53 protein-coding genes and 1 pseudogene (1 of these 54 running past the window's edge) are annotated in these 55,910 nt (G+C 72.3%); 25 read left to right on the top strand and 29 right to left on the bottom strand.

The genetic code is table 11. From position 1 onward, the window contains the following. Positions 1–134: 134 nt before the first annotated feature. A complete protein-coding gene (locus AC1VWI_RS27735) occupies positions 135–728 on the top strand; it encodes a malonic semialdehyde reductase (RefSeq protein ID WP_499513722.1) in 594 nt (197 codons plus the stop codon). Positions 729–788: 60 nt separating this feature from the next. On the opposite strand, the gene AC1VWI_RS27730 is transcribed toward AC1VWI_RS27735, so the two are convergent. Then, complete coding sequence (locus AC1VWI_RS27730; RefSeq protein WP_499513721.1) at positions 789–1,325, bottom strand: DUF4245 domain-containing protein; 537 nt, start codon at positions 1,323–1,325, stop codon at positions 789–791. A gap of 161 nt (positions 1,326–1,486) precedes the next feature. On the opposite strand from AC1VWI_RS27730, the gene glpX reads away from it, so the two are divergent. After that, positions 1,487–2,530, top strand: a complete 1,044-nt coding sequence (glpX, locus tag AC1VWI_RS27725) for a class II fructose-bisphosphatase (protein ID WP_499513720.1) — start codon at positions 1,487–1,489, stop codon at positions 2,528–2,530. Positions 2,531–2,610: 80 nt separating this feature from the next. Here the strand turns inward: glpX and AC1VWI_RS27720 are convergent, their stop codons facing one another. Both AC1VWI_RS27720 and AC1VWI_RS27715 read right to left on the bottom strand, forming a co-directional pair. Then, positions 2,611–2,964 (bottom strand): WhiB family transcriptional regulator, encoded by a 354-nt coding sequence (locus tag AC1VWI_RS27720; protein ID WP_018561404.1) that lies wholly within the window; start codon positions 2,962–2,964, stop codon positions 2,611–2,613. Positions 2,965–3,207: 243 nt separating this feature from the next. Beyond that, a complete protein-coding gene (locus AC1VWI_RS27715; protein ID WP_499513719.1) occupies positions 3,208–3,885 on the bottom strand; it encodes a DUF1707 SHOCT-like domain-containing protein in 678 nt (225 codons plus the stop codon). A gap of 129 nt (positions 3,886–4,014) precedes the next feature. Between AC1VWI_RS27715 and AC1VWI_RS27710 the strand changes: the two genes are divergently transcribed. The 10 genes from AC1VWI_RS27710 to AC1VWI_RS27665 all read left to right on the top strand — a co-directional run bounded on the left by AC1VWI_RS27710 (position 4,015) and on the right by AC1VWI_RS27665 (position 17,326). Then, the gene (locus AC1VWI_RS27710) at positions 4,015–5,673 is read left to right on the top strand and encodes a fumarate hydratase (protein ID WP_499513718.1); all 1,659 of its coding nucleotides are present in this window, start codon (positions 4,015–4,017) and stop codon (positions 5,671–5,673) included. 156 nt (positions 5,674–5,829) lie between these two features. Continuing rightward, positions 5,830–7,239 carry a class II fumarate hydratase gene (locus AC1VWI_RS27705; protein WP_499513717.1) on the top strand — a complete coding sequence of 470 codons (1,410 nt, stop codon included), beginning with the start codon at positions 5,830–5,832 and terminating at the stop codon, positions 7,237–7,239. A 102-nt stretch (positions 7,240–7,341) separates the two neighbouring features. Beyond that, positions 7,342–8,025, top strand: coding sequence for a cytidylyl-2-hydroxypropylphosphonate hydrolase (fomD, locus tag AC1VWI_RS27700; protein ID WP_499513716.1), 684 nt, complete (start codon positions 7,342–7,344; stop codon positions 8,023–8,025). Between the two features lie 127 nt (positions 8,026–8,152). Next, positions 8,153–8,839 (top strand): class I SAM-dependent DNA methyltransferase, encoded by a 687-nt coding sequence (locus AC1VWI_RS27695; protein ID WP_499513715.1) that lies wholly within the window; start codon positions 8,153–8,155, stop codon positions 8,837–8,839. A 59-nt stretch (positions 8,840–8,898) separates the two neighbouring features. Continuing rightward, complete coding sequence (locus AC1VWI_RS27690; RefSeq protein WP_499513714.1) at positions 8,899–11,499, top strand: ATP-binding SpoIIE family protein phosphatase; 2,601 nt, start codon at positions 8,899–8,901, stop codon at positions 11,497–11,499. A 162-nt stretch (positions 11,500–11,661) separates the two neighbouring features. Next, positions 11,662–13,110 (top strand): catalase, encoded by a 1,449-nt coding sequence (locus AC1VWI_RS27685; protein ID WP_499513713.1) that lies wholly within the window; start codon positions 11,662–11,664, stop codon positions 13,108–13,110. 114 nt (positions 13,111–13,224) lie between these two features. Next, positions 13,225–13,662 carry a hypothetical protein gene (locus AC1VWI_RS27680; RefSeq protein WP_499513712.1) on the top strand — a complete coding sequence of 146 codons (438 nt, stop codon included), beginning with the start codon at positions 13,225–13,227 and terminating at the stop codon, positions 13,660–13,662. A gap of 69 nt (positions 13,663–13,731) precedes the next feature. Further along, positions 13,732–14,256, top strand: coding sequence for a PadR family transcriptional regulator (locus AC1VWI_RS27675; protein ID WP_499513711.1), 525 nt, complete (start codon positions 13,732–13,734; stop codon positions 14,254–14,256). Positions 14,257–14,273: 17 nt separating this feature from the next. Beyond that, positions 14,274–14,939 carry an ABC transporter ATP-binding protein gene (locus AC1VWI_RS27670; RefSeq protein WP_499516930.1) on the top strand — a complete coding sequence of 222 codons (666 nt, stop codon included), beginning with the start codon at positions 14,274–14,276 and terminating at the stop codon, positions 14,937–14,939. After that, positions 14,936–17,326, top strand: coding sequence for an FtsX-like permease family protein (locus AC1VWI_RS27665; RefSeq protein ID WP_499513710.1), 2,391 nt, complete (start codon positions 14,936–14,938; stop codon positions 17,324–17,326). Before AC1VWI_RS27670 ends, AC1VWI_RS27665 begins: the two co-directional genes overlap by 4 nt. Before the next feature lie 19 nt (positions 17,327–17,345). Here AC1VWI_RS27665 and AC1VWI_RS27660 read toward each other — a convergent pair whose 3' ends face one another. After that, on the bottom strand, positions 17,346–18,248 hold the full coding sequence (locus tag AC1VWI_RS27660; protein ID WP_499513709.1) for a hydrogen peroxide-inducible genes activator: 903 nt from the start codon (positions 18,246–18,248) through the stop codon (positions 17,346–17,348). A gap of 308 nt (positions 18,249–18,556) precedes the next feature. Between AC1VWI_RS27660 and AC1VWI_RS27655 the strand changes: the two genes are divergently transcribed. Continuing rightward, positions 18,557–19,111: a peroxiredoxin gene (locus AC1VWI_RS27655; protein WP_361809491.1), complete on the top strand. Its 555-nt coding sequence runs from the start codon at positions 18,557–18,559 to the stop codon at positions 19,109–19,111. A gap of 2 nt (positions 19,112–19,113) precedes the next feature. Further along, positions 19,114–19,650, top strand: coding sequence for an alkyl hydroperoxide reductase (locus AC1VWI_RS27650; protein ID WP_499513708.1), 537 nt, complete (start codon positions 19,114–19,116; stop codon positions 19,648–19,650). Positions 19,651–19,742: 92 nt separating this feature from the next. Here the strand turns inward: AC1VWI_RS27650 and AC1VWI_RS27645 are convergent, their stop codons facing one another. The 5 genes from AC1VWI_RS27645 to AC1VWI_RS27625 all read right to left on the bottom strand — a co-directional run bounded on the left by AC1VWI_RS27645 (position 19,743) and on the right by AC1VWI_RS27625 (position 24,953). Next, entirely contained in the window at positions 19,743–21,062 is a 1,320-nt protein-coding gene (locus AC1VWI_RS27645) for an AI-2E family transporter (RefSeq protein ID WP_499513707.1), read from the bottom strand. Between the two features lie 112 nt (positions 21,063–21,174). Then, complete coding sequence (locus AC1VWI_RS27640) at positions 21,175–21,843, bottom strand: aggregation-promoting factor C-terminal-like domain-containing protein (RefSeq protein WP_499513706.1); 669 nt, start codon at positions 21,841–21,843, stop codon at positions 21,175–21,177. A 398-nt stretch (positions 21,844–22,241) separates the two neighbouring features. After that, complete coding sequence (phoH2, locus tag AC1VWI_RS27635; protein ID WP_499513705.1) at positions 22,242–23,561, bottom strand: RNA 5'-3' helicase PhoH2; 1,320 nt, start codon at positions 23,559–23,561, stop codon at positions 22,242–22,244. Positions 23,562–23,999: 438 nt separating this feature from the next. Further along, complete coding sequence (locus AC1VWI_RS27630; RefSeq protein ID WP_499513704.1) at positions 24,000–24,125, bottom strand: undecaprenyl diphosphate synthase family protein; 126 nt, start codon at positions 24,123–24,125, stop codon at positions 24,000–24,002. Positions 24,126–24,179: 54 nt separating this feature from the next. Beyond that, complete coding sequence (locus AC1VWI_RS27625) at positions 24,180–24,953, bottom strand: isoprenyl transferase (RefSeq protein ID WP_499513703.1); 774 nt, start codon at positions 24,951–24,953, stop codon at positions 24,180–24,182. Positions 24,954–25,063: 110 nt separating this feature from the next. Here AC1VWI_RS27625 and mgrA point away from each other — a divergent pair, with 110 nt between their 5' ends. Beyond that, on the top strand, positions 25,064–26,104 hold the full coding sequence (mgrA, locus tag AC1VWI_RS27620) for an L-glyceraldehyde 3-phosphate reductase (RefSeq protein WP_499513702.1): 1,041 nt from the start codon (positions 25,064–25,066) through the stop codon (positions 26,102–26,104). A gap of 18 nt (positions 26,105–26,122) precedes the next feature. On the opposite strand, the gene AC1VWI_RS27615 is transcribed toward mgrA, so the two are convergent. Next, on the bottom strand, positions 26,123–26,836 hold the full coding sequence (locus AC1VWI_RS27615; RefSeq protein ID WP_499513701.1) for a prepilin peptidase: 714 nt from the start codon (positions 26,834–26,836) through the stop codon (positions 26,123–26,125). Between the two features lie 47 nt (positions 26,837–26,883). Here AC1VWI_RS27615 and AC1VWI_RS27610 point away from each other — a divergent pair, with 47 nt between their 5' ends. Further along, positions 26,884–27,294 (top strand): DUF192 domain-containing protein, encoded by a 411-nt coding sequence (locus AC1VWI_RS27610; protein WP_499513700.1) that lies wholly within the window; start codon positions 26,884–26,886, stop codon positions 27,292–27,294. Between the two features lie 43 nt (positions 27,295–27,337). Here the strand turns inward: AC1VWI_RS27610 and AC1VWI_RS27605 are convergent, their stop codons facing one another. Beyond that, the gene (locus AC1VWI_RS27605; protein WP_499513699.1) at positions 27,338–27,853 is read right to left on the bottom strand and encodes a DUF3592 domain-containing protein; all 516 of its coding nucleotides are present in this window, start codon (positions 27,851–27,853) and stop codon (positions 27,338–27,340) included. Positions 27,854–28,007: 154 nt separating this feature from the next. Here AC1VWI_RS27605 and AC1VWI_RS27600 point away from each other — a divergent pair, with 154 nt between their 5' ends. After that, positions 28,008–28,841 (top strand): alpha/beta fold hydrolase, encoded by an 834-nt coding sequence (locus AC1VWI_RS27600; protein WP_499513698.1) that lies wholly within the window; start codon positions 28,008–28,010, stop codon positions 28,839–28,841. 325 nt (positions 28,842–29,166) lie between these two features. Here the strand turns inward: AC1VWI_RS27600 and AC1VWI_RS27595 are convergent, their stop codons facing one another. From AC1VWI_RS27595 to AC1VWI_RS27545, 11 genes are all read right to left on the bottom strand, one after another. Further along, the gene (locus AC1VWI_RS27595) at positions 29,167–29,820 is read right to left on the bottom strand and encodes an OmpA family protein (RefSeq protein ID WP_499513697.1); all 654 of its coding nucleotides are present in this window, start codon (positions 29,818–29,820) and stop codon (positions 29,167–29,169) included. Between the two features lie 3 nt (positions 29,821–29,823). Further along, positions 29,824–30,396: a hypothetical protein gene (locus AC1VWI_RS27590; RefSeq protein WP_499513696.1), complete on the bottom strand. Its 573-nt coding sequence runs from the start codon at positions 30,394–30,396 to the stop codon at positions 29,824–29,826. 14 nt (positions 30,397–30,410) lie between these two features. Continuing rightward, on the bottom strand, positions 30,411–30,998 hold the full coding sequence (locus AC1VWI_RS27585) for a pilus assembly protein TadG-related protein (RefSeq protein WP_499516929.1): 588 nt from the start codon (positions 30,996–30,998) through the stop codon (positions 30,411–30,413). Continuing rightward, the gene (locus tag AC1VWI_RS27580; protein ID WP_499513695.1) at positions 30,995–31,198 is read right to left on the bottom strand and encodes a hypothetical protein; all 204 of its coding nucleotides are present in this window, start codon (positions 31,196–31,198) and stop codon (positions 30,995–30,997) included. The genes AC1VWI_RS27585 and AC1VWI_RS27580 overlap by 4 nt, the downstream gene beginning before the upstream one ends. 279 nt (positions 31,199–31,477) lie before the next feature. Next, positions 31,478–32,362, bottom strand: a complete 885-nt coding sequence (locus AC1VWI_RS27575; RefSeq protein WP_499516928.1) for a DUF5936 domain-containing protein — start codon at positions 32,360–32,362, stop codon at positions 31,478–31,480. Positions 32,363–32,381: 19 nt separating this feature from the next. Further along, positions 32,382–33,320 carry a type II secretion system F family protein gene (locus tag AC1VWI_RS27570; RefSeq protein WP_499513694.1) on the bottom strand — a complete coding sequence of 313 codons (939 nt, stop codon included), beginning with the start codon at positions 33,318–33,320 and terminating at the stop codon, positions 32,382–32,384. Further along, on the bottom strand, positions 33,317–34,654 hold the full coding sequence (locus AC1VWI_RS27565) for a TadA family conjugal transfer-associated ATPase (protein WP_499513693.1): 1,338 nt from the start codon (positions 34,652–34,654) through the stop codon (positions 33,317–33,319). The genes AC1VWI_RS27570 and AC1VWI_RS27565 overlap by 4 nt, the downstream gene beginning before the upstream one ends. Continuing rightward, positions 34,651–35,040, bottom strand: coding sequence for a TadE/TadG family type IV pilus assembly protein (locus AC1VWI_RS27560; protein WP_499513692.1), 390 nt, complete (start codon positions 35,038–35,040; stop codon positions 34,651–34,653). The genes AC1VWI_RS27565 and AC1VWI_RS27560 overlap by 4 nt, the downstream gene beginning before the upstream one ends. Continuing rightward, positions 35,037–36,602: a CpaE/TadZ family protein gene (locus tag AC1VWI_RS27555; protein ID WP_499513691.1), complete on the bottom strand. Its 1,566-nt coding sequence runs from the start codon at positions 36,600–36,602 to the stop codon at positions 35,037–35,039. Before AC1VWI_RS27555 ends, AC1VWI_RS27560 begins: the two co-directional genes overlap by 4 nt. Further along, positions 36,599–37,312, bottom strand: a complete 714-nt coding sequence (cpaB, locus tag AC1VWI_RS27550; RefSeq protein WP_499513690.1) for a Flp pilus assembly protein CpaB — start codon at positions 37,310–37,312, stop codon at positions 36,599–36,601. Before cpaB ends, AC1VWI_RS27555 begins: the two co-directional genes overlap by 4 nt. A 12-nt stretch (positions 37,313–37,324) precedes the next feature. Continuing rightward, on the bottom strand, positions 37,325–38,218 hold the full coding sequence (locus AC1VWI_RS27545) for a hypothetical protein (RefSeq protein ID WP_499513689.1): 894 nt from the start codon (positions 38,216–38,218) through the stop codon (positions 37,325–37,327). Between the two features lie 231 nt (positions 38,219–38,449). Between AC1VWI_RS27545 and AC1VWI_RS27540 the strand changes: the two genes are divergently transcribed. Next, a complete protein-coding gene (locus tag AC1VWI_RS27540; RefSeq protein ID WP_499513688.1) occupies positions 38,450–39,949 on the top strand; it encodes a chitinase in 1,500 nt (499 codons plus the stop codon). A gap of 108 nt (positions 39,950–40,057) precedes the next feature. Here AC1VWI_RS27540 and AC1VWI_RS27535 read toward each other — a convergent pair whose 3' ends face one another. From AC1VWI_RS27535 to AC1VWI_RS27525, 3 genes are read right to left on the bottom strand one after another with little or no spacing between them, the layout of a single operon-like run. After that, positions 40,058–40,462, bottom strand: coding sequence for a RidA family protein (locus tag AC1VWI_RS27535; RefSeq protein ID WP_499513687.1), 405 nt, complete (start codon positions 40,460–40,462; stop codon positions 40,058–40,060). Beyond that, positions 40,459–41,217, bottom strand: coding sequence for an IclR family transcriptional regulator (locus AC1VWI_RS27530; RefSeq protein ID WP_499513686.1), 759 nt, complete (start codon positions 41,215–41,217; stop codon positions 40,459–40,461). Before AC1VWI_RS27530 ends, AC1VWI_RS27535 begins: the two co-directional genes overlap by 4 nt. Then, positions 41,214–42,131, bottom strand: coding sequence for a sugar kinase (locus AC1VWI_RS27525; RefSeq protein ID WP_499513685.1), 918 nt, complete (start codon positions 42,129–42,131; stop codon positions 41,214–41,216). Before AC1VWI_RS27525 ends, AC1VWI_RS27530 begins: the two co-directional genes overlap by 4 nt. A 113-nt stretch (positions 42,132–42,244) precedes the next feature. On the opposite strand from AC1VWI_RS27525, the gene AC1VWI_RS27520 reads away from it, so the two are divergent. Together AC1VWI_RS27520 and AC1VWI_RS27515 are read left to right on the top strand one after the other, a co-directional pair. After that, positions 42,245–43,507: an alanine racemase gene (locus AC1VWI_RS27520; protein ID WP_499513684.1), complete on the top strand. Its 1,263-nt coding sequence runs from the start codon at positions 42,245–42,247 to the stop codon at positions 43,505–43,507. A 483-nt stretch (positions 43,508–43,990) separates the two neighbouring features. Then, on the top strand, positions 43,991–45,565 hold the full coding sequence (locus AC1VWI_RS27515) for an N-acyl-D-amino-acid deacylase family protein (RefSeq protein ID WP_499513683.1): 1,575 nt from the start codon (positions 43,991–43,993) through the stop codon (positions 45,563–45,565). Here AC1VWI_RS27515 and AC1VWI_RS27510 read toward each other — a convergent pair. Next, a complete protein-coding gene (locus tag AC1VWI_RS27510; RefSeq protein ID WP_499513682.1) occupies positions 45,486–47,288 on the bottom strand; it encodes a P-loop NTPase fold protein in 1,803 nt (600 codons plus the stop codon). The genes AC1VWI_RS27515 and AC1VWI_RS27510 overlap by 80 nt on opposite strands. A gap of 89 nt (positions 47,289–47,377) precedes the next feature. Here AC1VWI_RS27510 and AC1VWI_RS27505 point away from each other — a divergent pair, with 89 nt between their 5' ends. Together AC1VWI_RS27505 and AC1VWI_RS27500 are read left to right on the top strand one after the other, a co-directional pair. After that, a complete protein-coding gene (locus AC1VWI_RS27505) occupies positions 47,378–48,589 on the top strand; it encodes a pyridoxal phosphate-dependent aminotransferase (RefSeq protein ID WP_499513681.1) in 1,212 nt (403 codons plus the stop codon). 82 nt (positions 48,590–48,671) lie between these two features. Further along, positions 48,672–49,073: an SCO4983 family protein gene (locus AC1VWI_RS27500; RefSeq protein WP_499513680.1), complete on the top strand. Its 402-nt coding sequence runs from the start codon at positions 48,672–48,674 to the stop codon at positions 49,071–49,073. Positions 49,074–49,261: 188 nt separating this feature from the next. Here AC1VWI_RS27500 and AC1VWI_RS27495 read toward each other — a convergent pair whose 3' ends face one another. Beyond that, a complete protein-coding gene (locus AC1VWI_RS27495) occupies positions 49,262–51,073 on the bottom strand; it encodes a phosphoenolpyruvate carboxykinase (GTP) (RefSeq protein ID WP_499513679.1) in 1,812 nt (603 codons plus the stop codon). Between the two features lie 255 nt (positions 51,074–51,328). Between AC1VWI_RS27495 and trhA the strand changes: the two genes are divergently transcribed. Then, positions 51,329–52,030: a PAQR family membrane homeostasis protein TrhA gene (trhA, locus tag AC1VWI_RS27490; protein ID WP_499513678.1), complete on the top strand. Its 702-nt coding sequence runs from the start codon at positions 51,329–51,331 to the stop codon at positions 52,028–52,030. 263 nt (positions 52,031–52,293) lie between these two features. On the opposite strand, the pseudogene AC1VWI_RS27485 reads toward trhA, so the two are convergent. Continuing rightward, a pseudogene (locus AC1VWI_RS27485) lies at positions 52,294–53,313 on the bottom strand (acyltransferase family protein); the annotation flags it as partial. Between the two features lie 180 nt (positions 53,314–53,493). Here AC1VWI_RS27485 and AC1VWI_RS27480 point away from each other — a divergent pair. Continuing rightward, entirely contained in the window at positions 53,494–55,035 is a 1,542-nt protein-coding gene (locus AC1VWI_RS27480) for an MFS transporter (protein ID WP_499513677.1), read from the top strand. Next, on the top strand, positions 55,032–55,643 hold the full coding sequence (locus tag AC1VWI_RS27475; protein WP_499513676.1) for an acyl-CoA-like ligand-binding transcription factor: 612 nt from the start codon (positions 55,032–55,034) through the stop codon (positions 55,641–55,643). Before AC1VWI_RS27480 ends, AC1VWI_RS27475 begins: the two co-directional genes overlap by 4 nt. Positions 55,644–55,752: 109 nt before the next feature. Here AC1VWI_RS27475 and AC1VWI_RS27470 read toward each other — a convergent pair whose 3' ends face one another. Continuing rightward, positions 55,753–55,910: the 3' portion of a thioredoxin domain-containing protein gene (locus AC1VWI_RS27470; RefSeq protein WP_499513675.1), read on the bottom strand. The gene runs 1,873 nt beyond the window's last position; 158 of the gene's 2,031 nt are visible here — the last part of the coding sequence; its start codon lies beyond the right edge, outside the window; the stop codon is at positions 55,753–55,755.

Below are 55,910 nucleotides of genomic sequence, written 5' to 3'. Positions count from 1 at the left end.
GCGGGGCGCGGGCGGCGTGAGCCGCTTCACGTCCTAATAGTTGAAAGTTTAGTTGAAACTTCATCTACGCTGAGGGGAGTGTTCCGACGCGCCCCTCCCCCAGGGCGCGGTTCCACATCCCCCCAGAGGTACCGATGACGCTCCAGCTCGACACCGCCGCCCAGAACCTCCTCTTCCTCGATGCGCGCACCGCCAACGCCTTCACCGACGAACCGGTGACCGACGAGCAGGTCCAAGCCGTGTACGACCTGGTCAAGTACGCCCCGACCGCCTACAACCAGCAGCCGCTGCGCGTCGTCCTGGTGCGCTCCCCCGAGGCCCGCGGGCGTCTGGTGGGCCACATGAACGAGGGCAACCGGGCGAAGACCGCCACGGCGCCGCTGGTCGCGGTCCTGGCCGCCGACAACGAGTTCCACGAGGAGCTGCCGGCCCAGTTCCCGTCCTTCCCGCAGGCCAAGGAGGTGCTCTTCGCCGAGCGCCCGGTGCGTGAGGCGTCCGCCGGCTTCAACGCCGCCCTGCAGGTCGGCTACTTCATCCTGGGCGTGCGCGCCGCGGGCCTGGCCGCCGGACCCATGACCGGTTACGACGCCGAGGCCATCGACAAGGACTTCTTCCCCGACGGCGACCACTCCGTGCTGGCCGTGGTCAACATCGGCAAGCCGGGCGAGAACGCCTGGCGCGAGCGCGGCCCGCGCCTGGCGTACGACGAGGTCGTCACCACCGTCTGACGACGACCGTCACCGCCGCCGGCCCTGCCGGTGGCGGTGACGTGGTTCCGGGTCCAGGGTTCAGCCCTGCCGGCCGCCCCGCTCTTCGAGCGCGGCGGCCAGTTCCGCGAGCCGGGCCATCGGGGCCGTGCCGGTGACCATCGTGGTCACCCCGCCCTCCTCGCGCACCAGCGCGTCGTACTTGTGGCCCTCGTAGCGCTGCCAGGTCTCACCGCCGACGCTGCGGGTACCCACCCGCTTCGCCTCGTGGCCCTTCAGCGCGACGAACTTCTCCGCGGCCTCGTTGCTCTGCTCGACGGCCGCGTACTCGTTCTTCGGGTCGACGAAGCCCAGGTGCCACCGCACCGCCCCCGGGTCGGTGGACTCGTACGTCACCGAGGTCGCCCGCCAGTCCTCGCCGAGCCCCACCGGGGCCGCCACCTGGTACGGGGCGTCGCGCCGTGCCTGGTCGAGCTCGACCCGGTAGCCGACCACCTTGACGGGGTCGTGGTTCTCGTCGTGCGGGATGAAGAGCCAGATGCCCCCGGCGACGACACCGATCGCCGCCATCGAGAGCACCATGTCCCGCAGTGTTTCCGTGCCGCGCTTCTTTGCCACGCCCCCTATGGTCCCCCATACCCCGGACCGTCCGTCCGCCCGGGGTCGCGCCCGGCGGAAATCCGCTCATGTGACAGGTGCCCTGCTCATCCTGGCGGGGTCCGGATAAGGTCGTAACACCCTCTTATCCCGGCCGTCCTCGTACAGAAAGGTGCGCTGTGATGACCGAGCAGCACGAAAACCACAACCTGCCGCCGCAACTCGAGGTGAATCCCGAGGCCCCCGACCGCAACCTCGCCCTGGAACTCGTCCGGGTCACCGAGGCCGCCGCCATGGCGGCCGGCCGCTGGGTCGGACGCGGCGACAAGAACGGCGCGGACGGCGCCGCCGTCAAGGCCATGCGCACCCTCGTCTCCACCGTGTCGATGAACGGCGTCGTCGTCATCGGCGAGGGGGAGAAGGACGAGGCCCCGATGCTCTTCAACGGGGAGCGCATCGGCGACGGGAACGGCGCGGAGTGCGACATCGCCGTGGACCCGATCGACGGCACCACCCTGACCGCCAAGGGCATGCCCAACGCCATCGCGGTGCTCGCCGCCGCCGACCGCGGCGCGATGTACGACCCCTCGGCCGTCTTCTACATGGACAAACTCGTCACCGGCCCCGAGGCCGCCGACTACGTCGACATCACCGCCCCGCCCTCGGTCAACATCCGCCGGGTCGCCAAAGCGAAGGGCAGCGCCCCCGAGGACGTCACGGTGGTCATCCTCGACCGCCCCCGCCACGAGGGCATCGTCAAGGAGATCCGGGAGACCGGCGCACGGATCAAGTTCATCTCCGACGGCGACGTGGCCGGCGCGATCATGGCCGTCCGCGAGGGCACCGGCGTCGACATGCTGATGGGCGTCGGCGGCACGCCCGAGGGCATCATCGCGGCCTGCGCGATCAAGTGCCTGGGCGGCACCATCCAGGGCCGGCTGTGGCCGAAGGACGAGGCGGAGAAGCAGCGCGCCCTGGACGCGGGCCACGACCTGGAGCGGATCCTGCACACCGACGACCTGGTCGAGGGCGACAACGTCTTCTTCGTCGCCACCGGCATCACCGACGGCGAGCTGCTGCGCGGAGTGCGGTACCGCGCCGAGACCGCGATCACCCAATCGCTGGTCATGCGCTCGAAGTCCGGCACGATCCGCCAGATCGACTCCACGCACCGGCTGTCGAAGCTGCGCGCGTACAGCACCATCGACTTCGACCGCGCGCGCTGAGCCGGCGCGGCAGCCGCCGCGCACCGGCACACGAGAACCGGGACCCCGCCGTAGCGACGGGGTCCCGGCCCTTCCGTCGTTCAGCCGGCCGCGGCGATCCGCGTCCCGGGCCGCTGCAGCTCCGCCTCACGGCGGCGGCGCCGGGCCAGTACGACCCTGCGCTCAGCGGCGGTCATCCCGCCCCACACGCCGTAGGGCTCCGGCTGGAGCAGCGCGTGTTCGCGGCACTCCAGCATCACCGGGCAGCGCGCGCACACCCGCTTGGCGGCCTCCTCCCGGGACAGCCGCGCCGCGGTCGGCTCCTTCGAAGGCGCGAAGAACAGACCCGCCTCGTCACTGCGGCACGCCGCCTCCGAGTGCCATGGGCCGCCCAGGTCCCGGGGGTGACTCAGGGAGGACCTGGAGGCTGCCGGGGGCTCGATCGGTTGAAGCACGGGATACTCCTGACGACGGCTCGGCTTGGTGTCACCCTTGCCCGTCGCTGCGGTGCCGGTGCGTCTCCACGGGTCTGTCGGCGTGAGGAGGGCTGCGGCCAGCGACGTGTCCCCTTGCCCTACCCGCTGTGCGCGCGTTCATGCGCACCGTGCCGGGGCCGCCGCCCGGGCCACGCCTCCGTGGCACCGGGATCACGCCCCGCCGACCCCCTTGCGCGGCACGGGAGTTGACCCGCGCCGCGGTCAGCCGTCGAGTTCGGCGGGGCCGAGCCCCTTCTTCTTCACACGCTTGCCCCGGCGCGGCTTGGCCTCGACGCCGCCCCAGAAGGCGAAGCCCTGCACCTTGATGACCGGGGCGTGCGGGTCGGGCGACTCGTACGCCTTCACGTCGGAGCCGCCCATGATGCCCACGACGCCTCCGCCGTGCAGGGTCACGTTCTCCGGGACCCTGATCTCGATGCCGCCCATGATGGCCGTGCAGTTGATGACGAGCTCGGGGCTGGTGAAGGTGGCCTCGGTGAGGTCGATGACGACGCCGCCCATGATGGCGACGGCGTTGATCTTCGAGCCGACCCGCCAGCGTCCCTTGCGCTCGGCACCACCGAGGATGCCGATCAGGTTGGGGTTCTCCCCGGAGCCGTCCGGCACCCAGTGGTGCGCCCCGGGCGACGGGGCGGGGGCGCTCGTGGTGCGTCCCGCGGGGAGGTCGCGGACGTAGGGCTCCAGTTCGCCGACGGTCTTGGCCGCGTAGACCCCGTCGAGCCGCTCGGAGTGCTCCTCGGTGGTCAGACGGCCCTCCGCGAGGGCATCGCGAAGGATGTCGGCCACCCGGTCGCGGTCCGCGTCGGACGCACGGATATCGGCTTCGGCGACGGGGCGCACGGGGTGCTGTTCACGCTTCTGGAGCGACGACTCATCCACCCGACTACCGTACACAAACGCGATAGATCGCGACTAGGGCCGGTGAGGGTCACCTCACACATCCGGTACCCCGCGCACGTTCTACGCTTGTTGGGCTTCTATGACGCAGCGCCAGTGAGGATGTCCCTTATGCCCGAGTTTGCCTATACCGACTTGCTCCCCCTCGGTGAGGACACCACTCCGTACCGTCTGGTCACCTCCGAGGGCGTCAGCACCTTCGAGGCCGACGGCCGGACCTTCCTCAAGGTGGAGCCGGAGGCGCTGCGCAAGCTCGCCGCCGAGGCGATGCACGACATCTCCCACTACCTGCGTCCGGCGCACCTCGCCCAGCTGCGCCGGATCCTCGACGACCCCGAGGCCTCCCCCAACGACCGCTTCGTCGCCCTGGACCTGCTGAAGAACGCCAACATCGCCGCGGCCGGCGTCCTGCCGATGTGCCAGGACACGGGCACCGCGATCGTGATGGGCAAGCGCGGCCAGAACGTGCTCACGCAGGGCGGCGACGAGGCGGCCCTCTCGCACGGCATCTTCGACGCCTACACCAAGCTCAACCTGCGCTACTCCCAGATGGCCCCGCTGACCATGTGGGAGGAGAAGAACACCGGCTCGAACCTGCCCGCGCAGATCGAGCTGTACGCGACCGACGGCGGCGCGTACAAGTTCCTCTTCATGGCCAAGGGCGGCGGCTCGGCCAACAAGTCCTTCCTCTACCAGGAGACCAAGGCGGTCCTGAACGAGGCCTCCATGATGAAGTTCCTGGAGGAGAAGATCCGTTCGCTCGGCACGGCCGCGTGCCCGCCGTACCACCTGGCGATCGTGGTCGGCGGCACCTCCGCGGAGTTCGCGCTGAAGACCGCGAAGTACGCCTCCGCGCACTACCTGGACGAGCTGCCGGCCGAGGGTTCGCCGACCGGCCACGGTTTCCGGGACAAGGAGCTGGAGGAGAAGGTCTTCGAGCTCACCCAGAAGATCGGCATCGGCGCGCAGTTCGGCGGCAAGTACTTCTGCCACGACGTGCGCGTGGTGCGGCTGCCCCGGCACGGCGCCTCCCTGCCGGTCGCCATCGCCGTGTCCTGCTCCGCCGACCGCCAGGCCGTCGCGAAGATCACCGCCGAGGGCGTCTTCCTGGAGCAGCTGGAGACCGACCCGGCGAAGTACCTGCCGGAGACCACCGACGAGCACCTGTCGGACGAGGACGTCGTGCGCGTCGACCTCAACCGGCCGATGGACGAGGTGCTGGCGGAGCTGTCCAAGTACCCGGTCAAGACCCGGCTGTCGCTGACCGGCCCGCTGGTCGTCGCCCGCGACATCGCGCACGCCAAGATCAAGGAGCGGCTGGACGCGGGCGAGGAGATGCCGCAGTACCTGCGCGACCACCCGGTCTACTACGCGGGTCCGGCCAAGACCCCGCAGGGCTACGCCTCCGGCTCCTTCGGCCCGACCACGGCCGGCCGCATGGACTCCTACGTCGAGCAGTTCCAGGCGGCGGGCGGCTCCAAGGTCATGCTCGCCAAGGGCAACCGCTCGAAGCAGGTCACCGACGCCTGCGCCGCGCACGGCGGCTTCTACCTGGGCTCGATCGGCGGCCCGGCGGCGCGCCTGGCCCAGGACTGCATCAAGAAGGTCGAGGTCGTCGAGTACGCCGAGCTCGGCATGGAGGCGGTCTGGAAGATCGAGGTCGAGGACTTCCCGGCCTTCATCGTCGTCGACGACAAGGGCAACGACTTCTTCACCGATCCGGCACCCGCGCCGACGTTCACCAGCATCCCGGTGCGCCCGGGGTCGTGACCGGGCCGCCTTGTTCCCCGGTCCGTGCGGGCCGCCTTCCGGGCGGCCGACGGGGGGAATGAAACGTCCCGCGCCGCTGTCCTACCGAGGGGTCGGGGTTCTACTGGGAAGTACCCGGTACGCCCGACGATGTCCGCGATGGAAGGAATTCCGGCCATGCCCGAGCAGGACGCAGGGGACGAGCGCGAGTACCGCGTCGAGCACGACTCGATGGGCGAGGTGCGCGTCCCGGCCCACGCCAAGTGGCGCGCGCAGACCCAGCGCGCGGTGGAGAACTTCCCCGTCAGCGGACGCGGGCTGGAGCGGTCCCACATCGAGGCGCTCGCCCGGATCAAGGCGGCCGCGGCCAAGGTCAACGCGGAGCTGGGCGTCCTGGACAAGGACGTGTCGGAGGCGATCCAGGAGGCCGCCGCGGAGGTGGCCGGGGGGCGCTGGGACGGGCACTTCCCGATCGACGTCTTCCAGACCGGTTCCGGCACCTCGTCCAACATGAACGCCAACGAGGTCATCGCGACCCTGGCGAGCGAGCGGCTCGGCCGCGACGTGCACCCCAACGACCACGTCAACGCCAGCCAGTCCTCCAACGACGTCTTCCCCTCCTCCCTGCACATCGCCGCGACCGCCGCGGTGACCGGCGACCTGGTCCCGGCGCTGGAGCACCTGGCGGCGTCGCTGGAGCGCAAGGCCGCGGAGTTCGCGGACGTCGTGAAGTCCGGCCGTACGCATCTGATGGACGCCACGCCGGTGACCCTGGGCCAGGAGTTCGGCGGCTACGCGGCGCAGGTCCGGTACGGGGTGGAGCGGCTGCGGGCCTCGCTGCCCCGGCTGGCGGAGCTGCCGCTGGGCGGCACCGCGGTCGGCACGGGGATCAACACCCCGCCCGGCTTCTCGGCGGCGGTGATCGCCGAGGTGGCGCGGACGACCGGGCTGCCGCTGACCGAGGCGCGGGACCACTTCGAGGCGCAGGGCGCCCGCGACGGCGTCGTGGAGACCTCCGGGCAGCTGCGCACGATCGCCGTGGGCCTGACCAAGATCGCGAACGACCTGCGCTGGATGGGCTCCGGCCCCCGCACCGGTCTCGCCGAGATCGCCCTGCCGGACCTGCAGCCCGGTTCGTCGATCATGCCGGGCAAGGTGAACCCGGTGATCCCCGAGGCGGTGCTGATGGTGGCCGCGCAGGTCATCGGCAACGACGTGACGATCACCACGGCCGGCGCCGCGGGCAACTTCGAGCTGAACGTGATGCTCCCGGTGATCGCCAGGAACGTCCTGGAGTCGGTGCGGCTGCTCGCCAACGTCTCCCGGCTGCTGGCCGACCGCACGGTGGACGGGATCACGGCGAACGTGGAGCGCGCCCGTGAGTACGCGGAGTCCTCGCCGTCGGTCGTGACCCCGCTCAACAAGTACATCGGCTACGAGGAGGCGGCCAAGGTCGCCAAGCGGTCGCTGGCCGAGCGGAAGACCATCCGCGAGGTGGTCCTGGAGTCCGGCTACGTCGAGCGCGGGCTGCTCACCCTGGAGCAGCTGGACGAGGCGCTGGACGTGCTGCGGATGACCCGGCCCTGACGGCGCGCCGCGCCGTCGTCCCGGCCGTCCCCGGTGCCCGGCGTGACGAACGCCCGGCTCAAGGGTGACGCCCCCGTAACACGGGGTCCGTAAGATCCGTTCATGACAGCGGACATCCTTCTTCCCCGTGGAGCGGGCCAGGACGGCGGCGCGGGCCACTGGGCCCCCGGCGAGCAGGTGCTGTGGCGCTACCGCGGCAACGGCAGCGACGCGGTGCACATCTGCCGTCCGGTGACCGTGGTGCGCGACGACCCGGAGCTGCTGGCGGTGTGGATGGCGCCGGGCACCGAGTGCGTCAAGCCGGTCCTGGCGGACGGCTCGCCGATCCACCACGAGCCGCTGGAGACCCGCTACCTCAAGCCGCGCACGACGTGCGTCGACCGCTGGTGGGGCGCGGGCGTGCTGAAGCTGGCGCGCCCGGACGAGCCCTGGTCGGTGTGGCTGTTCTGGGAACAGGGCTGGCGCTTCAAGAACTGGTACGTGAACCTGGAGGAGCCGCGGCGCCGCTGGCCGGGCGGGGTCGACTCGGAGGACCACTTCCTGGACATCCACGTCACCCCGGACCGGGGCTGGCAGTGGCGGGACGAGGACGAGTTCGCGCAGGCCCAGGCCGCCGGCCTGATGACGGCGGTCACGGCGGAGCGGGTACGGGAGGCCGGCCGCCGGGCGGTCAAGGTGATCGGCGCCTGGGGGCACCCCTTCCGGGACGGCTGGGAGCACTGGCGTCCGGATCCGGCGTGGCCGGTACCGGCCCTTCCGGTTGACTGGGATCGTCCGGCAAGGTGACGGCGTGAGCGGCTTGCCGGGTACCCCTGCCCCAATCGTAAGATCGTGGCCCATAGTGCTGCACAAAACACAGGCTCACACTAGAGTTTGACGCTATGTCACCAAGGTCATACGGGAGGCCCGGGCTGTGGGAGTCGGCGGCTACGAGGACATACAGCTGGACCGCACCGGCCAGGCCGAGGGGTTCGACGCCATAGGTGACCGCTACGACGAGGCCTTCCCGTACAAGGAGGGCCAGGTCGCCGCGGGCGAGTGGCTCCTGGCGCAGCTCCCGGCGGGCTCCCGCGTCCTGGACCTCGGCTGCGGCACGGGACTGCCGACCTGCCGTCAGCTGGTCGAGGCCGGGCACGAGGTGACGGGTGTGGACCTCTCCGCGGGGATGCTCTCGCTCGCCCGCCGGCACGTGCCCCGGGCGACCTTCCTCCAGGCCGACATCGCCGACCTGCGGACCGGTGGCCGCCACGGACCCGACGGCCCGGGGGACCCGGGCCGCTTCGACGCCGCCGTGGCCTTCTTCTCGCTGCTGATGCTGCCTCGGGCGGAGATCCCGCTGGCCCTGCGCAGCGTCCACGACCTCCTCCTCCCGGGCGGAATGTTCACCCTTTCGATGGTGGAAGCCGACGTGGATGACTTCGCGATTCCGTTCCTTGGTAACACCATCCGGGTATCGGGTTATCTACGGGATGAATTGCGCCAGGTGGTGGCCGACGCGGGATTCACGGTCCTTAAGGAGGATTCGTACGCGTACGCGCCGCACACGACCGAAGTGCCGCCGGAGGAGCAGCTCTTCCTGCACTGCCGACGACCCGCCTGACGCGGCCGCCCCGCCACGTGCCCGGCACGTGACGCACCCGACCGGATGGAACGACCAGCGTGAGCACGGAGCGCATTTCTGAGCAGGCCGCTGTCCAGGGGACGACGGCCGGCCCGGCACGTCCGGGTGACACCGAACCGGTACCGGATCCACGGGCCGGCCTCCTGCTGCCCGCGGACCCCGCGCCGGGCGGCGGGTCGGGCGCGTCCACGGCCGGGGCGCCGGCCCCCGGGCGGTCCCCGGACCCGTCCGCGGCGGGCGACCGCCCGCGCCGGGGCCGCCGGAGCGGCGGCGCCAAGCGCGGCGCGGCCGCCGGCGGGGCCGGCGATCCCGGCGGCACGGCCATGCCGCCGGCGGAACGTCAGACCTCCTCCGATCCGCTCGTGTCGGCCCCCGCCCCGGCCAAGCCCGGCCGCGGCGGCCGGCGTGCGCGCGGCGGACGCACCGCGCGGCAGTCCTCCGAGGTGCGGGACCGTCAGGCCGCCCGGGTGGTCGCCGGCGAGGGGGCCGCCACCGTCCAGCACATGGCCGCCGCCCCCGCGGACGGCGGCCGCGGACGGCAGACCGTACGGCTGCGCTCCGCCGACGCCCCCGGCGGCTCCCCGGCCACCGGCCCCTCCTTCGACGGCTCCGCGGGCCGGGACCGGCGGGCCGCCACCGCCATGGCCGCTCCCGTGGAGCCCGGCCGCCGGGCCACGGCGGGCGGCGGGACCCCGGGTGTCCCGGGTGTCCCCGGTCCGACGCAGCCGGAGGGCGGCGAGCCGCGCACCCGGCAGCGGACCCCCGACACGACGCTGCCCACGTCCCGGACGACGGGCCGGCAGGGCGGCCGCGGGGGCCACGCGGGCGGGCACCCCGTCGACGAGGACTCCACCGGCGGCCAGCCGCTGAAGAAGATCGGCCCGCAGAACCGCGGCCGGGCGGGGCAGGCGGAGACCGAGCGGCTGCGCTACGTGGGCGCGGCCACCCGCCGCATCGCCCGCGGCCTGGACCTGGACGAGATCGTGCTGGGCCTGTGCCGCTCGGCGGTGCCCGCCTTCGCCGACGCGATCCTGGTCTACCTGCGCGACCCGCTGCCGGTGGGCGACGAGCGCCCCTCCGGCCCGCTGGTCCTGCGGCTGCGGCGCACCGACCGCGTGCCGGACGAGAACGCCCCGGAGCCGGTGGAGGGCCTGCTCATGCCGGTCGTGCCCTCCACGGAGGGCGCGTACGGCGCTGCGGCCGAGGTCGTGACCGTCCCCATGGACGGCGCGCTGGCCGAGGTGCTGCGCGGGGTGCGCCCGGTGTTCTCCGACAGCGAGCAGGCCACGGCGGCCCTCCAGGAGCTGGTCGGCGGTTGCCGGCAGGCGGAGTTCGGCGAGACGTTAGACCTGCCGACCGGACGCCGGGCCATCCTGGCACCGCTGCGCGGCCGCCGCCGGGTGATCGGCGCGACCGTGCTGCTGCGCCGTCCCGAGCGGGCCCCGTTCGACCCGGACGACCTGCTGATCGCGGCCCAGCTGGCCACCCACACGGCGCTCGGCGTGGACAAGGCGGTGCTCTACGACCGCGAGGCGTCCATCGCCGACTCCCTGCAGCGCGAGATGCTGCCGGACTCCCTGCCGGAGCCCACCGGGGTCCGGCTGGCCAGCCGCTACCTGCCGGCCGCGGAGTCGGCCCGGGTCGGCGGCGACTGGTACGACGCGATCCCGCTGCCCGGCAGCCGGGTGGCGCTGGTGGTCGGCGACGTCATGGGCCACTCCATGACCTCGGCGGCGATCATGGGCCAGCTGCGGACGACCGTGCAGACCCTGGCGGGCCTGGACCTGTCGCCGCAGGAGGTGCTCTACCACCTGGACGAGCAGGCCCAGCGGCTCGGCCAGGACCGCATGGCCACCTGCATCTACGCGGTCTACGACCCGATAGCGCACCGGGTGACCATCGCCAACGCCGGCCACCCGCCGCCGGTGCTGCTGCACGCCAGCGGACTGGCCGAGGTGCTGCGCGTGCCGCCGGGCGCGCCGATCGGCGTGGGCGGCGTGCCCTTCGAGGCGGTCGAGCTGCCCGCCCCGGCCGGGGCGACGCTGCTGCTGTACACCGACGGCCTGGTGGAGTCCCGCACCCGTGACGTGTGGGGCGGCATCGAGATGCTGCGCGAGCGGCTGCACACGGCGTCGGCGGTGCTGTGCCCGCCGCCGCTGGAGCCGCTGTGCGACGAGGTCCTGGAGATCGTCGGCCCGGGCGACCGGGACGACGACATCGCGCTGCTGGCCGCCCGCTTCGACGGCATCGCGCCGCGCGACGTCGCCTACTGGTTCCTGGAGCCGCGGCCGCAGACGGCCGGCCGGGCCCGGCGGCTGGTGCGCCAGGCGCTCAGCCGCTGGAACCTGGAGCCGCTGGCCGAGGCGACCGAGCTGCTGGTCAGCGAGGTGGTCACCAATGCGGTGCGGTACGCGGAGCGGCCGATCACGCTGCGGCTGCTCCGTACCGACGTGCTGCGCTGCGAGGTGGGCGACGACGCCCCGACACTGCCGCGGATGCGCCACGCTCAGCCGCAGGACGAGGGCGGGCGCGGGCTGTACCTCGTCAACCGGATGGCGCAGCGCTGGGGAGCGACCCGGCTGAGCGCCGGGAAGGTGGTCTGGTTCGAAATGGGCATTCCGGGCGGTGCCGACCGGTAGACGCTCCGTATCGGTACACGTTTTATTTCTGGACATTGTCCAGATCCGTGACGTGAAGTCATTGCCCGGCGTGCCGAGCCGGTGATTCAGTGTTTGTGTGGTCGTTAGCGACCAGGAGCCCCCGACGGACTCTTCCGAAGATCGACGGGAGGACACACTCACATGAGCACCCCCTACACCACCAACAACGCCGGGATCCCGGTGGAGAGCGACGCGCACTCGCTCACGGTGGGCTCGGACGGCCCCATCCTCCTCCAGGACCACTACCTGATCGAGAAGATGGCGCAGTTCAACCGCGAACGGGTACCGGAGCGTGTGGTGCACGCCAAGGGCTCGGGCGCGTACGGCGTCTTCGAGGTGACGAACGACGTCAGCCAGTTCACCAAGGCCGACCTCTTCCAGCCGGGACGCCGCACGGAGATGCTGGCCCGCTTCTCGACGGTCGCCGGCGAGCTGGGCAGCCCCGACACCTGGCGCGACCCACGCGGTTTCGCCCTGAAGTTCTACACCGAGTACGGCAACTACGACATGGTCGGCAACAACACGCCGGTCTTCTTCGTGCGCGACCCGATGAAGTTCCAGGACTTCATCCGCAGCCAGAAGCGCCGCCGTGACAGCTCACTGCGCGACAACAACATGCAGTGGGACTTCTGGACGCTGTCCCCGGAGTCGGCGCACATGGTCACCTGGCTGATGGGCGACCGCGGCGTGCCCAAGTCGTACCGCCACATGAACGGCTACAGCTCCCACACCTACATGTGGGTCAACGGCGGCGGCGAGCGGTTCTGGGTCAAGTACCACTTCAAGACCGACCAGGGGATCGACTTCCTCACCCAGGAGGAGGCCGACCACTACGCGGGCGCCGACGGCGATCTGCACCGCCGTGACCTGTACCAGGCCATCGAACGCGGCGAGCACCCCTCGTGGACGCTGTACATGCAGATCATGCCGTTCGACGACGCGGCGGACTACCGGTTCAACCCCTTCGACCTCACCAAGGTGTGGCCGCACGGCGACTACCCGCTGGTCGAGGTCGGCCGGATGACCCTGGACAAGAACCCCGAGGACTACTTCATCCACATCGAGCAGGCCGCCTTCGAGCCCAGCAACATGGTGCCCGGCATCGGCCCCTCGCCGGACAAGATGCTCCTCGGCCGGCTCTTCTCGTACGCCGACACCCACCGCTACCGGATCGGCCCCAACTACGCCCAGTTGCCGCCGAACCGGGCCCACACCGAGGTGCGCTCGTACGCCAAGGACGGGCCGATGCGCTACGAGCCGTCGCGCACCGCCGCGCCGTACGCGCCGAACTCCGTCGGCGGGCCCGAGGCCGACATCCGGCGCTTCGGCGACCCGGCCGGCTGGGAGGTGGCGGGCAACATGGTGCACGAGCCGTACAAGCTGCACCGCGAGGACGACGACTTCGGCCAGGCCGGGACGATGATCCGCCAGGTCCTGGACGACGCCGCCCGCGACCGGCTGGTCTCCAACGTGTCGGGCCACCTGAAGAACGGGGTCAGCGCCCCCGTCCTGGCCCGCGCGGTCGAGTACTGGCGCAACATCGACAAGGAGGTCGGCGACCGCATCGCCGCCAACGTCAACGGCCTGTGAGCCGGACCTCCCCACGGCCGCAGCCCCGGTGCACGTGATGTCCGTCCGTGCCCCGGGGCTGCATCGCGTCCGGCCGGAACGGAACCGGACGGGCTCCACGCGCATCCCATCGGCATGAGGACGGGACGGTGGGCGAGGGCGGGGGCCGTCATACCCCTGGTGACGGCGGTGGGCTGCGGGGTCCTGGGGGCGGACGGCCCCGACTGCACCGACATCGGAGCGGAGTCGGGGGTGCGGCTCGTGTTCGACACGGAGCCCGGCACGACCTACCGGCTGTGCGCCGGCGCGGTGTGCTCGCGCAGCGGAACGGGCGACGGGCAGGAGATGCTGCTCGCCCTGGACCTGCCCGGAGCGACCGGGCCGGAGCGGGTCGCGGTGCGCTTCACCGGCACCCCGCAGAATGCCCCGGGGACCGCGACCGAGCCCGCGGTGGACGAGCACATCGACGTCACGCTCAAGAAGTGGCAGCCGAACGGCCCGCACTGCGAGCCCACCGCCTATCAGGCCCATCTCGGGTACGAACCGGGAAAGGGCCTGTTCAGGGAGGGTTAGGTCACCGGCTCGCCGCTATGCACAAGGTCTATACACCGCAGGTATACGCGTCGTGTAGAGTCCTCGGTCATGAGCATCGGCCACACCCTGCTCGGACTCCTGGAGTCCGGCCCACGCCACGGATACGACCTGAAGCGGGCATTCGACGACAAGTTCGGCCACGACCGCCCGCTGCACTACGGCCAGGTCTACTCGACGATGGCGCGGCTGCTGAAGAACGGACTGGTCGAGGTCGACGGCATCGAGCCCGGCGGCGGCCCGGAACGCAAGCGCTACGCGATCACCGAGGCCGGGATCACCGACGTCGAGAAGTGGCTCGGGCAGCCGGAGAAGCCCGAGCCCTACCTGCAGAACACCCTCTACACCAAGGTCGTCCTCGCGCTGCTCACCGGACGCAGCGCCGCCGGCCTCCTCGACACACAGAGGTCCGAGCATCTGCGGCTGATGCGGGAACTGACCGAACGCAAGCGGCACGGCGACTTCGCGGACCAGCTCATCTGCGACCACGCCCTGTTCCACCTGGAGGCGGACCTGCGGTGGCTGGAGCTCACCGCCGCCCGCCTGGACCTACTCGCGGCGGAGGTAGCCGAGTGAGCACCACGGAGAACCTGATGGAGGCCGTCGACCTGCACAAGGCGTACGGCACGACCCCGGCCCTGGACGGCGCGGAGTTCGCGATACGTGCCGGGGAGGTGGTCGCCGTCATGGGGCCGTCCGGTTCCGGCAAGTCGACGTTGCTGCACTGCCTGGCCGGCATCGTCCGGCCGGACTCCGGCCAGGTGCTGTACCGGGGACGGGACCTGACCGCGATGAGCGACGCCGAGCGCAGCGCGCTGCGCCGCGGGGAGTTCGGCTTCGTCTTCCAGTTCGGCCAGCTCGTCCCGGAGCTGACCTGCGTGGAGAACGTGGCGCTGCCCCTGCGGCTGAACGGCACCCGGCGCAAGGAGGCCGAGGCGCGCGCCGGCGAGTGGCTGGCCCGGCTGGAGGTCGACGACCTGGCGGGCAAGCGTCCCGGCGAGATCTCCGGCGGCCAGGGCCAGCGGGTGGCCGTGGCCAGGGCTCTGGTCACCGGTCCGCGGGTGGTCTTCGCCGACGAGCCGACCGGCGCCCTGGACTCGCTCAACGGCGAGCGGGTGATGCGCATGCTGACCGACGCCGCCCGTGACACCGACGCCGCCGTCGTCCTCGTCACGCACGAGGCGCGGGTGGCCGCCTACTCCGACCGCGAGGTCGTCGTCCGCGACGGCAAGTCCCGCGACATGGAGAGGGTGGCATGAGCACCGACCACCCGTCCCCGAACGGCGGCACCCTCTCCGGCTGGGTCCGCGACCTGGGCCTGGGCGTCCGCTTCGCGGCGACCGGCGGCCGCGAGGGCTGGACCCGCACCCTGCTCACCGCGGTCGGCGTCGGCCTCGGCGTGGCGCTGCTGCTGGTGGCGGCCGCCGTGCCCGCCATGCTGAGCGCCCGCAACGACCGCGGCTACGACCGGGACTACTCCTGGTTCAAGGACCCGCCCCCGCGGACCGCCGCCACGGTGCTGTACGAGTCGGCCGACACCAGCTTCCACGACGACGCCATCCGGGGTCTGCTACTCAAGGCCGACGGCGACCGGCCGGTGCTGCCGCCGGGCGTCAAGACGATGCCCGCGCCCGGCGAGATGGTGGTCTCCCCCGCGCTGAAGAAGCTGCTCGACCAGCCCGGCAGCAAGCTGCTGCGGGAACGGCTGGACTACCGCGTCTCCGGCGTCATCGGCGACCAGGGCCTGCTCGGGCCCGCCGAGCTGACCTACTACGCGGGCAGCGACGAGCTGGTCGCGCGGAGCCAGGACGGGTCCACCGGAAACGCCACCCGCATCACGCACTTCGGGCGCGGCGAGGCGAAGCCCGAGCCGCTGGGCGGGGTGCTGAGCCTGCTGGTCGTCATCATCGTCGTCGTCCTGCTGATGCCGGTGGCCGTCTTCATCGGCACCGCCGTCCGCTTCGGCGGCGAACGCCGGGACCGGCGGCTGGCCGCACTGCGGCTGGTCGGCGCGGACAGCAGGATGACCCGGCGGATCGCGGCCGGCGAGGCGCTGTTCGGCTCCCTGCTCGGACTCGTCGTGGGCACCGGGATCTTCCTGTGGGTCCGGCAGTTCTCGCCCGACGTGACGTTGTACGACATCAGCCTCTTCCCGTCCGACATCACGCCCGGTCCCGGGCTGACCGCCCTGGTGATGCTGGCGGTTCCGGGGGCGGCGGTCGCGGTCACCTTGCTGGCGATGCGCGGCATCGCCATCGAACCGCTCGGAGTGGTGCGCAACGCCACCCCGCAGAAGCGGCGTCTGTGGTGGCGGCTGCTGATCCCGCTGGCCGGCCTCGCACTGCTGGCCCCGCTGTTCGGGAGCGTCTCCCAGGACAGCGAGATCAACCCCTACCAGGTGACGGCCGGCACGGTGCTGCTGCTGGTCGGTCTCACCGCCGTGCTGCCCTGGCTGGTCGAGTCGGTCGTCGGCCGCTTCCGCGGCGGCTCGCTGCCCTGGCAGCTGGCCACCCGCCGCATCCAGCTCAACAGCAGCGCCGCCGCCCGCATGGTCAGCGGCGTCACCGTCGCCGTGGCGGGGGCGATCGCCCTCCAGTCCCTCTTCATCGGGGTGCAGAACGACTTCGTCAAGGAGACCGGCGAGGACCCGGACCGCGCCCAGCTCAGCGTCTCGCCGAGCGTCGGCAGCGGGGCGGAGGCGCAGCGCGTGGAGAAGGCCTTCGCCGACACCCCGGGCATCCGCGCGGTGCTCGGCGTCGTCCAGGGCGACGCCGTCCAGGGGAACGCCCGGGCGCTGAAGTCCGAGGACGTCCGGTACGCGACCCTGGTCGTGGGCGACTGCGCGACGCTGCGCGAACTCGCCGAGGTCGGGGCCGACTGCGCCGACGGAGACGTGTTCCTGGTCTCCGACCCCGACGGCTACGGCGACATGAGCTTCGCCAAGCCCGGCGGCACGCTCGATCTGAACACGCCGGCCACGGACAAGTACACCGGCACCCCGCAGCCGTGGCGGATCCCGGCCGACGCCCGCCCGGCGAAGTCCCGTGTGGCGCCGGACGGAAGCCGGCAGTGGGGCGTGCTGGTCACCCCCGCCGCCCTGGACGTGGCGGCCCTGCGCTCGCCCGTCGTCCGGCTCATGCTGAGGACCGCCCCGGGCTCGCCGGACGCCGTCGAGCACGCCCGCAACACCGCCGCGCGCATCGATCCCGCGCTCACGGTCTACCAGTTGCGCGCGACCAGCGAGGACCGCAAGTTCGCGACCATCCGGCGCGGTCTGTTCATCGGCGCCACCGCCACCCTGGCCCTGATCGGCGCGAGCCTGCTGGTCTCCATGCTGGAGCAGTTGCGCGAGCGCAGGCGGCTGCTGGCCGTGCTGGTCGCGTTCGGCACCAGGCGTTCCGTGCTCGGTCTGTCCGTGCTCTGGCAGACCGCGCTGCCGGTCGCGCTGGGGCTCGCCCTCGCTGTCGTCGGCGGTGCGGGACTCGCCGCGGCCCTGCGGAAGATGGTGGGGCTGGGCCCCCGTGTCGACTGGGCCAGCGTGGGCGCCATGACCGGTGCCGGCGCTGGAGTGGTCATCCTGGTCACGGCGCTGAGCCTGCCGCCGCTGTGGCGGATGATGCGTCCGGACGGTCTGCGGACGGAGTGACGCCGACGGCCCGCGGCCGTCAGCGGGCGAACCGTACCGGCAGCGGCGCCAGGGCACCGCGCAGCGCGGAGGCGAAGGCCTCGAACTCCTCCGCGCGCGCGGTGCCCGCGCGCATCGCCAGCGCGATGCGCCGTGACGGCGCCGGGTCGGCGAAGTACCCCGTGGCGAGGTCCGCGCTGCGTCCGGTCTCCACCGGGACCGCCGTCCTCGGCAGCAGCGTCACCCCGAGCCCGCCGGCCACCAGCTGCACCAGCGTGGACAGCCCCGCCGCGGTCGTGGTGGCGGTCGCCCCCTCGGTGCGGCCCGCCTCCCGGCAGACGTCCAGCGCCTGGTCGCGCAGGCAGTGCCCCTCCTCCAGCAGCAGCAGGTCCAGCTGCCGCAGGGCCTCGCGGGGGATGTCCGTCCGTCCGGCCAGCCAGTGGTCGCGCGGGGTGACCAGGACGAAGTCCTCGTCGAAGAGCGGCAGTTCGGCGACGGCGGGGACACCGAGCGGTACGGCGAGCAGCAGCAGGTCCAGCCGGCCCGCCGTGAGGCCGTCCAGCAGCGAGGACGTCTGCTCCTCGTGCACCTGCAGGTCGAGCTCCGGGTACGTGTCGTGCGCCAGCCGCAGCACGGTCGGCAGCAGGTAGGGCGCCACCGTCGGGATCACCCCGAGCCGCAGCACCCCCGTGAAGGGCGCGCGCGCCGCCTCCGCCTCGTCGAGCAGGTCGCCGACCGCCCCCAGCACCACCCGCGCCCGGACCGCGACGCGCTCCCCCGCCGAGGTCAGCAGCACCCTGCGGGTCGTGCGCTCCACGAGCACCACCCCGAGCGCCTCCTCCAGCGCGGCGACCGCCCCGGACAGCGCCGGCTGGCTCGTGCCGATCGCCGCGGCCGCGTCCCTGAAGTGCAGGTGCTCGGCGACGGCCGCGAAGGCCCGCAACTGGGACAGGCTCGGCTGGCGCTGACTGCCGCGCTGACTACTGATAACCGCCTCCGATCAACGGCCTCCAGTCTAGTTGCGTACGCGATCAATGGCCGCCGGGCCGGGGCGGCGGTCCGCACCCTGTGGCGCCGGTCACTCTGCGCAGCGGCTCGCCGGAGCCTCACGCGTCGATAAGGGGTTCCGATCAATGCGCCCTGCCGGGGCGATTTCACTGATCAATGGCCTCATGGCAGGGTGAGCGGGACCCATCGAGGGACCCTGCGGCCACCCCGCGCCCCGGGTCCCGACCCTCCCTAGGAGTGCGTGTGCTCACCGTCGGTGACAAGTTCCCCACGTTCGAACTGACCGCCTGTGTGGACCTCGACCCCGAGAAGGCCTTCGCCCAGATCGACCACAAGTCGTACGAGGGCAAGTGGAAGGTCTACTTCGCGTGGCCGAAGGACTTCACCTTCGTCTGCCCGACGGAGATCGCGGCGTTCGGCAAGCTGAACGACGAGTTCGCCGACCGTGACGCGCAGATCCTCGGCTTCTCCGTCGACTCCGAGTTCGTGCACCACGCCTGGCGCAAGGACCACGACGACCTGCGCGACCTGCCCTTCCCGATGCTGTCGGACATCAAGCGCGAGCTGTGCACCGACCTCGGGATCCTCGGCGAGGACGGCGTCGCCCAGCGCGCCACCTTCATCGTCGACCCGAACAACGAGATCCAGTTCGTCATGGTGACCGCCGGTTCCGTGGGCCGTAACCCCAAGGAGGTCCTGCGGGTCCTCGACGCGCTGCAGACGGACGAGCTGTGCCCGTGCAACTGGAAGAAGGGCGACGAGACCCTCGACGTCGTCAAGTTGCTGGCCGGTGAGTGACCGTGGCGCTCGATGAGCTGAAGTCCGCACTGCCGGACTACGCCAAGGACCTCAAGCTCAACCTGGGCTCCGTGATCGGCAACTCCGAGCTCCCCCAGCAGCAGCTGTGGGGCACGGTGCTGGCCACCGCCATCGCCTCGCGCTCGGCCCTGGTGATGCGCGCGCTGGAGCCCGAGGCCCGCGAGAACCTCTCGCCGGAGGCGTACCAGGCCGCCAAGGCCGCCGCCGCCATCATGGCGATGAACAACGTCTACTACCGGACCCGGCACCTGCTGTCGGACCCGGAGTACGGCAACCTGCGGGCCGGTCTGCGGATGAACGTCATCGGCAACCCGGGCGTCGACAAGACCGACTTCGAGCTCTGGTCGCTGGCGGTCTCGGCGATCAACGGCTGCGGGATGTGCCTCGACTCGCACGAGCAGGTGCTGCGCAAGGCGGGCGTCGAGCGCGAGACGGTCCAGGAGGCATTCAAGATCGCCGCCGTCGTGCAGGCGGTCGCGGCGACCCTGGACGCCGAGGCGGTCCTCGCCGGCGCGTGACGTGTGCTCCTGCGGGCCCGGCCACCCTTCGGGGGGCCGGGCCCTTCGGCCGTCCGGTGTCGGGCCGGCCGCGGCACCGGGCGGTCACACCGTCAGACGGTCTCCCCCGGCGTGGCGTCGGGGAGTCCCCGCGCGCCGACCGGCGCCACCTCGGCGGCCGTCGCTCCGTGCGGTGCGGGCTCGTCGGCCATCGCCGCCTCCCGGGAGTGGGCCCGCAGGTAGCCGACCACGGTGTTGGTCACCGCGACCAGCGGTACGGCCACGACCGCCCCGCCGATCCCCGCGATGAGCGAACCGGCCGCCACCGACAGGATCACGCCGAGCGGGTGCACCCGCACCGCCCGGCCCAGGATGAACGGCTGCAGGATGTGGCCCTCGATCTGCTGCACCAGCAGGACCACCACCAGCACCATCAGCGCCGTGAACGGACCTTCCGTCACCAGCGCCACCACCATCGCGATGACGCCCGAGGCGACCGCGCCGACCAGCGGGACGAACGCGGCGAGGAAGATGATGACGGCCAGCGGCACCGCCATCGGCACCCCGAGGAAGAAGATGCCGATGCCGATGAAGATGGCGTCGATCAGGGCCACTATCACCGTGCCGCGCACGTAGAGGGTGAGCGTGCGCCAGGCGCGCGGCCCCGCGCCGCCGAGTCCGTCGCGGGCGTCCACGGGGAAGAGCTTGAGGAACCAGTTCCAGATGTTCCGGCCGTCGTAGAGCAGGAAGAGCGTGCTGAACATCGCCAGGAGGATGCCGGTGAGCATCTCCACGACGACGGTGACGCCCTGCAGCCCGGCGTCGGTCAGCGCCTTGGAGTTGGTGCCGATCGCCTCCTGGAGGTTCTTGGCGATCTGGTTGATCTGGTCCTCGGTCACGTGGAACGGGCTGTTGAGCAGCCAGCGCTTCAGTTCGGTGATGCCGTCCTGGAGGCTGTTGGAGAGGTTGTCGACGTTCTCCATGACCTGCCAGACCACGAACCAGCCGACCAGGCCCATCATCACGAAGCCGCCGATGAAGACGATGGCCGTGGCGAACCCGCGCGGCACCCCCAACCGCTTCAGCCGGCCCACGAAGGGCTGCAGCAGCGCGGTGATCAGCAGCGCGGCGACGAAGGAGAGGACGACCAGCTGTATGGTGCCGATCACCCGCATCAGCACCCAGACGGTGCCGGCCAGCACCAGCAGCCGCCAGCCGAGTTCGGCCGCGACCCGCATGCTCCACGGCACCCGGGCGACCGGGTCGCCGGGGCCGGAGGCGCGCGGCGGGTACCGGCGCGTGGCCTGCTCCTCCTGACGGCGGGCCTCCTCGCGGGCGCCCTCGGCCGCGGCCCGGCGCTGTTCCTCCAGCCTCCCGGCGAGCTTGGCGAGCTCCGCCGCCAGCCCGGAGCCCCATTGGCGCTTCTCCGACATCGCTTCCCCTGTCCCCCGCCCCCCGGACTGTCCGTCCGCACCACCGTACGCGCAACGAGCCCCCGATCCCTCAAGGGGTCGGGGGCTCGTCGGCGATTTGTGGATGTACGGCCTAGTACCAGTGGTTGGCCTGCCAGAACGACCAGGCACCGCAGGGACTGCCGTACCGGCTGTTCATGTAGTTGAGGCCCCACTTGATCTGGGTACCGGGGTTGGTGCGCCAGTCGGCGCCCGCGGAGGCCATCTTGGAGCCGGGCAGGGCCTGGACGAGGCCGTAGGCGCCGGAAGAGGCGTTCGTCGCGGTGTAGTTCCAGCCGCTCTCACGGGTGACGATGTTGGAGAAGCACTGGTACTGGGAGGCGTCGCCTATGAGGCCCTGGGCCATGGCCTGGACTTCGGAGACCGTGTACGAGGCCTTCACGACCAGCGCGGCGCGCTCCGCGGCGCGGGAGGCCTCCTTGGCCTTGCGGTCGGCCTCGGCCTTCTCCTCCGCCTTCTTGCGGGCGGAGGCGTCCTTGGCGGCCTGCTTGCGCGCTGCCTCCTCGGCGGCCTTCTTCGCACCGGCGTCGGCGGCGTCGGACTGCGCCTGCACCTGCTGCGTGAGGGAAGCCTGCTGGACCTGCTGCCCAGCGGGTATGTCCGCGAGGACGGTGGTCGCATCGGCGGCGGCGACGGGCTGTACGACACCCTCGCTGCCGGAGGCGACACCGACGACGGCGCCCACAGTGGTGACCGCAGTGGCCGAAGCCACCGCGAATCCCCGGACCGAGATCCGGCTCACACGGTTTCCTTCCAGCGTCGCCCGCTTGGTGACCTCGCGGACGCGATCGTGCCCCTTCGCACTGGCTTCCTGCTGCACCGGTCACAGAAGCACTGGCCCGGTGCGGCTCCCCCGACGGGGCGGGAGTCCGCTGATTCGGTTCGGGCGGCCCACGGCGAACGCTGTTCAGTTCTGAGGTTCCGTACGTTTGCGGGTACGGGTGTGCCGAGGGCGGGGGCCTGACAGAACCGACAGCCTGCCGTAGCCGGACGCGTCCACGCAATTCCCCGTTGCGTGTCAAAGCTCACACGCCACGTGGGCCACGGAAATTTCCGTTACGCATCCGTAGCCTCCGCACGCAGCGCTAGGCTGCTGCGCCCTCGCGGCGCAGCAGCCTAGCGGACCGTCCAACTCGCCTGTTACGCCCGCCCGTCCTCCAGCATCTCCGTCACGAGCGCGGCGATCGGCGAGCGCTCGGAGCGGGTCAGGGTGATGTGCGCGAACAGCGGGTGGCCCTTGAGCTTCTCGACGACGGCGACCACTCCGTCGTACCGACCCACCCTCAGGTTGTCGCGCTGGGCGACGTCATGAGTCAGGACGACCCGGGAATTCTGCCCGATACGGGACAACACGGTCAGCAGGACGTTGCGCTCCAGGGACTGCGCCTCGTCGACGATCACGAAGGCGTCGTGCAGGGAGCGGCCCCGGATGTGCGTGAGGGGCAGGACCTCCAGCATGCCGCGCGCCACGACCTCCTCGATGACCTCCTTCGACGTCACCGCGCCCAGGGTGTCGAAGACCGCCTGGGCCCACGGGCTCATCTTCTCCGCCTCGGTGCCCGGCAGGTAGCCGAGCTCCTGACCGCCCACGGCGTACAGCGGCCGGAAGACCATGACCTTCTGGTGCTGCTGACGCTCCAGCACCGCCTCCAGCCCCGCGCACAGCGCCAGCGCCGACTTGCCGGTGCCGGCCCGGCCGCCCATCGACACGATGCCGACGTCCGGGTCGAGCAGCAGGTCCAGCGCGATCCGCTGCTCGGCGCTGCGGCCGTGGATGCCGAAGGCCTCCCGGTCACCGCGCACCAGCCGGACCCGGCCGTCGGCCGTGACCCGGCCGAGCGCCTTGCCGCGGTCCGACTGCAGCACCAGACCGGTGTGCACCGGGAGCCCGGCCGCGTCGGGGACGTCGACCGTCTCCTCCTGGAAGAGGTCGTCCACCTCCTGGGCCGAGACCTGCAGCTCGTGCATCCCCGTCCACCCGGAGGTGATCGCCAGCTCGGCCCGGTACTCCTCGGCCAGCAGGCCGACGGAGGAGGCCTTGACGCGCAGCGGCAGGTCCTTGGAGACGACGGTGACGTCGTACCCCTCGGCCTGGAGGTTCCGGGCCACCGCGAGGATCCGCGAGTCGTTGTCGCCCAGGCGGAACCCCGCGGGCAGCACGCCCGGGTCCGAGTGGTTCAGCTCGACGCGCAGGGTGCCGCCCAGCTCGCCGATCGGGATGGGTGCGTCCAGCCGCCCGTACCGGATCCGGTACTCGTCGAGCAGCCGCAACGCCTGGCGGGCGAAGTAGCCGAGCTCGGGGTGGTGGCGCTTGGCTTCCAACTCGGTCACCACCACAACCGGCAGGACCACCTCGTGCTCGTCGAAGCGGAGGAGGGCATGCGGGTCGGCAAGCAGCACGCTGGTGTCGAGTACGTAAGTGCGCCGGTCGTGCTCACGGCGATTCTTGCTGGTCACCACGTGTGGACGAACCCCCTCGGAAGAGGTCGGGGTGCGACGGCGTCGCGCGGGACAGGGCCGGGACCGACCAGGAGGGCCGGACCGCGGCCCTTCGAGTCGACGCGGTCAATGCCGTCCGAGTCAAGGGTTGACAACGGCACGTCCGTGAGCAAGGGGCCTCCCGGGCGGACGGGCCAGGTGCCGTCCGCTTCTGTCCGACATCCATGGGCCGGATGTCGGTCTGACGGGTCTATTCCCTCGAAAGTGGAGCCCTATGCGACTGCATATGACAGGTGTTGGCCCGGGCCCTACCCTTGCCGCCCCGCCGCCCGATGTTCGCGCCCCCGTCGCCGGGACGTAATCCGGCCACCGCCCCTTCGGCCGTTCGCCGCAAGCCCGGTGTGGCGCATCTCTTCCCGGCAGGGCCGTTCGGGTGACCCCGGGAACCGGGGTCCGCGCTCAAGCCCCGTAGCGCCGGTGCCGCGCCGCGTAATCACGCAACGCCCGCAGGAAGTCCACCCGGCGGAACGCCGGCCAGAACACCTCGCAGAAGCAGTACTCCGAATGCGCGCTCTGCCACAACATGCTGCATCCACGCGGGGAGCCACCCCCCGCACCCCCGGGAACCGGGGTCCGCGCTCAAGCCCCGTAGCGCCGGTGCCGCGCCGCGTAATCACGCAACGCCCGCAGGAAGTCCACCCGGCGGAACGCCGGCCAGAACACCTCGCAGAAGTAGTACTCCGAATGCGCGCTCTGCCACAGCATGAAGCCCGACAGGCGCTGCTCGCCGGAGGTGCGGATGACGAGGTCGGGGTCGGGCTGGCCGCGGGTGTAGAGGTGCTCCGCGATGTGGTCGATGTCGAGGATCTCCGCGAGGTCCTCGATGGAGGTGCCGCGGCCGGCGTGCTCGTGGAGGAGGGAACGGACCGCGTCGGCGATCTCCTGGCGGCCGCCGTAGCCCACGGCGACGTTGACGAGTATGCCCTCGACGCCCTCCGTGGCCTGCTCGGCCTCCTTGAGGACGGACTGGGTACGGGCGGGCAGCAGGTCCTTCGCGCCGACGTGGTGGACGCGCCAGCGGCCGGTCGCGGCGAGCCCGCGGACCGCGTCCTCGATGATGCCGAGCAGCGGGACGAGTTCCTCCGCCGGGCGGTCCAGGTTGTCCGTGGAGAGCAGCCAGAGCGTGACGACCTCGACGCCGGTCTCCTCGGACCAGCCGAGGACCTCGGTGATCTTGTCCGCGCCGGCCCGGTGGCCCTGCTCGGTCGTCCGCGCGGCGGCCTTGGCCCAGCGGCGGTTGCCGTCGAGGATGACGCCGATGTGCTTGGGGCCCTGCGACAGGTCGAGCCGGCGCTCCACACGGTGGGCGTACAGGTCGGTCAACCTGAGACGTACCAGGTCGCGCAGATTCATTGGCGGGCCCCTCCTGCGGTCGTCACCCCTTCGCCACCCTACTGCGCCTCCCCTCGGGCCGCCGAACCGGGTGCAGGGCTGTGGACCGCCGTCGTGATAGGACCGCTTCTGTGGATATTCGTTCTCTCTACCGCGCCGCCGACGAGCGCTACGACGCGATGGCGTACCGCCGGACCGGCCGCAGCGGCCTCAAGCTCCCCGAGATCTCCCTCGGGCTCTGGCACAACTTCGGCGACGACCGCACGCTCGACTCGCAGCGCGCCATCCTGCGCCGCGCCTTCGACCTCGGCGTCACGCACTTCGACCTGGCCAACAACTACGGCCCGCCCTACGGCTCCGCCGAGAGCAACTTCGGGACCATCCTCGCCCAGGACTTCCGGCCCTACCGCGACGAACTGGTCATCTCGACCAAGGCGGGGTACGACATGTGGCCCGGCCCGTACGGCGAGTGGGGCAGCCGCAAGTACCTGCTCTCCTCGCTGGACCAGTCCCTGGACCGGATGGGCCTGGACTACGTCGACATCTTCTACTCGCACCGCTTCGACCCCGACACGCCGCTGGAGGAGACGATGGGCGCCCTCGCGTCCGCCGTCCAGCAGGGCAAGGCGCTCTACGTCGGCATCTCCTCCTACAGCGCGCAGCGCACCCGCGAGGCCGCCGCGCTGCTGCGCCAGATGGGCGTCCCGGCGCTGATCCACCAGCCCTCGTACTCCATGATCAACCGCTGGGTCGAGGACGACGGTCTCCTGGACGTCCTGGACGAGGAGGGCATGGGCTGCATCCCCTTCGTCCCCCTGGCCCAGGGCCTGCTGACGGACAAGTACCTCAACGGCATCCCCGAGGGTTCCCGGGCCGCCCAGGGCAAGTCCCTCGACCCCACCCTGATCACCGACGAGGTCGTGCGGAGGCTGCGCGGCCTCAACGGCACCGCCGCCCGGCGCGGTCAGTCGCTGGCGCAGCTCGCGCTGAGCTGGGTGCTGCGCGACAAGCGGATCACCTCGGCGCTCATCGGGGCGTCGAGCGTCGCCCAGCTGGAGGCCAACGTCGCGGCGGTGGGTGCCGCCCCGCTGACGGCCGAGGATCTCGCCGAGATCGACGAGTTCGCCCTCGAGTCGGGCGTCAACCTCTGGTCCCGCAGCAGCGACGCGTGAGGTCGGCGGGCGCCCTGGTCAGGACGGCAGCAGCGGTCCGGCCAGGGCGCCGGCCAGGATGAACGGCCCGAAGGGCAGCGGCGTACGGCGCTCGGCGCGACGGGCCGCCAGCAGCACGAGGCCCGTGACCGCGCCCAGCGCGAAGGCCGCGAAGGTGCCGGCGGCGAGCGTCCCCCACCCGTGCCAGGCGAGGACCATGCCCGCGGTGGGGGCGAGTTTGACGTCGCCGAAGCCCATGCCGTCCGGGTTGACCAGGTGCAGCACGAGGTAGAACAGCCCCAGCACGGCCGCCCCCAGCAGCGCCCGGGGCCACGAGCCCTCATGGCCCGGGAGCAGCGCGGCCGCCCCCAGCAGAGCCGCCGTCCCCGTGGCGGCGGGCAGCGTCAGCACGTCCGGGAGCCGCAGCACCGTCAGGTCGACGCGGGCCAGCAGCACTCCGAGCGGGACGAGCAGCAGCCACACCGTCAGTTCGGGCCGCGGCCCGGTGCCCGCCGCGACGGCCGCGCAGACCACGGCGGTCACCAGGGCGTAGCGCCATCCGGCGGCCGGCTTGCCGGCGTTGCGCAACGGCCCCCACCAGCCGCGCCGGCCGGCCGGGTAGGGCACGTCCGCCGGGCACCGGGTCCGCCAGGGCTGCTCGGGCGCGACGGACAGCCGGTACGCCGGACGCGGCAGGGCGAGCCCCGCGACGGTTCCCCACACGACGGCCGCGGCGATCGGATAGACATGCATCGGGCCCGACCGTACACGGGCGCACCACGCGAAGGGACGTGAGCCGCATGGGTGACCGCCGGCGCGACGGGACCGGGCTGCTGCGCCTCACCGGCGGCCGCGGCACGGACGGCGCGGGGACGCCGGACGGCACGGGGACGCCGGACGGCACGGGGATACCGCTGGAGATCGCGGCCTCCTACCGGGCCCGCACCCGGGGGCTGCTGGGCCGAACCGGCATCACCGGGGCGCTGCTGCTCACGCCCGCCGCGAGCGTGCACACCCTGGGCATGCGCTTCGCCATCGACGTCGCCTACCTCGACCGCCGCCTGCGGGTCCTCGCCGTCCGCACCATGCCGCCCGGCCGGCTGGGCCGCCCGCGGCTGCGGGCCCGTCACGTGCTGGAGGCGGAGGCCGGCGCGATGGCGGCATGGGGCCTGGTGCCGGGGACGGCGGTGACCGTGGAGGCGCAGGCGTGACCCCTGCCGCGTCCCGTCCGCTGCGGGCGGCCGTGGCGGCCTTCTAGAACCCGCCGCCGCCGAAGTCCTCGGAGTCGGAGAAGCCGGGGAAGTCGGGGGACTGTGCGCCGATGACGAGGAACAGGATCCCCGCGGCCAGGAAGATCCCCAGGAAGATCCCCAGGAAGACCAGCGTCAGCGCCAGTTGCCCGTACGGCACCCGGTAGCCGGCCGGGACGACCAGCGCGCGCTCGGGTGCCTCGGGGACGTAGGCGACCGTCAGGTGGTCGCCCTCGATCGTCGTGCCCGGCGCCCCCGGGTCCTCGAAGCGCACGTCGCGCCCGTCGGCGGTCCGGAACTCGAAGACGAAGTGCTGCCGCGAGTGGGTCGGGCCCTCACCCGTCGAGCCCACGGTCGTGTAGACCCGCACACAGCGCCCCTCGGCGCGCAGCCCGCCGTGCACGGCCCGCCGTATCCACAGCACGCGACGGCCCGCGCGTACCGCGACCACCAGCGGTACGAGCGTGATCAGTGCGGCCATCGCGACGAAGAGCACCGGTATCGCGGCTTCCATCGACATCCCCCGTCATCACGCCGGGGGCGACCGCCCCCGTTGTCGTACGGAGACACCCGGCGCGCCCGGCCGGTTCCCGCCGGGGCGGGTGCCGGAGCTCACCCGACCGGGAGCGTGGAAGGGGGCGTTGGCGGTGCCGCACCGGCACTACGCTCCCGCCATGGGCCACACCGTGCTCGCCACCCCGCTGGGCGACGTCGCCCTGCACCGCCTCGGCACCCCGGCCACCGGCACCCCGCGCACGCCCGTGCTGCTGCTGCACGCCAACCCCGGCGACAGCCGGGACTACGGAGCCGTCGCGGCCGGACTCGCCGCGGAACGCGAGGTCTTCGCCCTCGACTGGCCCGGCTACGGCCGCTCCACCGCCGCCGCCGCCCCGCACTCCGTCACCCCCGATGGACTCGCGGACGTGGCGGAGCGCGCCCTCGACGCCATCGCGCGGGGCGGCGCGCCTCGCGTCTACGTCGTCGGCAACAGCGTGGGCGGCTGGGCCGCCGTACGGCTGGCCGAGCGCCGCCCGGCGCAGGTGGCCGGGCTCGTCCTGGTCGACCCGGCCGGTTTCACCCGGCTCACCCCGGTGACCCGCTGGTTCTGCCGTGCCGTGATGGGACGTCCGTCCAGCGCCGGGCGCCTCATCGCCCCGCTGGCCCGTGCCTACCTGGGCAGGCTCCGTACGAGCAGCGCCCGCGCGACGTACGAACGCGCCCGTGGCGTCCGTGCCGACGCCGGCCGGCTCGCGGTGCACTGCGCCCTGTGGCGCGCCTTCGCCGCGCCCGGATTCGGGCTGAGCGGCGTCCTGCCGGGGATCGTCCCGCCCGTCCTGCTGCTCTGGGGCCGCCGCGATCCGCTGCTCCCCGTGCTCACCGACGGTCGCCGGGCCCGCCGTTCGCTGCCGCCCGGCGCCGCGTACGCGACCCTGCCCACGGCGCACGAGCCGTACAACGAGCGGCCGGACCTGTTCCTGGCGAGCGTGCGGCCCTTCCTGACGGAGTGAGACGCGGGGGGAAAGAAGACGGGCCGGTCCGCAGGGGGGGAGAGCGGACCGGCCCGAGGGGGGGGATTCCAAGGTACCGCGCCGGAACCGCTCTCCAGGTCCAAGGTCATGAGGGAGATGTGAAGGTTCCCTCGAAGAAGTGGCTCGATCGCCGGGCGATTAGACCGAATGGCCGCGAATGCGGCGACTCGTCCACCCACGCCACATCCGCACCGCATACGCTCCGTCACGGAAAGCACCGGACCTTTGGCCCGGAATTTAAGGGCTCTGTCGCCGCGCCTTACCCACGTGGGTGAGCCGTTCGGTTGACCGGCGGCCCGCGACGCTACGACGGACGGAACGTGATCTCCACGCGGCGGTTCTGCTTGCGGCCCGCCTCGGTGGAGTTGTCGGCGATGGGGTAGTCCTCGCTGTACCCGCGGACCTGGAACGAGTGGACGGAGTTGCCGAGCGAACCGAGCTCCTCCGCCAGGATCTTGTAGACGGCGTCGGCCCGCTTCTTGGACAGCACCTTGCCGTGCTCGTACGAGCCCAGGTCGTCCGTGAAGCCGAACACGCGGATCGGCTGCGTGACGCCCTTGGCATCGATGTCGGACGCGATGGCCTTGATCCGCGCGGTGGCCGTCGCATTCAGCTTGGCGCTGTCCCTGCCGAACAGGACGTCCGCCTGGAGGGCGTAGGTGACCGAGGAGTTCGACTCCTCGTGCCGCTCCTCGCCGTCGTCGGCCGAGGCGTCCTCGGAGGACGACGCGTCCGACACGGAGACGATGTCCAGCACCTTGGGCGGCGCCAGCGTCGCCCCCTCGGGCAGTTGCAGGTCCGGGTCGGCCGCGTCCACCTTCGTGGGCGCGGACGGGGTGGGCTGCGCCGTCGGGTCGTCGTCCGCCCGCGCGCCCGCGGCGGTGAGCGGCGTGAGCACGAGCGCGAGGCCGAGCACGGCCGCGACACCGGGACGGGCATGCGGACGGAGACGGGGCACGGCTCACCCCTCCGCGATCGTGATCTTGGCCGGGGGCATCGTCGGCAGCTGGAACTCCACCTCGGTGGTGCCTTCCGGCGGCGCCGGGAACTGCGCGAAGAGGGGCCGGGTCTCGCCCGGCTTGATCAGGGTGAGGCCCATCGTGCACAGGCACTTGCCTTCGGTGTCCCGGAGCACGTAGTAGCGCTTCTTGCCGACCGAGTCGACCAAGACGGCGCCGGCGATAGAGGCGCCGGATTTCTGGACGGCCATCTCCGGTCCCACCCAGGAACTGGCGTTGAAGATCGATGCCCCTCCGTTGGTGAGCGTGCCCTTGACGGTGACGAATCCCCCCGAGTCCCGCGTGGCTTCGTTCAGGGTGACGGTGATGTCTTTCTCACCCTTCATCTGCGCCAGGACTTGGGTCGGCTCGTCCGAGGGCGCGACACTCGACTTGTCCGAACCGCCCGGCGCGCTCGTCTTCGCGGACGGCGTAGCCGCCGTCTTGTCGTCGCCGTCACCGCCACCGCACCCTGACAGTGCCGCGGCGAGGACCACGGCGACGATTACAGCCAGGCCTTGCTTCTGGATACGCATCGGCCCCCCGTTCCTCACTCGCTGAGATGGACGGAGAAGAACTCCGCCAGGTTCAGATCGAAATCGCCGGCCGTCGGGTCCACGCGCATTTCGTCCCCATCGCAGATGAACGTGATCGCGTCACCGTCCTTGTCGTCGACAGCGCACCGGCTTTCGACGACCGCCGTGGCGGTAGCGCTCGCGTGCATCGACTCGGTGCCCGGCACGACCGATTCGCCGACCGTCCCGGAAGTGTGAAGGGCGACCGTGGCACCCCCCGGGCCGACTGCGTTGCACTCGTCGACGACCGCACTGTTCTGACCGGCGTAGTTCGCCGCCGCGCCGCAGGCGTTGCCGGGCGTCATCCCGTTCAAGGCGAGCAGATGCCGGAGCCGGTCCAGGTCTCCCGCCTCCAAGGCATCGAGGAAGGCCTCCCGAACACTGTCCCTGACCTCCCGTGCGGCCGCGAGCGCCGAGGCGTCGGCCGCGGTCTGCGCGGTATTGCGGACGGAGGCGGCCTGCCCCACGGCGAAGTAGGCAAAGGCGAGGAAGAACAGGGCGGCGACGGCGACGATGTAGAGGCCGAGCGTCTGGCCGCCGTCGCCGTCGAACCGCCGGTTCAGCCGCCGCCGACGATGTCCGCGATCTTGTCCAGGATGCCGGTCCTTATCGCATTGCCGATGTCCGTGGTCGCCAGCACACCGATGATGACCGCGATCACCACCGCGATGCCCAGGTACTCGAACGACGTCTGCCCCGAGTCGCCGCGGACGCGCATGCGCGTGCGCAGCGCGGTCAGTCGTTTCACAACCCACCTGCTCATCTTCCGTGCCCCAAACCGTAGTCACGTGACGTGCGCCGGCCGCGCCCCTTGCGTCGGCCGGGGTCTGGCTATCGTCGCGGGCGGCTGCGGTGCCGGTGAGGTCCACGGCGCACCGCCTCCCCTCGGGTCAACCCGCCGCGATCCGTGCCTGATTGCAGGTGCAAATGTGGTTGCGGCTGCAAATGTACACCGCGACCGTGGGCTCCGCACCCAATATGGCGGCTCCGGTCACTACCCACCACCCGAACCGAACATGCGTTCACAACCCTGTCACCCCCATCACCCCAGCAGGTCACCGAAGTTGATGCGCGACCCGAGGATCGTGCCCGTCATCAGCAGGATCATCGTCGCGGGGACGAGGAGCGTGGTGATCACACCCGTCGCGCGCGGCACGGTGCGGGCCGCGCGGCGGCGGGCGTTCTGGGCCTCGGTGCGCCGCATGTCCGTGGCGATCTGGAGCAGCGTGCGGGCGATGGGCGCGCCCAGTTCCTCGCCCTGCTGCAGGGCCGTGACGAACTGCCCGACCTGCTCGCTGCCGTTGCGCCTGCGCAGCTGGTCGAAGGCGTCACGGCGGCTGACGCCGACGTCCATCTGGCGCAGGGCGATCCGGATCTCGTCGCTCCAGGAGCCCTTGTAGACGGAGGCGACGCGTTCGAGGGCCTGGCGGAAGCCGAGGCCGGCGCTCACCACCACCGCGAGGACGTCGAGGAAGTCCGGGAGCGTGCGCTCGATCTCGTCGCGGCGCCTGCGGATGGCGAGCCGGATGCCGAGGTCGGTCCAGCCCAGGCCGTAGGCGACCATCAGGAGGGCGGCGAACCAGTGGCCCGCCCGCAGCAGCACCAGGGCCGCGAGGCCGCCGAGGGCGCCGTAGACGGCGCGGCGGGCGGCGTAGCGGTCGACGGTGAGGCCGTAGGGGTGGCCCGCGTGGTCGATGCGGGTGCGGATCCGGTTGACCCGGGCGGGGCCCATGAGGCGCAGCACCAGGGGCGCCCAGCGCATCCCGAGGCGGTCGACGGCGTTACCGACCTTGGTGGTGCGGGTCCGGCCCACCTCCAGGGCCAGTTGGAGGTCGCTGGGCAGCTTGACCTCGGAACGGTAGAGGCCGATGCCGTAGCAGACGCCCACCACTCCCAGGGCGGCGACGGCGGCCAGCACGACGGTGATCACAGGTCCCCCGCCCCCCTCACACGTCGATCCGCGACATGCGGCGGATGAGCGCGAAGCCGACGACGTACAGGCCGAGCGCCACGAGCACGGCGATCCGTCCGGCCCCGGAGCCGGTCATCGCGCTCAGCGAGCCCGGCATGATCCGGTCGAGCAGCAGCAGCGAGCCGACGCCGATGACGGGAACGGCGTACGCGGTGACCGTGACCTGCGACATCTGGGTGCGGATCTCGCGCCGGGTCTCCTTGCGCTCCTCCAGGGTCACGGTCAGGTTCCGCAGCGATTCCACCACCGAGCCGCCGGCCCGGGCCGACAGGACGAGCGTGGAGACCAGCACCACCAGTTCCCGGCTGGGCAGCCGCTCCTGCAGTTCGGCCATGGCGTCCTCGATGGAGTGCCCGAGCGTCATGGCGTCGGCGACCTTCCGCAGTTCCTCACCGGCCGGGGCCTCCAGTTCCTCCGCCGCCATGCCGACGGCGGTGCGCAGGGCGAGCCCGGCCTGGGTGGCGTTGGCCAGGACGCGGGCGAGTTCGGGCAGCTGGGCGATGAAGCGCTCGGTGCGCACCCGTCGTCGCCAGCCGAGGAAGGAGCTGACCGCCCAGGCCGCCAGGAGCGCGGCGATCGGTCCGAAGAAGGGGGCCAGCACGATGTCGGCGACCAGCCAGGCGCCGCCGACGACCGCGAGGGCGGCCGCGGTGAACTGCCCGGGCGTCAGGTCGGTGCCGGTGGCGGCGAGCCGCGCGGCCAGCCGGCGGCCCCAGGCGGTCCGCCGGACCCGCAGGTCCAGCCCGGCGAAGGGCACGGCGCGCCGTTCGGCGGCCGGCACGTCGGCCAGCCGGTCCACCAGCGCGGCGCGGTCGGCTCGCCCGCCGCTCCAGGCGTGCAGGCCCCAGACGCCCAGCACCAGCGCGAGGCCGGTCACGCCGAGCACGGCCAGGGCCATCGTCGGCGTGTTCACTTCGCCTCCCTGCTCGACAGCTCCAGCTCGGTCTCGCCGACCCCGAAGGCCGCCGGCACGGACTCGCCCGCCAGGTGGAAGCGTTCGGCCAGTTGGCGCGGTACGGGCTGATGGTGGAACCAGCCCCGTACGATCCGGTCGGGCCCCATCGGCTCGGCGCGGAAGCGGGTCGCGGTGGTCAGCCGGAAGGTGTCGCGTCCCCGTGAGGACAGCACGGCGATCTCGGCGATCCGGCGGGTGCCGTCGACGTCCCGGCGCAGCTGGACGATGACGTCGACGGCGCTGTTGATCTGGTCGCGCAGCGCCTCGAAGGGGATCTTCACCTCCGACATCGAGGCCAGCGTCTGCAGCCTGAGCACCGCGTCCTCGGCCGAGTTGGCGTGCACCGTGGCCAACGAGCCGTCGTGGCCGGTGGACATGGCCTGCAGCATGTCGAGGGTCTCGCCGCCGCGGACCTCACCGACGATGATCCGGTCGGGGCGCATGCGCAGCGAGTTCCGCACGAGGTCGCGGATGGTGATCCGGCCCTGGCCCTCGACGTTGGGCGGCCGGCTCTCCAGGCGTACGACGTGCTCCTGCTGGAGCTGGAGTTCGGCGGCGTCCTCGACGGTGATGATCCGCTCGCCGTCCGGGATGAGCCCGGACAGCGAGTTGAGCAGGGTGGTCTTGCCCGAGCCGGTGCCGCCGCTGACGATGATGTTGAACTTGGCCCGCACGAGGGCGGAGAGCAGCATCAGCATGTGCTCGTCGAGGGTGCCGAGGCCGATCAGCTCGTGCAGGGCGTACGCGCGGGGGAAGCGGCGGATGGTGAGGACGGGGCCGGTCAGCGACAGCGGCGGGATGATGACGTTGACGCGCTCGCCGGAGGGCAGCCGGGCGTCCACCATCGGATTGGACTCGTCCACCCGGCGGTTGACGGTCGACACGATCCGCTCGATGGTCTGCAGGAGTTGCTCGGGGCTGCTGAACCGGGCGGCGACGGGTTCCACCCGGCCGGCCCGCTCGATGTAGATGCGGTCCGGGCCGTTGACCATGATCTCGGTGATGGAGGCGTCCTCCAGCAGCGGTTCGAGGATGCCCAGGCCCAGGGCCTCGTCCACGACCCGGCGGATGATGCCGGTGCGCTCCTTGGTGGAGAGCACCGGTCCCTCGCGGCTGATGATGTGGCCGAGGACACGTTCCAGGCGCACCCGGCGCTCGGCGGCGGCGAGCGCCGACATCTCGGCGAGGTCGATCTCCTGGAGGAGCTTGGCCCGGTAGACGGCGACGAGGTGGCCCTCCTGCGTCTGCGGGGCGGTGTCGTCGTTCGCGGCGATGCGGTCGCGCAGGCTCATTCGTCGGCCCCTTCGTCGTCCTCCCTGGGCATCGTGGCGGTCCGGGTGACGGAGCCCGGGCTGAGGCCCGGAAGCACCGACGGGATCTCCACGGTCGCCGTCGCCTGCACGGAGTCCCCCGTGTCGCCGGTGGTGCTGACCTGCGTACCGTCCTGCAGCCAGGAGCTCACCGCCTCCGTGCCCGCGACGGGGCCGCTCACGGGAGGGTCGTGCAGCGCGGCCATGCGCGCGGCGGCGCGGGCGGCCGTGCCGGCCTGGGCCGCGGTGTAGGCGGCGAGGCCCAGTTGCACGCCCGCGAGGGCGATCAGCAGCAGGATCGGCAGCATCCCCAGGAACTCCAGGGAGGCGCTGCCCCGGTCGCGCCGGCGGCGGGTCCGGGCCGTCACGGCGTGCCCGCCTCTTCGTCGACGGCCGAGGCGTGGCCGTGGACGGTCAGCGGGAAGTCGATCGCGCCCGGGAAGAGGACCGGGACCCGCAGGCCCACGGTGACCCCGACCATGCCGTCGGTGTGCGTGGTGCCGAAGTCCTCGATCTGCCACGCGCCGGGCAGGTCGTCGGCCGCCGCCGCCTGGGCGTCCTTCCCCACCGCCGCCGCGCGGGCGGCCTGGTCGGCGGCGTGGCCGGCGAGGGTGAAGGTGTACCCGGTCAGCACCGCCTGCCAGACCAGGACGAGCACCAGCAGGATCAGCGGTGTCATGCCCAGGGTCTCCAGGGTGACCTGGCCCTGTTCGCCGCGTCCGCGGCGGCTCCTGCGGGGCGGCACCGCGTGCCCGGGCCCGCAGACGCCGATCTCCGCGGCGAGCGTCCACACGCCCTGCTTGACGGTGGAGCGGTTGTCGAGGTCCTGGAGCCGTCCCGAGTCCACGACCGCCTGCAGTTCCCGGAAGGCGGCGGGGACCACGGCGGAGGCGATCCGGGTGCCGGTGATGCGGGCGATCAGCGAGGGCTGGATCTCGCTGCCCCGGGTGTAGCGGTTGACGGTGGCGACGACGTCCTGGGGCTTGCGGATCTGCAGCCGGTCCCACATGCGCACCATGCGCTTGGCGGCGCGCACGGCGACCACGTCGGGCGTGGTCACCAGCAGGGCGGTGTCCGCGGTCTCGACGGCGACGGCGTTGGCGCCGGTCATCTGGGTGCCGCAGTCGACGACCACGACCTCGTACCGCTGCCGGAGGGCGTGCAGCACGTGCCGGGCGGCACGGTCGGTGACCTCCTCACCGCGTTCGCCCTCGCCGGGGGCGAGCAGCAGCGCGGGCCCGGCCTCGTGGACGTACATGGCGTCCTGCAGTACGCGGGTGGTCACGTCGGCGATGTCCGCGAGGTCGGCGACGGAGCGGCGGAACTGGACGTCGAGGTAGGAGGCGATGTCGCCGCCCTGGAGGTCGAGGTCGACCAGGGCGGTGGACTTCCCGGCGGCCTGCGCGGCGAGGGCGAGCTGGACGGCGACGACGGTGGTGCCGACCCCGCCCTTGGCTCCGGCCACGGCGACCAGCCTGCCCCCGGGGACGGCGGGCAGCGCGGGCTGCTGGGGGCTGAGGTGGCGCCGTACGCCGGCCGCCCAGGCGGCCGCCGCCTCGACGCGGGCACCGAGTTCGTCGTACGACAGGGGCACCCCGGCGACACCGCGCGCGCCGGCGTCCATGGCGCCGGACAGGACGGCCGGGCTCGGGTCGGCGGTGAGCAGGATGACGCCGACCGCGGGGAAGCGCAGCGCGATCTCGCGGATGACCTCGAGCGCGGGCACCGGGGTGATGCGGTCGTGGACGACGACGACCTCGGGCAGTTCGTCGACCCCGGTCCCGGCGGCGCGGGCGAGGACGTCCAGCAGTGAGGTGGAGTCCGGCAGCGCGGGCCCGGGTTCGGCTCCCGGCAGCTGGTGGAGGACCCCGGTCAGGGCGCGGGCGGTGTCGGGGTCGGGGGTGCCCGACAGGATGCGGACGCCGGTCACGAGGCGGCTCCGTCGCCGGCGAGGGTGTAGGTGCGGTCCCGTTCGGAGGGGGCGGTCGCGTCCCCCGGGGCGACGAGGGCGAGGCGTACGTGCCGGGCGAAGGACTCGGCGAAGGCGACCCGCTGGGCGTCGGCGGCGCCGAGGGCGAAGGTGATGGGGACTCCCTGGCTGCTGACCCGGCGGTTGTCGCCGCCGGTGTCGAAGGCCTTGATCTGGCCGACGTCGATGACCCGGGCGCCCGCGACGATGATCTTCGAGACCTCCGGGTCGGTGTCCCTGCGCGGGGCGAAGGTGGCGAAGATGTTGACCCTCGCCCCCGGGGTGATCTTCCCGGCGACGCCGGTCTCCGCGTCGATCATGATCGCGATCTCCATCTGCCCGGCCCGCAGCGCGGGCCGCTCGGCGACCATGTCCGTCTGCAGCAGGGAGCCGCGGTGCAGGGGGACGGCGGCTATCTTGCCGTCCAGCCGGCCGACGTCGCGGACGGCGGTGACGGGCAGCCAGCGCTCGGGTATCCGGACCTCCCGCAGCTGGGCGCGGCCGACCGCCTCGTACGCGGGCACGTCCGCGGCCAGCCGGTACGCGGTCACCTTCGGCCCGACCTGGGAGCGGGCGTCCTCGATGACGGTGACGACGCCGGCAAAGGCGGCGAGCGCGCACAGCGCGGAGACCACGAGGAGGACGACGCCGCGACGCTGACGTGAGTTCATAGAGGTGGGGCCCTATCGCTCAAGTGCCGACTGCTGGTGGGGGGAGACCTGGGGGGTGGGCGACGCCCTGGGCGCCAGGGAGGGCGCGCGGGGTCCCGAGTGCACGACCTGGCGCGGCCGCTCCGGGGGCCGGATGCGCTGCTGCCCGTCCACCGTGGCCGAGCAGAACAGGCAGCGGTCGCCGATGACCGCCAGGCCGCACCAGCCGCAGGTGTCCCGGCGGACCGAGGTGACCAGCTGGTAGAGCACGCCGACGTCGGCGATGTAGGCGGTGAACTCGACCAGCCTGCCGGTCCCCCACCAGCGCGCGGAGTCCGCCGGCAGCGGCACCTCCCGTACGTGCTGGCTCCGCCAGGCGCGGGCCAGCGGCCCGGTGACCCAGCCGGCGTCGACGCCGTGGCCGTGCGCGACGGCGAGCTGGGTGAGGAACGCGGGCCCGGCCGGCACGGCGTCGGGGCGCGCCTCGGACAGGTGCGGTTCGGGGTGGGCGAGGACGGCGAAGTGGCGCCCGGGCACCAGGGACTTCAGATGGGCGCCGACGGGCACGTCCACCCGGTCGAGCCGGGAGACCGAACCGAGCAGGGCACCGGAGTGGAGGTAGTGCGACAGCAGCCGGGCGGCCCCGGCGAGCACACCGGGCCCGAGGTCGGTGGCGGCGAGCTGGCGCAGCTGCTCGGCCAGGAGCAGGGCGGCCAGCGGTGGCAGGTCGACCGGGACGATCGCCACCCGGTCCGCCTCGAGGGCCGCGCGCACGGTGTGGACGCGGCGGCGCAACGGGTCGGTGGACTCCGGCGGGACGAGCACGACGAGGTGGCCGTGGGCCTCCAGGGCGGCGGCGGTGCGCATCACGTGCTGCTCCAGCGGGAGCGCGAGGTCGTCCGCCGTGACCGCTATGACGCTCGACACCCGCGACCTCCCGGAACTCCCGCCCAGTCCCTGCCCGGAGAGCTTATCCCTGCGTAGCCGGAGCAGTGCGGAAAGTCGCCGAACAGTTGATGAAGTCGGTGGTACCCGCGGGACGCCGGTCTACGCACGACGGCAAGGGTATTGACCCCCGCATTGGTCTGGACCAAACTGCGTCCACAGAAGAGTGGCCACTCGCGTAACCGCCCAACTCCTCGCCCCCAGGAGGCAGTAGTGGAACACGCACGCCCACGGCGCACCGCCCTCAGAGCCGCGGCGGCCGTCGGCGCCGCCGCCCTCGCGGTGGCGGGACTCGTCGCCACGTCCGGCAGCGCGAACGCCGCCGACACCAACATCGTGACCAACGGCGGGTTCGAGAGCGGCCTGTCCGGATGGTCCTGCACCGCCTCCAGCGGCGCGGCCGTCGGCTCCCCCGTGCACGGCGGCACCAAGGCGCTCCAGGGCACGCCCTCCTCCTCGGACAACTCCCGCTGCTCGCAGACCATCAGCGTCCGGCCCAACTCCACGTACACGCTGAGCGCGTTCGTCCAGGGCAGCTACGTCTACCTCGGCGCCACCGGCACCGGGATGACGGAGGCCTCGGTGTGGACCCCGTCCGCGTCCTCGTACCAGCAGCTGTCCACCAGCTTCACCACGGGCGCGAGCACCACCTCGGTCACCGTCTACCTGCACGGCTGGTACGCGCAGCCCGCCTACCTGGCCGACGACGTGAGCCTGCTGGGCGCGCCCGGCACGGGGACACCGACCCCGACCCCCACGCCGACCGACCCGACGCCCACCCCCACGCCCACCCCCACTCCCACACCTACGCCGACGCCCACCGGCGGCGGCTCGCTGCCCAAGCACGTCCTCACCGGCTACTGGCAGAACTTCAACAACGGCGCGACCGTCCAGACCATCGCCCAGGTCCCGGGCCAGTACGACATCATCGCGGTGTCGTTCGCCGACGCCACGACCACGCCCGGCGCGGTCTCCTTCACCCTCGACCCGGCACTGAACTACTCCGTCGGCCAGTTCAAGACCGACATCGCGGCGAAGAAGGCGGCCGGCAAGAAGGTCATCGTCTCCGTCGGCGGCCAGAACGGCACGATCAGCGTCACCGACTCCGCCTCGGCGAACAACTTCGCCAACAGCGTCTTCTCGCTGATGCAGACCTACGGTTTCGACGGCGTCGACATCGACCTGGAGAACGGGATCAACGCGACCTACATGACGCAGGCGCTGCGCTCCCTGTCGGCCAAGGCCGGCTCCGGGCTGGTCATCACGATGGCCCCGCAGACCATCGACATGCAGTCGACGTCCTTCGGCTACTTCCAGACCGCCCTGAACATCAAGGACATCCTGACCGTCGTCAACACCCAGTACTACAACAGCGGTTCCATGAACGGCTGCGACGGCAAGGTGTACTCGCAGGGCACGGTCGACTTCATCACCGCCCTGGCCTGCATCCAGCTGCAGAGCGGTCTGGCGCCCTCGCAGGTGGGTCTCGGCCTGCCGGCGTCGACCCGGGCGGCGGGCAGCGGCTACGTCTCGCCGACCGTGGTGAACAACGCCCTGGACTGCCTGACCAAGGGCACCAACTGCGGTTCCTTCAAACCCTCCACCACCTGGCCGGGGCTGCGCGGCGCGATGACCTGGTCCACCAACTGGGACGCGACCAACGGCAACGCCTTCTCGGGCACCGTCGGCCCGCACGTGCACGGGCTGCCGTAACCGTTGGGACCGTCACCGACGCACCGCGCCCCCGGGAGAGGTCCCGTCCCCCGGGGGCGCGGTGTCACGTCGGACCACCGGACCCACCGCGCCGAAGGCGCCGCCCGGTCAGTCCAGGACCGCGAGGGCGTCGATCTCGACGAGCAGTCCGGCGGGCAGGCCGACGTAGACCGTCGTACGGGCGGCGGGGGCGCCCTTCAGGCCCGCGAAGAACTCGTCGAAGAGGGCGTTGAACTCGGGGAAGTGCGCGGTGTCGGTGAGGTAGACCCGGATCATGACGACGTCCTCCCAGGACGAGCCGCCCTCCTCCAGCACCGCCTGCACGTTGGCGAGGGTCTGCAGGGTCTGCTCCCGCAGCCCCGGGCCCACGGGCGCGGGCGCCTGACCCGGCACGGCGGGGCCGAAGCCGACCTGACCGGCCACCTGCAGGACGTTGCCCTTGCGGACACCGTGGGAGAACCTGGCCGGCGGGGTGGTGTGGCCGGCCGGGGTGATCGCGGTCTTCTCGCTCATCTGGTTCCTTCGCTCGGTCTTCCGGAGTACTCGCGGCTGATCGCCTCCGCGGTGCGCCGGACCTGCGGGCGCAGCTTCAGCAATTCCTCCGCGCTGACGACCACATTGGGGGCGGAGAGGGAGCAGGCGGCCATGACGCGCCCGTCGGCGCCGCGGATCGGCGCGGCCACGCAGTTGATGGACTCCTCGTGACCGCCCAGGTCGCTCGCCCAGCCCTGCTCGCGGACCCGGGCGAGTTCGGCGAGGTAGGCGGCGGCGTCGGTGGTGGAACGCGCGGTGTAACGCGGGTACTCCAGGCCCTGCGCGACCGCGCGCCGCTCCGCCTCGGGCAGGTCGGCCAGGAGCAGCTTCGCCACGGCGGCCACGGTGATGGCGACGGGCTTGCCGATCCGCGAGTACATGCGGACCGGGTAGCGGCTCTCCACCTTGTCGATGTAGACGACCTCGCCCTCCTCGTACACCGCGAGGTGGACGGTGTGCCCGGTCAGTTCGCCCAGGGCGGCGAGGTGGGGGTGGGCGATGCCGCGGACGTCCAGGTTCTCCATCGCCTCCTGGGCGAGGGCGAACAGCCGGGTGCCGAGGCGGTAGCGCTGGTCGTCCTGGCGGTAGACCATGCCGTGCTCGTGCAGGGTGCGCAGCAGCCGCAGTGCGGTGGACTTGTGCACGTCCAGGCGGGTGGCGACCTGTTCGAGGTTGGCGGGCCCCTCCGCGAGCAGGGGCAGGATGCGCAGCGCGCGGTCCACGGTCTGGCTCATGCGCGCAGTCTCCCCCATGCCCCGTCACCGAGGGTGGCGAGGGAGTCGCCCCGTACCCCGATCACCGCGGCGGCCAGGGCGTGGCCCCGGGCGAGCCGCTCCCGCAGCGGGAGCGTGCGCAGCGTCGCCGACAGGAACCCCGCGGCGAAGGCGTCTCCGGCCCCGACGAGGTCGACGACGGGCGTGTCCGGCGCGGGCACGAAGACCCCGTCGGCGCCGTCCTCGTACGCGGTGGCACCGTGCGCGCCCTGCTTGACGACGAGGACGGCGGGACCGGGCAGGGCCTCGCGCACGGCGTCGGCGTCCGGCAGGCCCCAGGCGGCCTCGGCCTCGTCCTCGCCGACCAGGACGAGGTCGCAGCGGGCGGCGAGCCGGGCCAGCCGTACCGGGTCGGCCGAACGCCACAGGGCGGGGCGGTGGTTGACGTCGAAGGAGACCAGCGGACGGCCCGGAGCGGTAGCGGTGAGCTCGTGGACGAGGTCCGCGCACCCCTCGGAGAGCGCGGGCGTGATGCCGGACAGGTGCAGGACCCGGCCGGCCCAGGCCTCGTGGCGGGCCACGTTGCCCGGGCCCATGGCGGAGGCGGCGGAACCCGCCCGGTAGTAGGCGACCTCGCCGTCGCCGGTGCGGAAGTAGACCCCGGTGGGGCGGTCCCGGTCGCGGCGCACCCCCGAGACGTCCACGCCGGCCGCGGCGATCGTCGCCACCAGGTGGTCACCGAACGGGTCGGCGCCCACCCGGCTGATCCAGCGCACGGCATGGCCGAGACGGGCCAGCGCGCAGGCCACGTTGGACTCCGCGCCACCCGTCCCCCGGTCGAAGGCGGCCGCGTCGGCGAGGCGCTGCCCGGGCACGGAGGGGACGAAGGTGACCATGGACTCGCCCACGCACACGACGTCCACGGTCCCGGTCACTTCCGCTCCTCTCCGCGCACCGTTGACCCGGTGCTGGCCGGGATGTTAGACAGCGGGAAACACGGTACGCAACGGTCGTTGCACATATTGCAACGGCGGTGGACGGAGGCGGGATGGACCAGGTCACGGGCATCGGCGAGCTGCACCGGGAGCGGGTGGACCACCGCTTCAAGGGACTGCCGCCGGACGCCGACGGCCTGACCGTCGGCGAACTCGCCGCCGAGCGCCGCACCGTCTTCGACGGCGGCTTCACGACCCCGCTGCTCACGCTCTCCGAGCCCGCCCTGGAGCACAACCTCGCCCAGCTCGCCGACTGGACCGGCAAGCACGGCCTCGCCTTCGCGCCGCACGGCAAGACCTCCATGGCGCCGCAGCTCTTCGCCCGCCAGCTCGCCCACGGCGCGTGGGGCATCACCGCCGCCACCCCGCACCAGGTGCGGGTCTACCGGGCGTTCGGCGTGCGGCGCGTCTTCCTCGCCAACGAGCTCGTCGACGCGGCCGCGCTGCGCTGGCTGTCCCGCGAGCTCGCCGGCGACCCGGAGTTCCGCTTCGTCTGCTACGTGGACTCCGTGCGCGGGGTGGAGCTGATGGACGCGGCCCTGACGGCGGTCGTGGACGTCGTCGTCGAGCTCGGCGCGGAGGGAGGACGCACCGGCGTGCGCGGCCCGGAGGAGGCGGCGCGCGTCGCCGACGCGGTCGCCGCGGCGCGGCACCTGCGGCTCGTCGGCGTCGCGGGTTACGAGGCGGCGGCCCCGGACCCGCGCGGATGGCTCGGCGAACTCGTCGCGCTGGCACGGGACTTCGACGCGGCCGGGCGGTTCGCGGGGGCGGGATCCGGGGCCGGGGAGATCGTGGTGAGCGCGGGCGGCAGCGAGTGGTTCGACGCCGTGGCGGACGCGTTCGGCACGCTCGGGGACCTGTCCCTGCCGGTGCTCGGGCTCCTGCGGTCCGGGGCGTACGTCACGCACGACGACGTCCACTACCGCGATCTGACGCCGTTCCACGACCGCATCCCCGCGGAGGGGTCGCTCGAACCCGCCTTCCGCCTCTGGACGCAGGTGCTCTCCCGGCCCGAGCCCGGCCTCGCCCTCCTCAACGCGGGCAAGCGCGACGCGCCGTACGACCTCGACCTCCCGGTGCCGCAGCTCGTGCGCCGCGCCGACGGTTCCGCCGTCCCGGCGGCCGGGCTCACGGTCACGAAGCTCGCCGACCAGCACGCGTTCGTGGACGTCGCCCCCGGGGCGCGGGACCTGGCGGTCGGCGACTGGGTGGGGCTGGGGGTGTCGCATCCGTGCACGGCGTTCGACAAGTGGCAGCTCATCCCTGTCGTGGACGCGGGTGGGGTCGTCACGGATTTCGTCCGCACGTTCTTCTGACGGCCCGGTTGTTTGTGTGCGGGTTGTTTGCGCCTGCGGCGGGCATCCCCCACCCTGCCGCGCCGGCGCACGCCCCCAGCCTTCGGCCGGGGTGCCCCCATGGGGGCACCCCGCCACACCCCCTCCTGCCGTTGGGGCGACTAGCGGCCAGTGGGGGGTAAGAAGGCGGTCCGGGGCTGCCGCAAGTGCCTTACACCCCCCACCGGCCGTCATGCGCCCATACGACGGGAGGGGGTGTGGCGGGGTGCGCCCGGAAACGACGAGCGGCGAACCCGGTACGCAACGATGTGGGGGTAAACCGCGAGCGCTGTGGGGGTCCCCCCGGCCGAAGGCTGGGGGAGTGCGCCGGCGCGGCACCGACCCAGGCACACGGTGCGAGGCCCGCACTGACCGCGCCGGGCAATCGGGCGGGCGGCGGGGAAACCGTCAACCCCGACCACAACGGTGCCGCAGACGAAGAACCCGCACAAAGGAGACGCACGGATGGAGTTGGCGATTCGCGGCGCGACCGTCGTGGACGGGTCCGGGGGGACCCCGGCGTACCGGGCGGACGTGCGCGTCGTGGACGGCCGGATCACGGAGATCGGGACGGTGCGCGGCGCACGCCACACGCTGGACGCCCGCGGGCTCGTGCTCGCCCCCGGGTTCATCGACATGCACGCGCACAGCGACCTGGCCCTGCTCACGGACCCCGCGCACGAGGCGAAGGCGGCGCAGGGCGTGACCCTGGAGGTGCTGGGCCAGGACGGGTTGTCGTACGCCCCCGTGGACGACCGCACCCTGGCCGGGCTGCGCCGCCAGCTCGCGGGGTGGAACGGCGACCCCGAGGGCCTGGAGTACGACTGGCGCAGCGTCGGCGAGTACCTGGACCGCCTGGACCGGGGCATCGCCGTGAACGCCGCGTACCTGGTCCCGCAGGGCACCGTGCGGATGCTGGCCGTCGGGTGGGAGGACCGTCCGGCGACCACGGCGGAGCTGGACCGGATGAAGGAACTGGTCGCCGAGGGGCTGGCGCAGGGGGCCGTGGGGATGTCGTCCGGGCTGACGTACACCCCGGGGATGTACGCCTCGGGCGCCGAGCTGACCGAGCTGTGCCGGGTCGTGGCCGCCCACGGCGGCTACTACTGCCCGCACCAGCGCAGTTACGGCGCCGGCGCGCTCGAGGCCTACGCCGAGATGATCGCCGTGACCCGGGAGGCGGGCTGCGCCCTGCACCTGGCGCACGCCACGATGAACTTCGGGGTGAACGCGGGCCGTGCGCCGGAGCTGCTCGCGCTGCTGGACGAGGCGCTCGCCGCGGGGGCGGACGTCACCCTGGACACGTACCCCTACCTGCCGGGCTGCACGACGCTCGCGGCGACCCTGCCGAGCTGGGCGACGGAGGGTGGTCCCGAGGCGACCCTCGCCCGGCTCCGGGACGACGCGCAGGCGGAACGCATCCGGCACGCGATGGAGGTGGAGGGGTCGGACGGCTGCCACGGCGTGCCCGTGGAGTGGCGGACGCTGGAGGTCTCCGGGGTGCGCGAGCCTGCCCTGGCGGGCCATGTGGGGCGCCGGCTGCCGGACTTCGCTACGGCGCGCCGGCTGCTGCTGGAGGACCGGCTGGGCACGACGGTCCTCCAGCACGTGGGCCACGAGGAGAACGTCCGGGCGATCATGCGCCACCGCGTCCACACCGGCGGCAGCGACGGCCTGCTCGTCGGCGACAAACCGCATCCCCGCGCGTACGGCACGTTCCCGCACTACCTCGGCCACTACGTGCGCGAGCTCGGGGTGCTCGGCCTGGAGGAGTGCGTCGCGCACCTCACCGGACGCCCCGCGGCCCGGCTGGGGCTGCCGGACCGCGGCCTGGTCCGCGAGGGCCACCGTGCGGACCTGGTGCTGTTCGACCCGGGGACGGTCGCCGCGGGCGCGACGTACGAGGCGCCGCGCACGCTGCCCACCGGCATCCCGTACGTGCTCGTCGACGGGCGGTTCGTCATCGAGGACGGCCGCCGTACGGACGTCCTGGCGGGACGCTCGGTGCGGAGTCGGGCTGCCGCAGGACGTGGTCGATGAGGTCGCGCAGCGCGGCGGGTTCGCAGACGAGGCCGAGGGCGCCGGCCCGGCGGGCGCGCTCCTCGCGCTCCGGGGCGACCCAGCCCGCGTAGAAGAGCGCGGGGCCGGTGTAGCGGCCGGTGCCGCGCAGGTGCTCCAGGTCGGTGAAGCCCGCCTGCGGGTCGCCGTGGCGCTCGATGTCGGAGATCAGCAGGTCCGGGACGGCGAGCGGCAACCGCTCCTCCGCACCGGCGCGGTCCTCGACGACCTCGACCTCGGCGCCCTTGTGCCGCAGGGCCCGGACCTCGGTGGCGACGGTCCCGGGGTTGTCGTCGATCCACAGCACGCGCAGCCCGGTATACGGGCCGTCCTCCGGGGCCCGGGGAGGCTCGGGTGCGGCCTGCGGGACGGCCTGGTCCAGGTCGACCGTCGTGATCACGGCGGCCAGGGGGGAGCGTCGCAGGCGGTGGACCAGGTCGGCGGCCTCGGGCATGCGGACGAGGTCGTCGACGAGGGAGGTGAACGCGCGGTCCGCGACCAGCGCCGGGAAGGACGGGGGGAGCTGCCGTTCCAGTTCGGCCAGGGCCCGGGCGCGCTCCTCCGGTCCGGGGTCGGCGGCGAGCGGCACCTCGTGCTCGGCGAGGAGGCGGCGCACCAGTGCGTCGCCCTGGCCGGTGGGGACCGCGGGCGAGCGCAGCAGGCGCCGCACCGCCCGGTAGTCCAGGAACTCCTGGATCGCGTCGTTGCCGCGTCCGCCGACCAGCACGCCGTGGAAGTCGCCGTACAGGTACTGCAGCAGGAGCATGCGGAGCATGACCTCGGGGCCGAAGTCCTGCCAGACGGGGTTGAGTCCGGCCTCCAGGACGAATCCGTTGAGCAGCCTCTTGACGCGGCGTGGATTGCCCCCGGTGCGTTCGGCGAGCAGGTTGACGTGGGTGTCGTCGAGGAGCGCGCCGATGCCGGCCCGTTCGGCGCATCCGCGCACGTATCCCTCGATGTCCTCGGGGGGCGGTACGCGGTAGTTGGTCTGGAAGACCTTCTCCATGAAGGCGGAGCCCGCCGGGGACAGGTCGCCGAGCAGGCCGCCCGGGGACAGCGCGGAGCGGTCGCAGCCGATGACGAAGGCCACCCCGGGAACGTCGAGGTAGACCTTGACGGCCTCGCAGACGGCGAGCACGGTCTCCTCGGCGCAGCGGTCGAGGTCGTCGATGAAGACGACGAGCAGCCGGCGCGGCGCGTGCTCGCCGGTGTCGGCCCACTGCGTCGCCAGGTCCCGCAGGGCGTCGCGCATCTCGTTGCGGGCCTGGGCGTTGACGGAGAGGCTGCGCCACAGCTCGTCGACCAGGCCCGCCGCACCGAGCGGTCCGGCGAGCAGCGTGGCCGCGGCCCGCAGGGTCCGCAGCAGGGCACGGTGCTCGGTCGCGCGGTGCAGGGCGCGGCGCAGCAGCCGGCGGTCGAACTGCGTCAGGACGGACTTGATCAGGCCTTCCAGGGCGTCGGCACCGCGTGAGGTCCAGGCGTTGTACCAGACGGTGTGGACGTCGGCGGTGTCCCGGAGCTCGGCGTCGAGCAGGCGCATCAGGCTGCTCTTGCCCGTCCCCCATCCGGCGTCGACGGCGAGGGTGAACGGGGTGGATCCGCGCGAGTCGAGGAGCAGCCGGGCGAGTTGCCGCGCGGCGCGCCCCGCTCCGAGGAGGTCGTCGTCGGCACTGGCGACAGGTTCGTCGTTGAGTAACGAGAACATGCGGCGAGAGTAGCGGCATGTCACCATTCGGCGCATACGTGGCCAAGAACACGGGGCGGTCCCCGGTACCTGCCCGTAAGCTCACGGACATGCAGGTGATCCAGTCCACGAAGCTCTCCAACGTCTGCTACGACATCCGCGGCCCGGTGCTGGAGGAGGCCATGCGGCTGGAGGCGGCGGGTCATCGCATCCTGAAGCTGAACACCGGCAATCCCGCCGCCTTCGGTTTCGAGTGCCCCCCGGAGATCCTCGAGGACATGCTGCGCAGCCTGGGCGGCGCGCACGGCTACGGCGACTCCAAGGGCATCCTGCCGGCGCGGCGGGCGGTCATGCAGCACTACCAGACCAAGGGCGTCGAGCTGGACGTCGAGGACATCTACCTCGGCAACGGCGTCTCCGAGCTGATCCAGATGTCGATGCAGGCGTTGCTGGACGACGGCGACGAGGTGCTGATCCCGGCCCCCGACTACCCGCTGTGGACGGCCGCGGTCTCGCTGTCGGGCGGCACCCCGGTGCACTACCGCTGCGACGAGCAGGCGGACTGGTTCCCCGACCTCGCCGACATCGAGCGCAAGATCACCGACCGCACCAAGGCGCTGGTGATCATCAACCCGAACAACCCGACGGGCGCGGTCTACGACGACGAGCTGCTGCGGCAGCTCACCGACATCGCCCGCCGCCACAACCTGATCGTCTGCTCGGACGAGATCTACGACAAGATCCTCTACGACGGGGTGACCCACACCCCGACCGCGGTGGTCGCCCCCGACCTGCTGACGCTGACCTTCAACGGCCTGTCGAAGGCCTACCGGGTGGCCGGCTACCGCAGCGGCTGGCTCGCGGTGTGCGGCCCGAAGGAGCACGCGACCAGCTACCTCGAGGGCCTGACCATCCTGGCGAACATGCGCCTGTGCGCGAACGTCCCCGCCCAGCACGCGGTGGCCACCGCCCTCGGCGGCCGCCAGTCGATCAAGGACCTGGTGCTGCCGGGCGGCCGGCTGGCCGAGCAGCGGGACGTGGCGTACGAGCTGCTGACGCAGATCCCCGGGGTGACCTGCGTGCGGCCGAAGGGGGCGCTCTACGCGTTCCCGCGGCTCGACCCGAAGGTCTACAAGGTCAAGGACGACCAGCAGATGGTGCTGGACCTGCTGCGGGCCGAGCGGATCCTGGTGGTGCAGGGCACCGGCTTCAACTGGCCGGAGCCGGACCACTTCCGCCTGGTCACGCTGCCGGCGAAGGAGGACCTGGCGGACGCGGTGGGCCGGATCGCGCGCTTCCTGGACGGCTACGGGCAGCCGTAGCCCGGGCCGATACCTCGAAAAGCTCCCTCCTTGGACTGAGTCCAAGGTAGGATGTACTCCTGATTGCAGGAGGAGTGCACCCATGTACGAACCGATCCGCACCAAATCGGTCCATACGACGGCGGCGCCCACCTCTCCGCGACGCAGTCGTGACGAGGAGCTGGACCTCCAGCTCGCCGGACACCTCGCCGCCCTGCTCACCGTCACCGACGAGCTGCGGGCGCTGGAGTGCAGCCCGGACCTCGACCGTGCCGCGGAGCAGCTCGCCGAGGCCGTGGCGGGCCTGCACCACGGACGTCCGCCGCTGCGGCTCTCCCCGGCTCCGGCCGGACGGGGGCGGGCGGAAGCGGCCCGTGTGGCGGCCCTGCACCGGAGGGCCCGCGCGCTCGCCGGCCGGGCCCTGGTGGTCGCCGAGTCACGCCAGAACGCGGAGGCCGCGGCGCTCGCCGAGCGCCACATCGCGGTCCACACCGCAGCCGCCTAGGAACCGCCCGAGGGCCGGGACCGGAGTTCGCGCTTCCGGTCCCGGCCCTCGGTGTGAGGGTCGGCGCGGCCCGCCCGTGGGGCGATGGTCAGGGTCGGGGATCCCACGACCGGGCCATGCCCACCACCGGGCCGCCCGCCCGCGCCGCACGCACGGGGAGGGTCGGGCCGCCCGGATTCCGGTGGGGCCTAGTCCAGACGCTTGACCAGGGCCCGGTACTCGTCCCACAGCTCCTTCGGCGTGTGGTCGCCGAAGGTCTCCAGGTGGGACGGGATGAGGGAGGCCTCGTGCCGCCAGGTGTCGACGTCGACCGAGAGCAGCAGGTCGAGGTCCGCCTGGGAGATGTCCAGACCGCTGGTGTCGAGGGAGCCCTCGGCCGGCAGGACGCCGATCGGGGTCTCGACGCCCTCGGCCTGGCCGTTGAGGCGCTCGACGATCCACTTCAGCACGCGGCTGTTCTCGCCGAAGCCCGGCCACACGAACCGGCCGTCCGCGTCCTTGCGGAACCAGTTCACGTAGTAGATCTTCGGGAGCTTGCCGGCCTCGTGCTTCTGGCCGAGCTTGACCCAGTGACCGAAGTAGTCGCCCATGTTGTAACCGCAGAACGGGAGCATCGCGAACGGGTCGCGGCGCAGCTCGCCGACCTTGCCCTCGGCGGCGGCGGTCTTCTCGGAGGCGACGTTGGCACCGAGGAAGACACCGTGCTGCCAGTCGAAGGACTCGGTGACCAGCGGTACGGCCGAGGCACGGCGGCCGCCGAAGAGGATCGCCGAGATCGGCACGCCCTTGGGGTCCTCCCACTCGGGCGCGATGGTCGGGCACTGGCTGGCCGGGACGGTGAAGCGGGCGTTGGGGTGGGCGGCCGGGGTCCCGGACTCCGGCGTCCAGGAGTTGCCCTTCCAGTCCGTGAGGTGGGCCGGGAGCTCCTCGGTCATGCCCTCCCACCAGACGTCGTTGTCGTCGGTGAGGGCGACGTTGGTGAAGACCGAGTTGCCCCACAGGGTCTTCATCGCGTTGGCGTTGGTGTGCTCGCCGGTGCCCGGCGCGACGCCGAAGAAGCCCGCCTCGGGGTTGATCGCGTAGAGGCGGCCGTCCTCGCCGAAGCGCATCCAGGCGATGTCGTCGCCGATGGTCTCCACGGTCCAGCCGGGGATGGTCGGCTCCAGCATGGCGAGGTTGGTCTTGCCGCAGGCGCTCGGGAAGGCGGCGGCCACGTACTTGGCCTCGCCCCGCGGCGGCGTGAGCTTGAGGACGAGCATGTGCTCGGCCAGCCAGCCCTCGTCCCGGGCCATGACCGAGGCTATGCGCAGGGCGTAGCACTTCTTGCCGAGCAGGGCGTTGCCGCCGTAGCCGGAGCCGTAGGACCAGATCTCACGGCTCTCGGGGAAGTGCGAGATGTACTTGGTGGAGTTGCACGGCCACGGGACGTCGTCCTGGCCGGGCTCCAGCGGGGCGCCGACGGAGTGCACGGCCTTGACGAAGAAGCCGTCCTCGCCGAGCTCGTCCAGCACGTCCTGGCCCATGCGCGTCATGGTCCGCATGGCGGTGGCGACGTACGCGGAGTCGGTGATCTCCACGCCGATCGCGGACAGCTCAGAGCCGAGCGGGCCCATGCAGAACGGGACGACGTACATGGTGCGGCCGCGCATGGCGCCGCGGAAAAGACCCTGCTCCCCCGTGAAGATCTCCCGCATCTCGGCGGGGGCCTTCCAGTGGTTGGTCGGGCCGGCGTCCTGCTCCCGCTCGGAGCAGATGAAGGTGCGGTCCTCCACACGAGCGACGTCGGTCGGGTCGGAGGCGGCGTAGTACGAGTTGGGGCGCTTGATCGGGTCGAGCTTCTTGAAGGTGCCCTTCGAGACGAGCTCGTCCGCGAGGCGCTGGTACTCCTCCTCGGAGCCGTCGCACCACACGATCTCGTCCGGCTGGGCCAGCTCGGCTATCTCGCCGACCCATGCGATCAGGTCCTGGTGATTGGTGGGAGCCGCATTGACGCGCGCCACGATCGCTCCGTTCCGCCCGGTGTGCACTCACCTGGCGTCAGATTCCGAGGGTGTGTTGTCGGCCCCTTGGGGGCTGCGACCCGGATGCTGCTGTCGTGGGATGCTCATCCGGTGCCGTCCGCACTCATATGAGTATCAGGACAGGAAACGCGATCTGTCCAGGGCGCGTGGGGTGAGCATCGCCACTCCCAACGTCCGGCGACACCCCCGTACTACGGATCGGTAACCTACGCAACCGTAGCTAGCATTGCTTTCATGAGCTCCGTGGACGAGACTCCCGTTGTGCCCGCCGCCCTTGAAGAACTCGCATCCGCTGCCGCCCCCTTGAAGCCCAAGCTGAGGGGGTGGCTCCATGCCGGGATGTTCCCCGCCGCCCTTGTCGCCGGGGTCGCCCTGACCGCCTTCGCCGAGAGCACCCGCGGGCGGATCGCCTGCGCCGTCTTCACGCTCACCGCCTGCGCGCTGTTCGGCGTGAGCGCCCTCTACCACCGCGGCGACTGGGGTCCCCGGGCCTCGGCAGTGCTGCGCCGGCTGGACCACGCGAACATCTTCCTGATCATCGCGGGGACCTACACGCCGTTCACGCTCCTGCTGCTGCCGGACGGCAAGCAGGAGGTCCTGCTCTGGCTCGTCTGGGCCGGGGCCCTGGCGGGCATCGCGTTCCGGGTCTTCTGGGTGGGCGCGCCGCGCTGGCTCTACACGCCCTGCTACATCGCCCTCGGCTGGGCGGCGGTCTTCTTCCTGCCCGACTTCATGCGGAAGGGCGGCATCGCGGTGCTCGTCCTGATCGTCGTGGGCGGCCTGCTGTACAGCGTCGGAGCGGTGATCTACGGGACCAAGCGGCCCAACCCCTCGCCCCGCTTCTTCGGCTTCCACGAGGTCTTCCACTCGTTCACGCTGGCCGCGTTCATCGTGCACTACGTCGGCATCTCGCTGGTGGCCTACAACCACGCCTAGGCCGTGTCGTCAAAGGAGCGCCGGCCGCCCGGAGGGCGGGCCCAGCGGCGTCTGGTGCGGTACATCGCAAGGCGGAGAGTCGTCCTCGTAGTGGGCTACTCGGACGATTCGACAACGCAGCGAGGTGCCGTGCCAGGCACCGCTGGGCAGGCGGGACTTTGACGACACGGCCTAGCTCCCCCGCCCGCCGAACGCCGGGGCCCCGACGCGGACGCCCCCCACCCGACTGCGGGTGGGGGGCGTCCGGCATCCCGGGGCGGCCGTCAGACCCTGCGGCGCCAGCGCTCGGGGATCCAGCGGGTCAGCAGGCGGTTGGCGGGCTCCTCGACGAAACGGTGGAGGGCCCAGGACATCGCGAAGACGACGACGGCCATGCCGATCATGCTGAAGAGCGCCGAGTTCTCGTCCGGGATCCTGCCCCACCTGTAGGTCGAGAACCGGCTCACCGCGTGGTGCAGGAGGTAGAAGCTGTACGACCACATGCCCAGCGAGATCAGCAGCGGGTTGTGGAGCACGCTGCGGTGCCCCGCGATGTCCCGCTGGACGAACGCGACCATGATCAGGACGGCGAGCACGGCGATGACCGGGCGCAGCGTGTAGTCCAGCTGCGCGTCGTACCCGCTCGACAGGTGCGCGCGCAGCTGCACGTAGGCGTAGACGTAGGCGAGCAGCAGCGCCACGGGCACGAAGGGCCGCAACGGGATCCGCCACCCGCGGCGGATCAGCAGGGCCATCGTCATGCCCAGCAGGAACTCGGGCAGGTACACCGCCGGGTGCCGCATGATCCAGCGCGCCATGGGCCCGTCCAGCGTCGCGGAGGCCCACCAGTCCACCGCCCACATCCCGACGAGGCCGGCGACCGTCACGGCGACCAGCAGGGGCGTGCGCAGCCGGACGACGACGCGGGCGAGCAGCGGGAACAGGGCGTAGAAGAGGACCTCGACGCCCAGGGTCCAGGTCACCGGGTTGCCGGGCAGCGTGGGCGTGGCGTGCGGGAACCAGTTCTGGACGAAGAACAGCGAGGCGATGACGTACTTCCAGTCGATGGGCACGTGTGCCTTGACGTAGAAGACGTAGATGGCCGGCACGGCGGCGACCAGGGCCGCCGGCCAGATGCGCGCCACACGCCGCCAGTAGAACGCGACCGGATGCTCCTGCGGCTTGAACACCCAGGTCAGCAGGAAGCCCGAGAGGACGAAGAAGAAGGTCACGCCATGGGCGCCCATCTCCGAGTACGGGAAGATCGCGGGGGCGCGTCCGTAGCCCGTCGCTCCGCCCAGCCCCGTGAAGTGGTGCGCATTTTCCTATCACCCCAGCGGGCCGTGTCAAGGCGACGCCGGGCTTCCGCACGCCTGGGGGTGACAGTTACTCTTTTTTGAGAGTCACTGTCATTTGATGGTGGCTTTCGGATGCTGCCCCGGTACCCGGTCAGCCGGTACCCCTGCCCGCAGGAGGAGATCCCCATGACGACGACGGCCGATCCACGGCGCTGGTGGGCCCTGGGGGCCCTGGTGGCGAGCATGCTGGTGCTCGGCTTCGACATGACGATCCTCAACGTCGCACTGCCGACCATGGCCGCGGAGCTGGGTGCGGACACCGGCGACCAGCAGTGGATCGTCGACGGCTACACGGTGGTCTTCGCCGCCGCCATGCTCCCCGCGGGCCTGCTGGGCGACCGCTGGGGACGGCGGCGGATGCTCGTCGCCGGACTCGGGATCTTCCTCGCCGGTTCGGTGCTCGGCGCCCTGGTGGACAGCCCGGGACCGGTCGTCGCCGCCCGCACGGTGATGGGCCTGGGCGCGGCACTCGTCATGCCGCTGGCCCTGTCCGTCCTGCCCTCGCTGTTCGGGCCCGAGGAGCGCTCCAGGGCGGTCGGCGCGGTCACCGCCGCCATGGCGCTGGGGTTGCCGCTCGGGCCGGTCATCGGCGGCACCCTGCTCGACCACTTCTGGTGGGGCTCGATCTTCGTGGTCAACATCCCGCTCGTCGTCCTCGGCATCGCCGCCTGCCTGTTCCTGCTGCCCGAGACCAGCGACCCCGCCACGCCCCGCGTCGACCCGCCCGGCACCGTCCTCGCGGTGGCCGGGCTCGGCGCGCTGGTCTTCGGCATCATCGAGGGGCCGCGCCGGGGATGGGGCGACCCGCTGGTGCTGCTGACGCTGTTCTCGTCCGTCGCGCTGCTGACCGGGCTGGTGCTCCGCGGACGCCGGCTGGAGCGGCCCGTGCTCGACCTCGGTCTCCTGCGGCAGCGGGGCTTCCTGTGGAACGCGGTCGCCGCGACGCTGGTGACCTTCATCCTCACCGGCCTGCTCTTCGTCCTGCCCCAGTACCTGCAGGCCGTGCTCGGCAACGACGCCCTCGGCACCGGCGTACGGCTGCTGCCGATGATGGGCGGCCTGCTCGTCGCCGCCCGGGGCAGCGCGCCGCTGGTCGCGCGGTTCGGGCCGCGGCCGGTCGTCACGGCGGGGCTGCTCCTGCTCACCGCGGCCGCGGCGCTCGGCAGCCGCACGGACGTCCACGACGGCTACGGGGCGACCGCGCTGTGGCTGTCCGTCACCGGTTTCGCCTTCGGCTTCGCGATGATCCCCGCCATGGACGCGGCGCTGGGCGCGCTGCCCGGCGACCGCGCGGGCAGCGGCTCCGGACTGCTGATGACCCTGCGCCAGACCGGCGGCGCCATCGGTGTCGCCCTCCTGGGCAGCCTGCTGGCGGGCGCCTACACCGACCGTCTCGCCACCACGGGCCTGCCCGCGGCGGCCGCCGACGCCGCCTCGGGTTCCGTGGGGGCCGCGCACGCGGTCGCGGCCGCCCTCGGCGACCCGGCGCTCGCCGCCTCGGCGGACGCGGCGTACGTGCACGGGATGGACCTCGCCCTGCTGGCCTGCGCCGCCGCCTCGCTCGTGGCGGCCGTGCTGACCGCGCTCTTCCTCCCCGACGCCCGCACCGGCCAGGAGGTGCCCGGCACCGCGCGGATGGCCCCGCCCGCCGTCGATGCACGACAATGACGAGCGTGACCGTACCGACCAGACCGAGCCTGCGCGAACGCAAGAAGATCCGGACCCGGCGGGCCATCCGCCGCGCGGCCTACCGGCTCTTCGAGGCGCAGGGGTACGACGGCACCACCGTCGAGCAGATCGCGGCCACGGCCGAGGTCTCGGCCAGCACGGTCTTCCGGTACTTCCCCACCAAGGAGGACATCGTCCTCTCCGACGAGTACGACCCCGTCATGGTGGCCGAACTGCGCGCCCGCCCGGCGCAGGAGCCCATCGTCGCCTCGCTGCGGCACGCCCTGCTGGGCCCGCTGCGCGAGATGCTCGCCGACGAGGGCGAGTTCGAGGAGATGCGGCAGCGGCTGCGGCTGGTGCGCTCGGTGCCCGCCATCCGCGCCCGCATGGGCGAGAACATCCAGGAGTCCAGCCGCCTGCTGGCCTCCGTCACCGCCGAGCGCCTCGGGCGCCCCGCGGACGACTTCGAGATCCGGGTCGTCGTCGCGGCGCTGATCGGGGCCTGGTCCGAGGCCGTCTTCCACTGGCTCGACTCGGACGGCACCGCCGACCTCGCCACCGTCCTCGACCGCTCGCTGGACCTCCTCGCGGCCAACCTCTGCCGCTGACGATCGGGATGCCGCTCAACGACGGTCCGCGCAAGGCCGGTTCACCGACCGGCCTTGCGCGCGCGGGAGGTGCCGGCGAACTCCGCGCGGCCGCACGACGCGACGCGCCTCAGCGGGCGCCCAGTTGCTCCGCCAGGGCCTGCGGGTCCGCGGTCGGCGCCGCGCACACGAAGTGCCGGCAGACGTAGGCCGCGGGGCGGCCGTCGAGCAGCGGGCGGTCGGCCAGGAGGACGTACTCGTCCGTGGCGGGCTCCCCCACCGCGACCA

Source organism: Streptomyces sp. TOM-9 (genome assembly GCF_056858595.1).
The sequence above is the reverse complement of the archived record's forward strand: the minus strand, read 5'-3'. Positions and strand labels throughout refer to the sequence as shown.

What these genes read in the sequence shown, in the direction of transcription:
- AC1VWI_RS27735 (WP_499513722.1), top strand. Translation starts at nt 135, where the DNA reads ATGACGCTCCAGCTCGACACCGCCGCCCAGAACCTCCTCTTCCTCGAT.
- glpX (WP_499513720.1), top strand. Translation starts at nt 1,487, where the DNA reads ATGACCGAGCAGCACGAAAACCACAACCTGCCGCCGCAACTCGAGGTG.
- AC1VWI_RS27710 (WP_499513718.1), top strand. Translation starts at nt 4,015, where the DNA reads ATGCCCGAGTTTGCCTATACCGACTTGCTCCCCCTCGGTGAGGACACC.
- AC1VWI_RS27705 (WP_499513717.1), top strand. Translation starts at nt 5,830, where the DNA reads ATGCCCGAGCAGGACGCAGGGGACGAGCGCGAGTACCGCGTCGAGCAC.
- fomD (WP_499513716.1), top strand. Translation starts at nt 7,342, where the DNA reads ATGACAGCGGACATCCTTCTTCCCCGTGGAGCGGGCCAGGACGGCGGC.
- AC1VWI_RS27685 (WP_499513713.1), top strand. Translation starts at nt 11,662, where the DNA reads ATGAGCACCCCCTACACCACCAACAACGCCGGGATCCCGGTGGAGAGC.
- AC1VWI_RS27680 (WP_499513712.1), top strand. Translation starts at nt 13,225, where the DNA reads ATGAGGACGGGACGGTGGGCGAGGGCGGGGGCCGTCATACCCCTGGTG.
- AC1VWI_RS27675 (WP_499513711.1), top strand. Translation starts at nt 13,732, where the DNA reads ATGAGCATCGGCCACACCCTGCTCGGACTCCTGGAGTCCGGCCCACGC.
- AC1VWI_RS27670 (WP_499516930.1), top strand. Translation starts at nt 14,274, where the DNA reads ATGGAGGCCGTCGACCTGCACAAGGCGTACGGCACGACCCCGGCCCTG.
- AC1VWI_RS27665 (WP_499513710.1), top strand. Translation starts at nt 14,936, where the DNA reads ATGAGCACCGACCACCCGTCCCCGAACGGCGGCACCCTCTCCGGCTGG.
- AC1VWI_RS27645 (WP_499513707.1), bottom strand. Translation starts at nt 21,062, where the DNA reads ATGTCGGAGAAGCGCCAATGGGGCTCCGGGCTGGCGGCGGAGCTCGCC.
- AC1VWI_RS27630 (WP_499513704.1), bottom strand. Translation starts at nt 24,125, where the DNA reads ATGTTGTGGCAGAGCGCGCATTCGGAGTACTGCTTCTGCGAGGTGTTC.
- AC1VWI_RS27625 (WP_499513703.1), bottom strand. Translation starts at nt 24,953, where the DNA reads ATGAATCTGCGCGACCTGGTACGTCTCAGGTTGACCGACCTGTACGCC.
- AC1VWI_RS27615 (WP_499513701.1), bottom strand. Translation starts at nt 26,836, where the DNA reads ATGCATGTCTATCCGATCGCCGCGGCCGTCGTGTGGGGAACCGTCGCG.
- AC1VWI_RS27610 (WP_499513700.1), top strand. Translation starts at nt 26,884, where the DNA reads ATGGGTGACCGCCGGCGCGACGGGACCGGGCTGCTGCGCCTCACCGGC.
- AC1VWI_RS27605 (WP_499513699.1), bottom strand. Translation starts at nt 27,853, where the DNA reads ATGTCGATGGAAGCCGCGATACCGGTGCTCTTCGTCGCGATGGCCGCA.
- AC1VWI_RS27600 (WP_499513698.1), top strand. Translation starts at nt 28,008, where the DNA reads ATGGGCCACACCGTGCTCGCCACCCCGCTGGGCGACGTCGCCCTGCAC.
- AC1VWI_RS27590 (WP_499513696.1), bottom strand. Translation starts at nt 30,396, where the DNA reads ATGCGTATCCAGAAGCAAGGCCTGGCTGTAATCGTCGCCGTGGTCCTC.
- AC1VWI_RS27580 (WP_499513695.1), bottom strand. Translation starts at nt 31,198, where the DNA reads ATGAGCAGGTGGGTTGTGAAACGACTGACCGCGCTGCGCACGCGCATG.
- AC1VWI_RS27565 (WP_499513693.1), bottom strand. Translation starts at nt 34,654, where the DNA reads ATGAGCCTGCGCGACCGCATCGCCGCGAACGACGACACCGCCCCGCAG.
- cpaB (WP_499513690.1), bottom strand. Translation starts at nt 37,312, where the DNA reads ATGAACTCACGTCAGCGTCGCGGCGTCGTCCTCCTCGTGGTCTCCGCG.
- AC1VWI_RS27535 (WP_499513687.1), bottom strand. Translation starts at nt 40,462, where the DNA reads ATGAGCGAGAAGACCGCGATCACCCCGGCCGGCCACACCACCCCGCCG.
- AC1VWI_RS27530 (WP_499513686.1), bottom strand. Translation starts at nt 41,217, where the DNA reads ATGAGCCAGACCGTGGACCGCGCGCTGCGCATCCTGCCCCTGCTCGCG.
- AC1VWI_RS27520 (WP_499513684.1), top strand. Translation starts at nt 42,245, where the DNA reads ATGGACCAGGTCACGGGCATCGGCGAGCTGCACCGGGAGCGGGTGGAC.
- AC1VWI_RS27515 (WP_499513683.1), top strand. Translation starts at nt 43,991, where the DNA reads ATGGAGTTGGCGATTCGCGGCGCGACCGTCGTGGACGGGTCCGGGGGG.
- AC1VWI_RS27510 (WP_499513682.1), bottom strand. Translation starts at nt 47,288, where the DNA reads ATGTTCTCGTTACTCAACGACGAACCTGTCGCCAGTGCCGACGACGAC.
- AC1VWI_RS27505 (WP_499513681.1), top strand. Translation starts at nt 47,378, where the DNA reads ATGCAGGTGATCCAGTCCACGAAGCTCTCCAACGTCTGCTACGACATC.
- AC1VWI_RS27500 (WP_499513680.1), top strand. Translation starts at nt 48,672, where the DNA reads ATGTACGAACCGATCCGCACCAAATCGGTCCATACGACGGCGGCGCCC.
- trhA (WP_499513678.1), top strand. Translation starts at nt 51,329, where the DNA reads ATGAGCTCCGTGGACGAGACTCCCGTTGTGCCCGCCGCCCTTGAAGAA.
- AC1VWI_RS27480 (WP_499513677.1), top strand. Translation starts at nt 53,494, where the DNA reads ATGACGACGACGGCCGATCCACGGCGCTGGTGGGCCCTGGGGGCCCTG.
- AC1VWI_RS27475 (WP_499513676.1), top strand. Translation starts at nt 55,032, where the DNA reads ATGACGAGCGTGACCGTACCGACCAGACCGAGCCTGCGCGAACGCAAG.